Genomic DNA, 57473 nt, shown 5'->3' on the forward strand with positions numbered 1-57473 from the left:
CATACGGTCGATACGTCTTCTTGCTCATGCTGAAGACATTGGACACCGAACCCTTTTGCTCCTACAGAACTGGCTTACTCAGACAGGCTCCTAGCTAGCGCGGGAGAGCCCGGGCGTGACGAGAATCCTTGGTCCTAGCGGGGGCGGGTTAGGAACCGGCGTCATGGGGTGTCCCCCAACCCGCGCCTGATCTCCTCCGTCAGAAACGCCTTGTATTCGCTCAGTTGCACATCATTATACGGGCGGTGAACGTCATTGAGGTAGGCGTCGACGGCCTGCTCCAGCAGCGGTCTGAACCGGGGATACTGCGCCATGGCCCACCGCGCTCCCTGCACCTTGGTCATGATCTTCCCTGTCCGGATAAACGAGAGTATGCGAGCCAGGGTGAGGATGTTGGAGTCAAACATCCCGTAGGCCTCGAACGCAAACGCATCGATGTCCGCCGCGATCGCCTGCCGGAACTGCTCGTCGGTAATCACCGGCAGCACGCCGTCGGGGGGACTGCCGTACAGCACGATCCCCTGCTGCCGGACAAGCCGTATGTAGCTCGGGATGTCGTCATCCGGAAACGGGCCGTGCAGCAGCGGATTGGACTCGTCATGTGCGGCGTATCGCCCCGCCCACAGCTCGCTGAAGTGAAACTGGCACATGACCGGTGTCGATCTCAGGTCATCCTCCATGATCACGGAGAGTTCCAGCTTGCAGGGCTTGCGGTGTACCTCCAGCAGCGCGTCGGCGAATGACGCCCTGCATCCGGCATCCATCGGCTCACTGCAGATTACCAGCAGGTCGATGTCTGACTTCCCTGGCACAAACTCGCCGAGACAGATCGAGCCATGCAGGTAGATGGCGACCAGTCCGGGGACGCGGCTTCTGATGACCTCAACGCAGGCATCCAACTGCCGCCTGACGTCTTCTGGCACATCGATTTTCATCGTCTGTTCCCCTCCTGTTACTGCAGGCCTCCATGATCGCGCACGAAGGGCACATGGGGTCGCTCGACTCAAACGGAGGGCTTGGCGGCCGTGGCGGATGACCAGGCGACCGGCCCGGCCCCCCGGTGCATTCTCTCTCAGACCTGGTGGGGTATCGTCCCTACACGGATCACGACAGCCCGCGAAACCGGAGAAGCCTGTTACTGTACATGGCGACCGAGGTCCGTCCGGTGTTGAGCATGGACGGACACGCCACCCCAGTGCCGTCACTCCGCCTCGATGTAGCCGAAGTCAGCCCAGTCTACCTGTGCCTGCTTCCCGGGCGCTGTCTCAAACCGAATGGTGGCCGACGCTGCGGCCATGGGCCGATAGGGCGCCATGAAGGCCCGGACGATCCGGATCTTGCCCTTGAATCCCCGTTGCTGGAGCAGAAAGAGCATCTGTGAAGCGTTCGTGACGCCCTTCTGCATCGGCTGCAGAATGACGGGCTTGAACGGGTCCAACATGCTGGAACGCTCGCGCTTGACCGGCTTAGGCAAAGCCTTGGCAGTCAATCACTTGCGGATGGTCTTACGATCCCGTCCGGTACGGCGGGCGCTCTCGGAGATTGACACCCCGTCCGAGTACATCTCCCTGATTTGCAAGGTTTCCCCACTCCCTGACATCGTACAGGCACGCCCAACTGGCCAGGTTGAGATGCCTGATATGTTACAGGGGTGGGGAAATTTATCTTGCTGCTTTTGGGGATTTTATCACTGCCGCTTACACAAGACCAGTTCCAGGGAGACCGGGGCCGGGCGCAGTGGAAACTTTCAACGGGTCGAACAAACCAGTCGCAATAATTTAAACTACCGAGAGAGGGGTTCTCCCCTGGCCACAGAAACCATTTGGAAGAGGTCACCGTGTCCTGGCGGTGGCCGGAACCACCGGCCGCCGGGTAGACGCACCTCGACCCAATTGGAGGCTCAGAGGATGATCCAGATTCGCGATGCGACCAGGTCAGACTACGAAGCGATGCTCGCAGTGGCCCGATCCCTCCCCGAGTGGTTCAACGAGCAGGGGCTCCGGGAAATGGCCAGGGACTTTGGGACCCATCAGGGGCTTGTAGCCGTTGACAACAGTGGTGCAAGCGAAGAGGTCGTTGGCTTCGCGACGTGGCTCCGGTCACCTGACGCACCCGAACCCAGGCTGGCTGAGATCACCTGGCTGGGTGTAACCCCGGCGTTTCAGGGTCGCGGGCTGGGGCGGCGGTTGGTCGAGGCCCTGGAAGACCGTTGCCGACAGGTTGGCGTCGCCGTGCTTCAGGTCTCCACCCTGGCGGACACCGTCGACTACGCCCCCTATGCCGGTACCCGCGCCTTCTACCGCAGGCTGGGATTCAAGGACTGGCGGGTTGACGCGGCCTTCTACGGCCCCGACGCGGACCGGCTGGTGCTGCGCAAGGAGTTGTGAGGAGGGGAGCGCACCCCTCGGTGTGGTTTCCGGCACTGGGGCTCGACCATTGCGTATAGGCTGAGGATGGAGGCGGTACTGTGGTCGAGGTACTGACAATCGCGTGGATGGTATTGGTCCTGGCCGGCATCATCAAGATTTCCTGGACGCTGGAGGAGATAAAGCGGCAGCTGAGCAACCGTTCGCCACGGTAGACGGATCGGTGCCGACCGTTGCGTATGATTGGGGGCTGGGGTCCATCACGCAGGTGATCGACCCCACCCCGCTTTCTGCGCCGCTACTCCAGATAGGGAAGGGGATCAACGTAGTCGAGGTCGGGGGAATCCATGATGAACTGTTTGAGCAGGGGGCGATGGCCCGCACCCACCAGCACCAGGATCCGGTCCGAACCGCGCTCGGCGAGGCTGGCGATGTGGGCGAACATGTAGAGATTCCGCTTATACCAATCTGCGACGAGGTTTGTCCCAACGTACGATCGGCCCGCCCCCACCACGGCGAGCTGCAGGTACACGGCGTGCAGGGCGTCATGCCGGGCTGAGTTGAGGTAGCGCAGCAGCCCCAGTACGCCGCCTTCGGATTCAGCGTGCTGCTGCGCTTCATGCACGTCACGAGTGACGCGCTCGAACGCGGACAAGAAACGGGTCATGCCGAGATTCCTCGCAGTTGACAAGGCAGCCTCGAAGTTCAGGTCCAGTCTGTAGTCGATGCCATAGATGCGGGGATGCCCCATCTCGCGGGCCAGGCGGAAACCCAGTTGGTAGATCTCGTTTCGCCCCAGTTCGAGGCGGCCAGCCCGATACTGGGCGTACTGCTCTTGCCACGCGTGCACCTGACCGGGCTCAACCTCAACGGCCACGTGCGTAGGCCGGTACCGCAGCAGCCGCGTTACCACATCCTGGATCTGTTTCTGATACCGTTCAACCAGTACGTCCTGGTATTCCGTCTTCACGTGGTCAAGATTCGGGTTTGACATGTGATAAGTACCCAGAACCATGACCTTCGCACGATCAGCAGACATGCCGGCATTCCCCCCCGATGCTCCTGGAGTTGAGAAATTCGCGCCGGTTCGCGGACGATCTGCCGCCCTGCCGGGAACCGAGGTGTCTGGAAGACTGCTCCGGTCTCGCAAGACGACTACTTCAACGAGGGTATGGCTGCAAGCACCCTTGGAGAGAAATGGTTAAGTGAGGGACCGTGAGACTGTCGCCCGGTGCCAGCCCGATCCACACCTGGTCAGACATGACTAAAAGGGGAATGCCCGTGCGCCATCTGGTGATCATGCGCCACAGCCCTGAGTCCTGCCCTGGCCGTCCGGAAAACGAGGCCGTTCATCCATGCTTCAACAAGATGCAGGACCTCCTTGACAAGCACGGGGTCGCGACCGTCGGGAAGTGGGCGGATCCGCCTGCCCATGTCAGCTACATCGTGCTGGACGCGCCGAACGCGCACGTCATCCAGGAAGCGATCATGGAGAGCGGTCTGTTCCTGTACACGACGACGACCGAGGTACGCCCGGTGCTGAGCATGGACTGACACCGACTGCCCACTGCGGTGGAACCCGTTGGGCCATCCGCGAGTCTGGAAAGTAAGTGCGTTGCGCGGATTCCAGGTGCATTCGGGAACCGACCCGGAGGGGTGAAGCGGGATGAGTTGTGCCGGTGTTGATCGGTGTGCCGTCTACGCGGACCGCCAATGGCTGGGGAGGGAGCGGAAGGCCTGCGACGTCGTCGCACTGGCCCGCCATCTGGTGGGGATCCAGAGCCAGCTTCCCACCACGCCCGGGCTCGCGGCGAGGGCGAGGCTCGCCGACGTCGGGCCGGACGACGTCCGGCACGAACTGGAGCAGACGCGGCGGCTGGTTCGGACCTGGACCGTGCGGGGTACCCTGCACGTCGTTCCCGCGGAAGACCTGCCCCTGTTCTGGCAGGCGCTCCGGCCCGAGTGGGAGGCGCGATGGAGCAAGTATCTCGACAACCACGTCACCCGGCAGCAGCGGGCGGATGCCGCCGAGGCCTGCCTGCAGATCCTGGCGCGGGGGCCGGCCACCCGGGCCGAGCTCCTGGCCGGTGCACAGGAGATCCTCGACTGTAGGGACGAGTGGGTGGCGTACCTCTTCTCCTCGTGGGGAGGCGTCCTCAAGGACCTGGCCTACGCCGGGAAGGTCGTCTATGGCCCCGAGCGGGACGGTGAGGTTCAGTTTGTGCGGACCGAGGACTGGGTGGGCATTCCGGAACTGAACAAGGACCCGGACGACATCCTTGCCGCCCTGCTGGAGCGGTACTTGCTCGCCTACAGCCCCGCCAGGCTCCAGGATTTCGTCCACTGGAGCGGCGTCACCGCGAAGCGGGCACGGGAGGCCCTGGCCCGCCTGAAGGGCCGGGTGGAGGTGCGGGACGGGTGGCTGGTCCGGGCGCGGGAGGACGATCAGCCCCCGGGCGATGTGGGCGTCGTGCGCCTGCTCCCGAAGTTCGACCCCTACCTCCTGGCGCACAAGGAGAAGTTCTACCTCGACGAGGCGCACTACAAGGCGGTCTTCCGCCAGGCTGCCGACGTCGCCGCAGTGATCCTCAGCCGCGGCCGGGTGATCGGCACCTGGCGGGCCCAGGGACACAGGGTGACCCCCGAACTGTTTGCCCCCGTCGATGGTGCGGTCGCCGCCGCGCTGGAGCAGGAGCTCGAGGCGCTCTCCGCATGGCTTCGGCAGCCGGTCCAGACAGGGCAGGGCCGCCGGTCGGCCCTGCGAGCAGGGCGGACGAGCCGCTTGGAGGGAGCTCCGCCTGACCAGCCTGACGGCTGCGCCAGCTGACCGCAGACTGCGGCGCTCGGATACTGGCAACAGTATCCGAGCGCCCTTGGTGTGGCGGCACACGGGTCACTGTGACTCTTCCCCAATCACCCGCCACATCATCTCTCGAGGACCAAGAAGCTGCCTTCTCACCGCGTCCTGTTGGGCACAGCCTGAAGGAACGGTGCGACGCCTGCATTCGTGGGCCGCATCTTCGGTCCTGCCATGCGCGCTCTCTCACTTCCCATACCTTAACAGGGTTGTCGAGCGTGCTTCTCAGCCGGGGAGGAGGTACACCGGATCCCCCTCGCTGACCCGTCCCGGGCGCACCACCTGGGCGTAGATGCCCACACAGGGCAGGGGCCCCAACCCGGGAATGGGTACGCGGTTATGCTGGGCGGCAACCCGCAAGGGCTCCGGGTCGTCCGGCAGGTCGCCGTGGGCCAGCGTGGGCACGGCGCAGCGCGGGGTTGGTACAACCACGCGCAGCAACACATCGGCACCAACCTGAAGCACACTGCCCACCCACTCGTTCTCCAGGAAGGCGTCTCTCGCCGGTGCCGTATCGACGACTATGTTTGGCCGAAAGCGTACCGCCTCAGCCTTGCCTCGACGGCTCCACGCGGCCAGGCGGGACAGCGTCGCCGTCGTGATCAGGTGGACCGGTGCGAAGTCGAAAAAGGTTCCGGCCGGCGAGCCGGCACCCAGCGGCCCGACCGAGAACGGCACGTCGGCGGCGGTCCCCTTCAGCAACACCTCTTCGGGGTCAGCACGCTCGAGCTGAGCCTCCGCGGGCGGTTCCGCAACCAGCGAGACACGGCGTCCCAGGAGTTCTGACAGCGCCTCTTCGAGACCCGGCTCCGTGTTCCGGAACGCGCGCCCGTCCGGGAGCGCAATCCTGACCGCCGGCCGCCCGTCCGCGGCCGCCCCGGCGGGCAGCATCTCCGCCGCGCAGGCCAGCAGCCTGCGCCACAGATGCGGCCGCTTGGCGCTGGCCACCCTCCCCGTCTCCCGATCGACCAGCGCGTACGCCCGGTCGCCGAGAATCCCCCGGGACGTCACCTCGGCTGCGCGCACCTCTTCGCCCAGCATGGACTTGACGGGATACCGGCGGAGCTGCGTCACCTGCCCCACGATCCGTGCGGTGCCATGTGCGGGACTGGCCCTCATCCTGCCCCCCCTTCGGTGTGAGCTCCGGAGTAGATCGCCGAAGCCCCCGCCGATAGGATACGAGGCGGATCCGCGCATCCCTGCTGCCGCAGCGTGTGCACTGCTCCGTTGTCGTGTACAGGGCGGTCGATGCCGGTCGATGTACATCACGGGACGGTTGACACGGAGGAACACGGCCAGGGTCTGCCCAAAGAAGTTACCGGAATGGGTGCGGCCGGGTCTGCAGGTTGACTCGGGCGCCCATGGCGGCGAACGATCTGCGCCCAGTTACCCGTTACGCTGGGGAGGAAGCGAGGGAGGTGGCGGCAGTGAAGCGGCCCACTGTCCTGGTGGTGGACGACGAGCCGCGCATGCGGGAGCTGATCCGGCTCTATCTGGCGGCCGAGTGCGACGTGCACGAGGCGGAGGACGGCCTGGCCGCCCTGCGGGCGGTGCAGGCCATCGGGCCCGACCTGGTGCTGCTGGACGTGATGATGCCCAACCTGGACGGCTGGGAGACCCTGAAGCGCATCCGGGAGGAGACCTCCATACCCGTCATCATGCTGACGGCGCGGGGGGATGTGCCGGACCGGGTGCATGGCCTCCGCATGGGCGCGGACGACTACATCGCCAAGCCCTTCGACGGGAGGGAGCTGGCGGCCAGGGTGCAGGCGGTGCTGCGCCGATCCAGCGGGCAGGTGGAGGCCAGCGCGCCGATCCGCCGGGGCAGCCTGACGATCCGGCCGGCCGACCGCACGGCCGCGTACGCGGGCCGCACGCTAGCCCTGACCCCGAAGGAGTTTGACCTGCTGGCGCTGCTGGCTGCCCACCCGGGACAGGCCTTCTCACGGGAGAAGCTGCTGGACCGGATCTGGGGGCCCGACTACGCGGGCGACACCCGCACGGTGGACACCCACATCAAGAACCTGCGGGAGAAGCTGGGCGAGGGGGCCGGGATGATCGCCACTGTCTGGGGCGTCGGCTACAGGCTCGTGGAGGTGGCCGATGCGCAACCTTAACCTGGTGGGCAAGCTTTGGCTCTCGCTTTCGCTCCTGCTGCTCTTCGTGCTGATCCCCCTGGAGTACGCCCTGGACCAGGTGCTCGAGCGGTTCTACGCCACGCAGGTGACCGAGCCGCTTCTCTACCACAGCCGCCAGCTGGCCGACATGCTCGCGGCGGATGAGGGGGCGATCGTGGCCGCGCCGATGATGGCCGAGATGGTCGGCGGCGAGGTCGTGGTGCTGGACGAGGCCGGGCGCCCCCTGGAGTTCGTTGGCGCCTCGGCGGTCGTACCGCCGGAGGGGACGGTGCAGGCGGTGATCGCAGGCCGCACCTTCACGGGACAGCTGCAGACGCCCGAGGGGCGAACCTTCATCGTGACCGGGGTCCCGATCTCCGGGGGCGGCGGGGGCGTGCTGCTGCTCGCCCCGGCCGACCCGCTCCGGCAGTCCCTGCAGCTCGCCCGGCGCTACCTGTGGCTCGCCAGCGGGATCACGCTCCTCCTGGGGACCGGGCTCGCCCTGGTGATGGCGCGGAGCCTCACCCGACCCGTGCTGGCGATGGAGAGGGCCACCCGGTCGATCGCCACGGGCGACTTCTCGGTGCGGGTGGCGGTGGACAGCACGGATGAGATCGGTCGGCTCGGCCAGGCCATCAACCGGATGGCGGCGCAGCTGGAGACGTACGAGAGCAACCGGAGGGAGTTCCTCGCCAACGTGGCCCACGAGCTGCGCACCCCGCTCTCGTACATCCGCGGTTACACGCAGGCGCTGGCCGAGGGGATCGTGACGGATCCGGCCGAGGTGCGGCGCTACCAGCAGATCGTGCTGGACGAGTCCATCCGCGTGGGCCGCCTGGTGGACGACCTGATGGACCTCGCGCAGATGGGCGAGGGCGGGATGGCCTTCGAGCTGATCCCGTTGGACCTGCGGGTGCCGGTCGAGCAGGCGGCCCTCACCGTGCGGCCGCGCGCGGAGGAGAAAGGAGTGCGGCTCGCCATAGACCTGCCGCAGCCACTGCCGCCCGTGCCCGCCGACGGCGGCCGGATCCAGCAGGTGGTCTTCAACCTGCTGGACAACGCCCTGCGCTATACGCCCGCGGGAGGCGAGATCCGGGTGACCGCAGAGGCGGGGGTGGACGCGGTGACGGTGCGGGTGCGGGACACGGGCGAGGGAATCGCCCCGGACCTGCTCCCCCACGTGTTCGACCGCTTCTTCGGACGGCGCCAGGGGGGCCGGGGGCTCGGGCTGGCGGTGGTCCGGTCCATCGTCCGGGCGCACGGGGGTCACGTGGGCGCCGAGTCCCGGCAGGGCGAGGGCTCGACCTTCTGGTTCCGGCTGCCCCGCACGCGGGAATGAGAGACGGGCACCCGGTTCCGGGTGCCCGCTGCCTTGCTACAGGTCTGGCGGGGGCATCGGTGTGGGGGTCGGCTGGAGACCCCGGGCCTGGTACTTCTTGTCGACCTCCTGGCGGATCTGCGTGACGGACTTGCCGGCCTCGAGCCCGGCCACCACGTCGCGCGTGACGTCCACGCAGATCTGACAGCCGCTCGCGTGCTGGTCGAAGGCGGTCACCCTGTCGCTGCCGTCCCGCTGGAAGTAGCACGCGAAGTTGTCGCGGTGGAAGTTGCCGCAGCCGCAGTAGCAGGGGATGTGCTGAAGCGCCTCCTGGTGGTGCGCCGCGAGGAGGTAGGCCTCCTTCATCGGCTTCACGACGCCCGCGTACCAGTCGGGCGCCTCGGGAAACCCTTCAGGAAACGTCGTCACGTTCTGCGCGGCCGAGTTCTTCGGGGACTGCCCCGAAGCGCAGCCCGCAGCCACGGTCACCAGCGCTACCAGCAGCAGGGCAAGAGCCGTCCGCCGCCGTGCGGGCCGCTTCCGTTGTGAGGTCGCCTGCGTCACAGCCATCTCTGATCCCCCATTCTCCGTGGGCTTCACGTTCAGTCTGTCGGCTGAATGTGGAGAAAGTGTGAAGATCTCCGCCGCGCGGGACGGGCGAGTACCAGAATGGCGCTTTCGGACTAGACAGAGAGGCCCGGGCCACGGGGGCCCGGGCCTGCGGTTACATGAACCAGTAGAGCAGGACGTCGTTGAGTCCGAGCATGAGGAGCACCGCACCGGCGATCCTCCGCACGTAGCGGTCGGCCCGCCGCAGGCCCCGGAGTCCGGCGCGCGCCGTGCTCCGCCCCAGCGAGAGCGCACTGGCCCACAGGAGGACAGGCACGGCGGTTCCCGCGGCGAAGATGACCGCGAGGAGCAGACCCGCCCGCGCCTGCAGCAGCAGGGGCACCAGCCAGCCGAAGAAGATCATCGCCATGGTCGGGCAGAAGCTCAGTGCGAAGGCCGCCCCCAGGCCGAAGGCGGGGGAGAGCCAGCGGGGCAGCCGCGCCTGCAACCGCTCGGCGATCCCCGCGCCGAGGGTGCCCTGCCAGAAGATCCAGCCCAGCAGGAAGAGCGCCATCGCCACGAGCAGTGGCCCCGACAGCCTGCGCAGGAAGACCATGGCGGGGGCGGGCAGGCGCCAGCCCAGCATTACCGCCAGGGAGCCCAGGAGGGCGTAGACCATGGCCTTGCCCAGCACGAAGGCGCCGACCGACGCCCAGAGCGGGTGCCTGCGGGGATCCGACTGGGAGACGTAGGCGATGGCGCCGGCGTTCGCGGAGACCTGACAGGGAGCCAGGCCGCCGAGGAGGCCGAGCAGCAGGGCCGACAGCCCGGGGATGTCCTGCGCGCCCAGCAGGCCCTCGATGGGCGATGACAGGGCGCTGCTCAGCCTGCTCAGCATCAGGTACCACTCGTACGAAAGCGCGGACAGGATCTCCACGGCCGTCCCTCCCTGTTTCAAGTGTTACAGGGAGGTGTGAAGAAACCGTGAAGGTACGAAGCGGGGGTCAGGCTGCATAACATGGCGCAAAACGGGAGGGAGGGCCCTCCATGCGGCTGCGCGCCCTGCTCCTTTCCGGCATCATGGTTGGACTGGCTGTGCTGCTCCAGACGGCCCCGATCTGGCTGGGGCAACCGGTGGGATTTGCGCTCGCGATCCTGGCCTGCCTGCCGATGGCTGTGGCCGCAGCGGCGGATCCGGGAACCGCCGCGCTGGCCCTGCCCGCGGCCGCCCTCCTCTGCGGCCTCTTCCAGCCGGAGGAGGGCTGGATCTTCGGCCTGACCAACGGCCCTTTCGGGGTCGCCCTCGGCGTGGCGGTCCGGCGCGGGCACTCCGGGTGGAAGGGGCCTCTCCTGCCGGCTATCACCCTGTTCGGCGGCATGGCCCTGCTCACCTGGGGGGTCGGTTTTCCCGCTCTCGGGCCGAACCTGACCAGGCTGGGCCTGCCCGCTGCCCTGATCGCCTGCGGCTGCTTCGCGCTCGTCTGGTCGGCTCTCTGCATGCCGCTCGCCCGCCTGCTGGTCCGGCGCACCCGTCCGGGCCTGGAGAGCTGGGCCGGCCGCGGCCCGTCACGCTAGTCCGGCGGCGCGGCTATGCCCTGCGGATCCGCCACAGCGAGCCGGATCCCGCATGGGGGATGAAGTGCCCCGGTACCGCCTCCAGCACGCCGAAGTCCACCAGGTAGAGGCACCGGTCGCGGGGGCAGAACTTGACGTCTATGGGCCGCTCGGGCCAGTTGCCGCCCGTTCCCGGACGCCGGTTCACGTAGAAGTCACGCACCTGCCCGCTGGCGGGGTTTGCCCGTACCACCCGGAACCCGGGCGTCGCTCCGGCGGCGCGGGGATCCATCGTCATGGGCCCTCCGGGCCCGAACTGGGCGATGAACAACTGGCCGGCGAAGCCGAACTCCCGGGGGGCGAAGTCGAACTTCATGCTCGCACTGTGGGGAGCCAGACGCAGCAGTGGCTGGCCGGCCAGCGGCGGATGTTCGAGCAGTGCAAAGCGGAGCTGCGGCTGACCCCGCGGGCGGAAGCGCGGGGCCGTGACGGGCAGGCCGCTGGCGAAGTCCGGCCAGCCGTACCATCCGCCCTTCACGACCTCCCAGAGGCTGTCCCAGTCCCCCTCGATGGGCCGGAGGCCGCGGCCGTCAAAGCCGTGGTTGAGTGCCAGCAGGCGGCCGTCCGGGCTGAACCGGAGCCCAAACACGTTGCGGAACCCGTCCGCAACCACCTCCAGCCCTGAGCCGTCCAGCCGTACCCGGTAGAGGGCGCCGTTGGCCATCAGCCGGCCGCGGATGACCTCCCCCGCCCGGGCCGGCGTGCCGAAGGGTTTGAAGGCCCCCGTCCAGGCCTGGTCCCGGCGCGGGTCGCCGGCCAGCCAGTTCAGGTCCCAGTAGTTGTCGCCCGCCAGACGGATGGCCCGAGCGGGCACGTCGTGCTCATGAGGGTGCTGCACGAGCCAGCCGAGGATGTAGTTGTCGAAGCCGACCACACCGCTGTTGGTCGCCGTGCCCACGCCGAAGTACAGGTAGCCGTCTGGGCTCAGCGCCAGCTCGCTGCCGTAGTGATCGCCGAAGGTGCGCAGGCCGGAAACCAGCGTGGTTCGCCCCTGTCCGGGCACCACCCGCGAGATGCGTCCCGGCGCGCCCCCCTCGGCGACGTACAGCGTTCCCTGGTGCCAGAGGGCTCCTGAGACCGGGCCCTGCAGTCCGTCGACCACCACAGTCAGGCGTTGTCCGTCGACCTTCAGCACCCGGGCCGGGCCCTTTGCCGGGCCGTAGGTAAAGCCTCCCTCGACCACGTAGACGCCGCCCTCGCCGTCAAAGAGCACGCTGGTAGGATAGGTCAGGCCCGAGACGACGCGCTCCATCGCATAGCCCGGCTCGAGGGTGTAGTCGCTCTGTCCGGGCCGCAACTCCATCCGCTGGGCGATCTCCCGCAGGACCGCCGATTTCTCGGCCGACACCGGCGCCACGGCTTCGAAGGCATGTTGCCCCTGTCCGGCGCCCACCTCGTATTCGGTCGCCGCCTGTTCTGCCAGCTCGGCCAACTCGGCTACCAGCACAGCCGGGTCGTCAGGCACCTCGGGCCCGGGGGTCGCCTCCACCGGACCAGCAGAGGCGCCCTGCAGGAGCTCGACCTCCCGCATGTGCAACTCCAGGGCCTGCCGGGCCAGGGGCTGTCCATCGGGAGGCACCAGTGCGCAGACGGCCTGGTAGAGCGGCCGGAGGAGCAGCGCTCGCTGCAGGTACCGCCGGCCGAGGGATGCAGGTGTCCGGTCGTTCAGTGGAATCCCCCCTTCAACTGTAGAGCACCCTATGTTTACGTGCCTGCGAAGGCAGGGATACGCAGAAGAGCCGAGCCGGGGTGTCCCCCTGACTCGGCTCCGTTCTCGTTTGTACCTGGCGATCAGTCCGCCGCGTCGACCCTTTCGCACGCAACGGTGCGCCCTGCGGCGTCCTCGGCGTCCTCCAGCTGCAGCTCCATGGCGAACCCGATGCCGTGGACCGCTTCAGCCGTCACCAGTCCCACTTCCCAATTCGCCTCAAAGGTTGACACCGAAACAGTCCCCCTTCCCGCGGGCGCCTCTGCATTGGCCCGTACGCTCTGACCTTAGAATACCAGGGGGAGTCCCGGGGTATGGCCTTTTGGCGATGAAATGTCGCTCTAGGCTGTCTGGTTGCGCGGCGCGCCGGAAGCCGGGCCGGTCCTGCCGGTTGTCGGCTGTCTGCCACCGTTCACCGCACGCAACGCGCAACTCGCCGGATCACGCCAAACCTCGCGCCGTACCTTTACATTTTAGGTCAGGTAGGGTATGTTTATTGGTAGTAATTTTCCAATCTTGAAGTGCGTCCCTCTCCACGAGAAGTCCGCCAGACCGGTGTGTGAACATCAAGGGGGGCAGTCGATGGAACGGCTTATCGGAGTAGATCTCGGCTACGGATTCATCAAGGCTACGGACGGCAGGGAAGGCTTCCTCTTTCCGAGCGTCGTCGGCGACGGGAGCCCGTACCAGCCCCTGCGACTGGCCACTCAGGAATCGGACCCCACGGATAACTTGCGCATCAAGGTAGGAGACCAGGTCTACCACGTCGGGACGCTGGCGGTGCGCCAGTCCCGCATGGCGTACCGGTCGCTCTCCACCACGCGCGCGGAGGGCAACGACCTGCTGGTCCTCTTCCTGGCAGCGCTCAGCCTCTTCGCCCACGAGCCCAACACCACATTCTCGGTCGTCACCGGCCTGCCTCCCGGGCGGATGCACCTCTCCGACGAGTTCGTGCGCAGCGTGAAGGGCGACCACCGGGTGGTCCGGTACCGGGCCGGGAACCCAGAGGAGCTCTATCTGCGCGTCGAACGGGCGACGGTGGTCCCGCAGCCCCTGGGCACGTACTGGTCCCAGGTGCTGGATCCGCGCGGCCGGCTGCCCGAGCATCAGCCGGTGCCCGACGGCCGCATCGGCATCATCGACGTGGGCTTCCGCACCACCGACCTGGTGACGGTGGAGGGCGGTGAGTACGTGCCGGAGCACAGCCGCACGATTCCCACCGGCCTGGCCTCCGCCTACGGGGCCATCGCCGCCAGCCTGCTGCGCGACTACGGCGTCGAGCGGGAGAACCACGCGCTGGACGAGGCGGTCATCTCCGGCGAGATCAGCGTCAGCGGCCGGAGGGTGGACATCACCGGGCTGCGGGAGCAGGCCTTCGCACAGCTGGCCACCAAGGTGCTGGTGGAGATCCGCTCCACCTGGCAGGTGGCGGACTACGACCAGCTGTGGGTGACGGGCGGCGGCGGCCACGCCCTCCAGCGGTACCTGGTGCCGCAGTTCCCGCAGGCCAGCCTGATCGCAGACCCGCTGACGGCCAACAGCCGCGGCTACCTCGCGTGGGCGCACTACATCTACGGCACGGGCGGCGCACCCTGGACAGACCGGACCCCGGTGAATCCGCAATCTCGCTGAGGGTTGTGAGGCGCCATGTTCGGCTGGCGACGCAAGCCTGTCTCCCAACCGCACACCATCATTGACCGGGACACAGAGATCCGCGGCCCGCTGCACTCCCGCGGCACATTGGAGATCCGCGGGTTCGTGATCGGCGAGGTCGTCCACCGCGGGAGCCTGGTGGTCGCCCCCGGCGGGGTCTGCACCGGGCCCGTGCAGGCCGACGAACTCTTCCTGCGGGGCGAGGTTCACGGAGACGTGGCCGTCTCCGGCACCCTGCGGATCGGCAACGGCGGCCAGCTGTTCGGCGACGCGTCCTGTCGCCGCCTGATCATCGACGCCGGCGGGCGATTCGTGGGCAAGAACCTCTCGGGCGCTGACGAGGAGGCGGACGTGCGACTTGCGCCGCTGCGGCGGGCCGAGGTTCCGCAGACGACCGTTCCCGCAGAGCCCGAACCGGTTCGGCCCGCGCCGGAGCCCGAGCCCGGGGCGCCGCAGGGCACGTTCCCCCCACAGCAGGAGGAAGCAGGGGCCGACCCATCGCCGCCCACGTCGTTGCCGGAGGCGGAGGTGCCTCTGAGCCCCGAACCTGCGCAGCCGGAGGCGGTGCAGCCCGAGCCGCTGCCGGCGGCCGAGGAGCCGCCGGCGCCCGTTGGTGCAGGGCTACAGGTGGAGTCCGCTCCCGTGCAGCCGGAAGCGCCTGCTCCCGCACCGCCGGAGCCGCAGCCGATCGTCTTCCACGGGTTCATGCGGCCGAGAAGGACGCCCGCCGACCTTGCGGTGAGGCAGAACCAGTAAGCGATCCCCCCGCCCGGCAGGGCGGGGGTCGCTTTATGCCGCTCAGCGGGCCATGGCGCGGGGACGGCTCTCGTGCAGTCGGGCGACGAAGCGGTCGAGTCGCCGGAGGGCCTCGGCGAGCTGCTCGATGGGGGCCGCGTAGGTACAGCGGACGTGGCCGGCCCCGGCGGCGCCGAAAGCAGAGCCCGGAACGACAGCCACCTTCTCCTCCTCCAGCAGCCGCACGGCGAAGGTCGTGTCGTCCAGCCCGGTCTCCGCCACCGAGGGGAAGATGTAGAAGGCTCCTTTGGGCTCCACGCAGGGGAGGCCGATGCGCCGGAAGCCGTCGACCATCAGCCGCCGGCGCCGGTCGTACTCCGCCACCATCCGCTCCCGCTCGGCTGAGCCGTGCCGCAGGGCCTCGATCGCGGCGATCTGTCCCGTGATCGGTGGGCACATGATGGTGTACTGGTGGATCTTCACCATGGCCGCCAACACGTCGCGGGGACCGCAGGCGTACCCGATGCGCCATCCGGTCATGGCGTAGGCCTTTGAGACGCCGTTCAGAAGGACTGTCCGCTCGCGCATGCCGGGCATCGCCGCGATGGAGCGGTGCTCGCCCTCGTAGGTCATCTCGCCGTAGATCTCGTCGGAGATGACCAGCAGGTCGTGCTCGACGGCGATGCGGGCGACCGCGGCCAGCTCGGCCGCGTTCATGACGGCCCCGGTGGGGTTGGCCGGGAAGGCGAGCATCAGCACCTTGCTCCGGCTCGTGATATGTTCCAGGAGCCGTTCAGGGGTGAGCTTGAACCCCTCCGCGGCCCGCAGGGGCACCGCGACAGGCCTCCCGCCGGCCAGCACGGCGCAGGGGGCGTACGAGACGAAGCAGGGCTCGGGAATCAGCACCTCGTCGCCCGGCTCCACCACCGCCCGCAGGGCGAGGTCGATGGCCTCAGCCACGCCGACGGTGACGAGGATCTCCCCCTCGGGGTCGTAGGTGAGGCCCTGCCACGCCTCCAGGTGGTCCCGGATGGCCTGGCGGAGCTCGAGAAGTCCCCAGTTGGATGTGTAGGAAGTGCGCCCCCGCTCCAGAGAGCGGATCGCGGCCGCGCGGATGTGCCACGGGGTGCTGAAGTCGGGCTCGCCGACGCCCAGCGAGATGATGTCCGTGCTGCTGGCAATCAGGTCGAAGAACCGGCGGATGCCCGAGGGGGGCAGCGCCGCCACCTGACGGTTGACGAAGGACCTCATGGCGCATATCTTCCTTCCCGGCGAGTTTGCTTGAACAAAAAAAGCCATCGTCCGCACAGGGACGATGGCTCGTGGTACCACCCTGATTCACGCTGCCGTCCGGCCGGACCGGCAGCGCCTCTCGGCGCGTAACGTGCGCCCACCCGGAAGCGGTTACTGGCACACCGGGGTGCGTTGGCCGCTTCGGCTCCAGGTGGCGTTCGCCACCGCACGGCGCCGGGGTCGCACCGTACCCCCGGCTCTCTGAAAGCCGCCGCAGATGACTACTCTTCCTATCATCGCCTTTTTCAGTTTAGGTTTCACTATCATACGCGCGCCCGGCCCCCGCTGTCAACCGGAAACAGCGTATCGCCACAACCGGGACAGGGCGTCTAAAATAGGAGTACCGCAGCCCCCGCCGGAGAGGCGGGGCATTCTGACCGGAACCTGGAGGCTAAGCCATGGAGCCCATCGATCGCGCGGCAGTGCAGCAGCGGCTGCAAGACTTTGTCGGCCGAGACGTCTACCTGCACCTGGAGACGACCAACGGCGCCTACGCCGCCGAGTTCAGCGGCGTGAACGCCATGTCTGTCTGCGCCTTCATCCGCAACGCCAGGGTGCGCTTCACCCGGGCGATGGTTACCGGCGGCGGCCCGTACCGGGTCGGGCTGCAGCTGGAGGCCGACGGCGGCTGGACCTACGCCGAGGGCCTCACCGACTGGGAGGTCGACGGCGAGGGCCGGCTCCTGCTGGCCGGCCACGATGCGGAGGGGCGGCTGGCCATCGCCCTCGAGTTGAGTCACACGCCCTTCCCCGGGTAGGAGGTGAGCGCGATGAAGGAACACGTGCTGGTCATCATGCCTCACCCGGACGACGAGACCTTCGCGGTAGGCGGCACCATCGCCCTCTACGCCCAACGGGGGGTTCCCGTTACCTACGTGTGCGGGACGAAGGGCGAGATGGGGCGGAACATGGGGCGCCCGCCCTTCGCCACGCGCGAGAGCCTGCCGCAGCTGCGGGAGCAGGAGCTGCGGGAGGCGTGCCGCATCCTGGGCATCACCGACCTCCGCTTCCTGGGCTTGCGCGACAAGACCGTGGAGTTCGTCGATCAGGACGAGCTGGCCGCCCGCCTGCGGGATATCATCCTGGAGATCCGCCCGTCGCTGATCATCACCTACCACCCCGACTACAGCGTGCACCCCGACCACATGGCGCTTGGGAGGGCGACCGTGCGGGCCGTGGCTCAGCTGCCCCCCGAGGAGCGTCCTCCGGTGCACACCCGGGCCTTCGGCAAGGCGTCGGCGGTGCTGGGCGAGCCGGATCTGGTGGTCGACACCGCGCCGGTCTGGGAGACCAAGCTGGCCGCCATCCGTGCCCACCGGTCTCAGAGCCAGCTGATGCTCTCGCGGGCCGAGGGCGATCCCGAACAGGCGGAGCGGATGCGGCGGGACCGGCAGCTGGAACGCTTCTGGATTTGGCGATTTGACGATTAGCGCATGTCGCCCCCGGCTGAGGCCGGGGGCGATCTGCGTGGTTGCCGGAGGCCGCGATCGTCCACCCCTTCACAAAGAGGGAATACAGGCGAGACCCCGAATATTCTGTGGAAATAAGATGCTGGGAGGGGTGGCTCAGCATGACTCTGACCGGGTTTGCCAACAGGATCGCGCGGATTGACCTGACCACAGGAACGATCCAGTACGAGGGCATCGATCCGGAGGCGGCGCGCAAGTATATCGGCGCCCGCGGGCTCGGGGTGAAGTACGTGTTCGACAACGGGCCCGCGGTCGATCCCCTGTCGCCGGAGAACCTGCTCTGCTTCATGAACGGCCCGGCGACCGGCAGCGCGATCAACATGTCCGGCCGGCTGGCGGTCTGTACCAAGTCGCCGCTGACCGGCGGGGTGACGGACTCGCACATGGGCGGCTGGTCCGCGGCGCGCCTGCGCTGGGCCGGCTTCGACGGGCTCCTGTTCCGCGGCGCGGCGGCTGCTCCCGTCTACGCGATCTGCGAGGGCGGCACCGTGCGCCTGGCCGACGCGTCCGACCTGTGGGGCAAGGGCGTCCGGGAGACGGTCCGCATCCTGCAGGAGCGACACGGCGGTAAGAACGTCTCGGTGATGGCCATCGGGCCCGCCGGCGAGAACATGGTGCGCTATGCCGCGATCCTCAACGAGAATGACCGGGCGGCCGGCCGCGGCGGCACCGGCGCGGTGATGGGCTCCAAGAAGCTGAAGGCGGTCGTGGCCATCGGCGACATCAAGGACCAGTGGAAGCCGGCCGACGACCGGAAGGATGCCTTCGAGGAGGCCCGGAAGGCCGGGCTGAAGGCGATCATGGAGGGCGCGCTGACCGCGCCGCGCAAGGGCGGGCTCTCGCTCTACGGCACCAACGTGCTCATGAACATCATCAACGAAGTGGGGGCGCTGCCCGCCTTCAACGGCAAGGAGACCTTCCACCCGAACGCCGAGGCGATCTCGGGCGAGGCGATCCGGGCGCAGTACCTGGTGGAGGAGCCCACCTGCCACGCCTGCCCGGTCGCCTGCAAGAAGTTCGTGGAGATCAAGGAGGGGCCGTACGCCGGCGTCCGCACCGAGTCGTTCGAGTACGAGACGGCCTGGGCGCTGGGCGTCAACTGCGGCCTGACCGACGCGGGCGCGGTGGCCAGACTCCTCGACCTCTGCAATGACTACGGCCTGGATACCATCGAGCTGGGCAACGTGCTCTCCACCACCATGGAGGCCACCGAGCTGGGCCTGGTGGCGGAGGGCATCGCCTGGGGCGACGCCGAGCGCATGATCGAGGTCACGGGCCTCATCGCCCGGGCCGAGGGGGAGCTGGGCAAGGCGCTGGGCCGCGGGGCCTACGGTGCCGCCGTCTCGTTCGGCCGACCCGACCTGGCCAACTCGGTGAAGGGCCAGGCCATCCCGGCCTACGATCCGCGGGGCATCAAGGGCATCGGCCTCGGCTACGCCACCTCCAACCGCGGCGCCTGCCACCTGCGGGGGTATACGGTGGCCTCGGAGATCGCCGGCATCCCGATGCAGACCGACCGCCTGGCCCCGGAGGGCAAGGGTGCGCTGCTGAAGACCTTCCAGGACCTCCACGCCTTCTCCGACTCCATGGACCTCTGCAAGTTCTCGGCCTTCTCGCTGGGGGCGGAGGAGTACGCGATGGCCTACAGCGCGGTCACCGGCGTGCCCTTCACCGCCGAGGACGTGATGCGGACCGGCGAGCGCATCTACAACCTCGAGCGGTACTACAACAACCTCGCCGGGCTGGGCGAGGGCAGCGACTACCTTCCGAAGCGGTTCCTGACCCAGCCGGCCACGGGCGGCAGCGCCGGCCAGGTCTCGGAGCTGGACCAGATGCTCGCGGAGTACTACGAGGCCCGCGGCTGGAAGAACGGGGTTGTCCCCGAGGAGAAGCTGCGGGAACTGGAGATCATCTGAGCGGTGCAGGTTCGGCTCTACGCGACGCTGCGAGCGCTGGCCGGGGCGGCGCGGGTGGAGGTGCCGGCGGCGCCAGGGGAGCCGGTGGGTGTGGTGCTGCGGCGCCTGGTGGCGCAGTGCCCCGGGCTGGAGGGCCACCTGCTCAGCCCGGACGGGGGCGCGCTGCTGCCGCACGTGCAGGTCTTCATCGCCGGTCGGTCGATCCGCGACCTGGAGGGGCTGGCGACGCCCATCTCCCACGGGGTCGACCTGGCGATCTTCCCGCCCGTGGCGGGCGGGTGACGAGGGGGCCCGCAGGCAACGCTGCCTGCGGGCCCTGTCACTTTGGACGCCGGTGTGGCGGCTACGACCCGGTGCGGGACCGCCCCACCACCCTGCCGGTGGTGAAGTGCCCCACCCAGTTGCAGAGCAGGTCCAGGTGCCGGTCAAACTCCTCGCTGTCGAAGAGCGGCGGGCCGAACACCACCGCCAGGCAGCGGCGGGTTCCCGCACCGGTGGCCGTTCGGGCCGAGTCGGTGAGCGGCGAGCCGCAGGGGCCGGCTGCGTCCCGCAGCACGGGCTTGCCCTGGGTCTCCAGCTCCGTGCCGGCCAGCGTCAGGTAGCGCTCGCCCTCCCGCCCGCGCCCGAAGCTGACGGCGGTGCCTTCCAGCCGGTCCGCGTCGTAGAGCCCGATCGGCAGCCCCGTGGCCACCGACCAGGCGTTGACCAGGTCGACCATCAGGTTGACCCGGGGCAGGTCGTCGCCCTTCACGATGCGCCGCAGCAGCCGCTCCGAGGAGACCCGGTAGCGGGAGGGGTCGGTGCCCAGGGCCTTGAGCACCTTCCGCCAGCCGGCCACGGCCGGCAGCTGGCTGATCTCCTCCAGCTTCAGCGCCGTCCTGGTCTGGACGACCGTCGCGTCGACCAGCGCCTGCAGGGCTTCGGTGGCGGGCCCGTTCTCCACCCCCTCGATGTGGATGGCGGCGAGCGTGAGAAAGGGGACCTGCCGGGCGAGGTCGGGGTCGATGGTGACGTTCGGCAGCGTGGTAATCCCCTCCTAATCGAAATTGGGCTAGAGGTACGGCGCCGAAATGGGCGAATCCTGCTGGACAGGTACCAGTCGATCTCTGATACTAGTAGTGACCTGTTGGCCCCGAAGCTATGGAGAAGGAGTGTACACTGCATGCTGGAGCGTACGTTCACGCTGACGAACCCCACCGGGCTGCACGCCCGGCCTGCGGCGCTGTTCGTCAAGGAGGTCCAGAAGTTCGCCGGAACAGAGATCTTCGTGCGCAAGGGCGAGCGCGAGGTCTCGGCCCGCTCGCTGCTGTCGCTGCTGAGCCTCGGCATCGGTCAGGGCGAGACCATCGCGATCCGCTGCGACGGGCCGCAGGAGGAAGAGGCCATGGCGGCGTTGGCCGCCCTGATTGAGGGTGGCTTCGGTGAGTGAGCGGTTGCTGCGAGGGGTAGGAGCAGCCGCCGGCGCCGTGATGGGCCCGGCGCTGGTCTACCGGGAGGCGCAGGCCGTGCCGACCGCGGCGAAGGCCGGCACGCCGGCCGAGGAGCAGGCGCGCTATGAGGCGGCCCGCCGCCGGGCCGCGGCGGAGCTGGAGGAGCTGGTTCAGCGGGCGGACGACCACGGCCGGGAGATCCTGGGCGCCCACCAGCTCATGCTCCAGGATCCGGAGATGCACGACCTGGTGGCGGCGTCCATCCAGGCGGGAAAGCCGGCGGAGGAAGCCGTGCAGGCGGCGGTGGAGCAGTTCGCGGGCATGCTGGAGGCCCTCGACGACGAGTACCTGCGGGAGCGGGCGGCGGACGTGCGCGACGTGGGCCGGCGCCTGGTGGCGGCCCTGACGGGGCGCTCGGTCGGACTCCGGCTGGAGCGGCCGGCCGTGGTGATCGCGCGCGACCTGGCCCCCACGGACACCATCGGGCTGGACCGCTCGCTGCTGCTGGGCATCGTGACGGAGCAGGGCGGGCCCACGTCCCACACCTCCATCCTGGCCCGCTCCTGGGGCATTCCGGCGGTAGTGGCGGCTCACGGCGTGCTCGAGGCCGCCGCCGACGGCATGACGGTCGCCCTGGACGGCGATTCCGGTGAGGTGGTGCTCGATCCGGACGCCGGGACCCGGATCCGCTACGAGGCCGCCATGGCCCGGGCCCGGGAGCAGGCGGAGCGCGACCGGGCCGAGGCGTCGCTCCCCGGCGAGACCCCGGACGGCGTGCGGGTGGAGCTGGCGGCCAATGCCGGATCGCCTGACGAGGTCGCGCTGGCCATGGAGAAGGGCGCCGAGGGCGTGGGGCTGCTGCGGTCGGAGTTCCTGTTCATGGGGCGCGACACCGCCCCCACGGAGGAGGAGCAGTATGCGGCCTACGCCGCCGCGCTGCGCAACGCCGGCGGCCGGCGCGTGATCATCCGCACGCTGGACATCGGCGGCGACAAGGACGTTCCCTACCTGGGACTGGCGAAGGAGGAGAACCCCTTCCTGGGGGTGCGGGCGCTGCGGCTCTGTTTCCGCAGACCCGAGCTGTTCCGGGCACAGCTGCGGGCGCTGCTCCGGGCGTCCGTGCACGGCCGCCTGGCGATCATGTTCCCCATGGTGGGCGGGCTGGCCGACCTGCGCCGGGCCAGGGAGGCGCTGGCGGAGGCGCGCCGCTCGCTGGAGGCCGAGGGCCACCCCGTGGCCGACAACTACGAGGTGGGCATCATGATCGAGATCCCCTCGGCCGCGCTGCTGGCCGACCACCTGGCGGCTGAGGTGGACTTCTTCTCCATCGGCACCAACGACCTGGTGCAGTACACCCTGGCCGTGGACCGGGGCAACCCGGCGCTGGCGGAGATGTACCAGCCCTACCATCCTGCGGTGCTTCGCCTGATCGACCGGGTCGTGACCGCCGCCCACGCCGCCGGCAAGTGGGTGGGCGTCTGCGGCGAGATGGGCGGCCTGCCGGCCGGCGCGCTGCTGCTCCTGGGCCTCGGCGTCGATGAGCTGTCGATGTCGCCGGCGCTGCTGGCCCGCATCCGCCGCCTCGTGCGCGCGACGCCCTTCGCCGAGGCGCGGTCCGTCGCGCAGCAGAGCCTGGCGCTGGGGACGCCGGAGGAGGTCCTGGCGTTGGTGGAGCCGCTGGTGCGGCGCGGCGAGTAGCGCCCGGCTCGAGCTGCGGCCGGCTCCTGGGCAGTGGGGGCACAGGGTTGTGGTGAGGACAGACTACGGGAGCGGCGCATGCCGCTCCCGTTCTGATCTGGATAGCCCTCTGTGCTGTTGCCCTGCAGATCGGTCTACGCCGACGGGTGCGCAGTCGGCACCAGCGTGCCGGACGAGACCTCCTTCTGCTCCAGGCGCTCCTCGAACTGGAGCCGCCAGAGCTTGTAGTAGAGCCCCTGTCGGGCGAGCAGCTCCTCGTGGGTGCCCTGCTCGTGGATGCGCCCCTTGTGCAGCACGATGATCTGGTCCGCATGCTGGATGGTCGAGAGCCGGTGGGCCACGATGAAGGTGGTGCGGCCCGCCGTCAGCCGGTGCAGGGCCTGCTGGATCGCGGCCTCGGTCTCGGAGTCGACAGAGGCGGTGGCCTCGTCGAGCACCAGGATGGGGGGATCGAAGGCGAGGGCACGGGCGAAGGATAGGAGCTGCCGCTGGCCGGCCGAGAGGGTCGCACCGCGCTCGGCCACGGGCTCGTCGTAGCCCAGTCGGAGCTCCCGGATGAACTCGTCGGCCCCGACGGTGCGGGCGGCCTCCCGGATGCGCTCGTCGCTGATCTCGGTGTTGCCGAGCCGGATGTTGGAGGCGATGTCGCCGCTGAACAGGAACACGTCCTGCGCCACAAGGCCGACGGCCCTGCGGAGCTCGGCGGTGGACACCTCCCGCACGTCGACGCCGTTGACGAGCACCTGGCCCTTCTGCACGTCGTAGAACCGCATCAGCAGGTTGATGATGGAGGACTTGCCTGCCCCGGTGTGGCCGACGAAGGCGATGGTCTGGCCGGGCTCAGCCCGGAACGAGACGTCCCTCAGCACCCATTCGCCCTCGTTGTAGGCGAACCAGACGTTCCGGAACTCCACCTCGCCGGTGACCCGCCCCAGTGGCTTGGGGTTGGCCGGCTCCACGATGGCGGGCTGCGTGTCCAGCAGCATGAAGATGCGCTCCGCGGAGGCCATGGCGCTCTGCAGGATGTTGAACTTCTCGGCCAGCTGCATCAGCGGCTCGAAGAAGCGGCGGGCGAGGGTGACGAAGAGCAGGAGGACGCCGGGCGTGAGGGTGCCGGCCAGTGCCTGCACGCCGCCGTACCAGAGCACCAGCGCGATCGTGACGTTGGCCAGCAGGTCGAGGATGGGCCGGAAGACGGCCCAGACCATCAACTGCCGCCAGGAGGCCCGGTTGTACTCATCGTTCTCCCGCTTGAACTCGGCAAAGGTCTGCGCCTCCCGGGCGAAGAGCTGCACGATGCGCATGCCGCTGACGTGCTCGGCGACGAAGGCGTTGATGCGCGCGAGGCGCACCCGCACCTCCCGCCACGCGTCGCGGGCCTTGGCGGCGAAGAACCGGGTGTAGAAGGCGACCAGGGGAATCAGCGCCAGGCTGACGGCGGCCAGCTTGGGGTGCGTGCTGACCATCATGACGGCGACGCCGACCAGCATAAACAGGTCGCGGAAGAGGTTCACCAGCACGCTGGTGTACATCTCGTTCAGCGTCTCCGTGTCGTTGGTCACCCGGGTGACCAGCCGCCCCGCGGGGTTCGTGTCGAAGAACTGGAGGTGCAGCCGCTGCAGGTGGCCGAAGAGCTGCTTGCGGATCGCGTAGATGATCTTCTGGCCGGTGAACTGCAGCAGGAGCACCTCGCCGTAGGAGACCGCGAAGCTGGCCACCAGCGCCAGGGTGAGCCAGAGCGCCAGGCGGGAGAGCCCCGCGGCCGCGGCGGGATCGTCGATGCCGGGTACCAGGTACCGGTCGATGGCGAGCTGTACCAGCTTCGGCTGCACCAGGTCGAGGCTTACCGCCACGCCCAGCATTGCGATGCAGGCCAGGAGCGCCTTCCAGTGTGGCCGGGCGTAGCTGAGCAGCCGCGCCATGATCTTTGCGTCGTATACCTTGCCGAGGGCCTCTTCTTCGCGGAAGTCCGCCATAGTTCCCTCCTGTGTGGGTTCACTCGAGGCTGGCGATGGCCTCCTCGAGCTGTTGGCGCTGGTAGGTGCGGAAGTAGCGGCCGCCCAGGGCGACCAGCTCATCGTGCGTTCCGGCCTCGGCGATGCGGCCGCGCTCCAGCACGATGATCAGGTCGGCGTTCTTCACCGCGGCGACCCGGTGTGAGATGACGATGGTCGTGCGCTCGCGCATCAGCGGGCGGAGCCCGTTCAGGATGCGCTGCTCGGTTGCGGTATCGACCGCCGAGAGGCAGTCGTCGAGCACGAGGATCGGCGCGTCCTTCAGGACGGCCCGGGAGAGGCCGACCCGCTGCCGCTGGCCGCCGGAGAGGGTCACGCCCCGCTCGCCGACCATGGTCTCGTAGCCCTGGGGCAGGAACTCGAGGATGTCCTGCTCCACCTGGGCGGTCCGCGCCGCCTGGCGGATCTGCTCCTCGGTCCACTCCCCCGGCGCGAAGCCGATGTTCTCGCGCACCGTGCGCGAGAACAGGAAGGACTCCTGCGGCACGGCGGCGATGGAGCGGCGGAGCAGGTTCAGCGGCAGGTCGAGCACGTCGATGCCGTCGATGAAGACGGTGCCCCGGGGCGGGTCGAAGACCCGGGCCAGCAGCGCTGCAAGCGTGGACTTCCCGCTGCCCGTGCGCCCGAGGATGCCCAGCGTCTGCCCCGGTTTGATGTGCAGGTTGATGCCGTCGAGGACAGGGGGGCCGTCGGGAACGTAGCGGAAGGTCAGGTCCCGGATCTCGATCTCGCCGCGGACCCGCCCGCCCGGAGGCTCGGCGGTCTCGGGGGCGTCCTTGACCTCCGGCTCCGTGAGCAGCACCTCGCGGATGCGGGCGAAGGCGGCGAAGCCCCGCTGGATGATGTGCACCACCCAGCCCATGGCGATCATCGGCCAGATGAGCATGCCGATGTACATGGTGAGCGAGGCGAAGTCGCCCACCGAGATCTCCCCTCGCAGCACCGCACGCCCGGGGACGGCGATGGCGATGACGTAGCAGAGCCCGGCGAAGAGGCCTACCACCGGGTCGAAGAGGCCGTCGACGCGCATCATCGCCATGAAGCGCCGGATGTAGTCCCGGTTGGCCTCGTCGAACTTGGCTTCCTCGGCGGCCTCCTGGGTGTAGGCCTTGACCACGCGCACGCCGGAGATGTTCTCCTGCACCACGTCGGAGAGGCGGGCGAAGCTGTCCTGCACCGCCCGGGAGCGGGCGAAGATCAGCTTGCCGACCGCCGCGATCAGCAGCGCCAGGAAGGGCAGGGGCAGGAGCGCCCAGAGCGAGAGCTTGAGGCCGATGGTCGAGATCATGGCGATGAGGGTGAACAGCGTCATCGCCAGGGAGTCGGCCGCCATGAGCACACCCTCGCCGGCGATGCCCCGCACCGCCTGCAGGTCGTTGGTGGCCATGGCCATCAGGTCGCCGGTCTTGTGCGTGTGGAAGAAGGAGGCCGAGAGCCGCTCCAGGTGGGCGAAGAGGTCGGCGCGCAGGTCGCGCTCCACCAGCCGTGCGGTGCCGAAGACGAAGATGCGCCAGGTGAAGCGCAGGAAGGCGATCAGCAACGCCGTGCCGACGATCAGCGCCAGGTAGCGGTAGATCCCGGTCATGTCCAGGGCGCCGGCTTCCAGGTCGTCGACGAAGTGGCCGATCAGCCGCGGCGCCACCTGCTGCAAGAGGTCGGTGCCGGCCAGGGCTGCCACGCCGAGCAGATACCGCCACTTGTAGCGGCTGAGGAACGAGAAGAGGGAGCGGTACGGAGAGGACATACGCACCTCGCAGTAGAGACGGATGGTGGAAAAGTTCAGTGGTGGGCGCTGATTCGAATGCTCGCAAAGAATATAGACGCCCCCGAAGGGCAGGGTGTTCCGTCGGGCTGCCGGCCAGAATGTGTCTGCCTGTTCCGTCCGAAAAACCAACCCCCTGAGCCTGTGCTCCGGGGGTTGATCACTACTCGGCAGGATCGGATTACATGGCGGCCGTCTCGGTCCGGGCCGCGGCGCGGGCCTGCACGCGCTGGACCAGGTCGTCGAACAGCGTGTAGACCACCGGGATGACCACCAGGGTCAGCAGGGTGGAGAGCGAGAGGCCGCCGATGACGACCGTGGCCAGGGGCGCCTCCAGCTCGGCTCCCTCGGCCAGCCCCAGCGCCAGGGGCAGGAGGCCCAGCACCGTGGTGAGGGTGGTCATCAGCACGGGGCGGAGACGCCGGGGGCCGGTGATGCGCACCGCCTCGTCCCGGTCCATCCCCTGCCGCCGCAGCTGGTTGATGTAGTCCACCAGCACGATGGCGTTGTTGACGACGACGCCCACCAGGAGGATGAGGCCGATCATCGCCGAGATGTCGAGGCTGCGGCCGGTGAGGACCAGGCCGAGCACGGCGCCGACCAGGGCCAGCGGGACGGTGAACAGGATGACGAAGGGGTGGAGGAAGGACTCGAACTGCGCGGCCATCACCAGGTAGACCAGCGCGACGGAGAAGGTCAGCGCCTGAACGAGGCCGCTCATCGCATCTGACATCAGCTCGTAGTCGCCGCCGTAGTCGATCTCGTAGCCGGGCGGCAGCGGGAACTGCGCCAGCCGCGCCTTGATGTCATTAATGACGCTGCCCAGGTCGCGGCCGTAGATCTGGCCGGTCACCTTCACCACCCGGGCCTGCTCCTCGCGCTCGACTACGGTCGGGCCCACGCCCCGCACCAGCTCGGCCAGCTCACCCAGGGGGACGGTCTGGCCGTACGGCGTGGCGATGGGCAGCTGCCGGAGTGCGACGATGTTCTCGCGGGCGCTCTCGGTGGCCATCAGCCGGATGTCGACCTCCTCGCCGCCCACCCGGTACTGGGTGACCACCCGGCCGCGCACCGCGGATTGCACCGAGGAGGCGACCTGGCTGGGGCTCAGGCCGTAGGAGGCGGCCTTGGCCCGATCGACCCGGATCTGGACCTCGGGCAGGCCCTCGCTGACGGAGGTGGAGAGTTCGCGGGTGCCCGGTACCCGGGCGATCTCCGCCATGATCTGCTGGGAGAGCTCCTTCAGCACGTCGAGGTCCTCGCCGCTGATCGCGACCTCGATGTCGTTGCCCCCGCCCGTCTCGATGGTGCCCGCCGTCGAGACCGTCACCCTGGCGCCGGGCAGGAAGATCCGGTTGCGCACGTCCTCCACGACCTCTTCGAGGCTGCGGCTGCGTTCACCGGGACTCACCAGCATGCCGGAGATGAACCCCTGGTGGGACTGCCCGCCCGTGGCGTAGGCGCTGCCGGAGGTGCCCACCGCCACGTAGAGGGTGCGCAGCTCGGGCAGGTCCCGGATCTGGGCAACGGCCTGCTCCACGGCGGCCTGCGTCTCCTCCAGCTTCGTGCCCGGCGGCATCGAAATGGAGACGCGGAACTCGCTGGTATCGCTGGGCGGGATGAACTCCATGCCCATCCGCCCGACGACCAACAGCGCCAGGGCCAGCGAAGCGAGCCCGATGCCCACCACCTGCCACCTGTGGCCCAGGGCCCAGCTCAGCATCCGGCCGTAGACCGCTTCCAGCCGGGCCAGCTGATCGCTGATCCAGCCGGAAACCCGGGTGATCCAGGGCACCTGCCGGCGAGCGGGCCGGTCACGGAGGAGCCAGGGCGCCATCATCGGCACGAGCGTGAGGGCGGTGAGCAGCGAGACCAGCAGCGAGAACGTCACCGTGAGCGCCAGCTCCCGGAAGAAGAGCTGGGCGAGGCCGGTGATCCAGACGACGGGGAGGAAGACGACCACCGAGGTCAGGGTGGATGCCGTGACGGCCAGGCCCACTTCGGCGGTGCCGTCCTCGGCCGCCTGGTAGATGTCCTTGCCCATCTCCTTGTGCCGGAAGATGTTCTCCAGGACGACGATGGAGGAGTCGACCATCATGCCCACGCCCAGCGAGAGGCCGCCCAGGGAGAGGATGTTCAGCGTGATGCCGCTGAAGAAGACGGGGCCGAACGTGGCGATGACGGCGACGGGGATGCTGATGGCGATGGCGAAGGTCGCCCGGACGTGCCGGAGGAAGAACAGGAGCACCAGGATGGCCAGGATGCCGCCCTGCATGCCGGACGACGCGACCGACTCCAGCGAGGTGAGCACCATGCGCGAGGTGTCGGAGAGGATCGTGGCCTGCACCTGGCCGGGCAGCTCCGCCTCGATCTTCTTCAGCTCGGCCTTCACCGCGTTGGCCACCGCCACGGAGTTGCCGCCGCTCTGCTTCTGGATGTCCAGCGACACCGCAGTCTGGCCGTTGAGCCAGACCCGGGAGGTGGCCTCGGCCCAGGTGTCGCGTACCTCCGCGACGTCGCCCAGCCGCACGGTTCCCAGCCGCAGGTCGCGGATCTCATCCAGCGACTGGTACTGGCCGATGGTGCGGACGAGGAGGTTGACGCTGCCCTCGCCCACCTCGCCGCCGGGCAGGTTCAGGTTCTCGTACGCCAGCACCTGCGCGACGTTGGTCATGGAGAGGCCGTGCGCCTGCAGCCGGGCGGGGTCGACGACGACCTGGATCTCCCGCTCGATGCCGCCGTTGACGGTGACGGAGGCCACGCCGTCCAGCCGCTCGAGCCGCGGCTTGATCCGCTCCTCGGCCAGGGCCTTCAGCTCGGCCAGGTCCTCGGAGCCGGTCAGGCCGATGGTGAGCACCGGCAGCGCGGAGGGGTCGATCTTGAAGACCATCGGGGCGTCCACGCCGTCGGGCAGGTAGCCCTTCACCTGGTCGACCTTCTCGCGGATGGAGAGGGTGGCCTGGTCCATGTCGGTGCCGTAGTCGAACTCGACGATGACCAGCGACTGGCCCTCGGAGCTGGAGGAGGAGACGGCGGTCACGCCCGGCACCGTGCCCATGACCTCCTCGATGGGACGGGAGACGTGCGCCTCGACCTCCTCGGGGCCGGCGCCCTCGTACGAGGTCGCCACCACCGCGAGGGGGAACTCCATGGCGGGGTACAGGTCAAGCGAGAGGCGGGTGAGGGAGACGAGGCCCACCACTGCGGCGATCAGGTAGAACACGACGGTGGGAACGGGGTGGTGGATGGAGAAGCGGATGAGCCCCCTCACCGGTCAGGCCCCCCTCCCACCCGCACGGGGGCGCCGTCGTAGAGCCGGTTCTGCCCGGCCACCACCACCTGGTCACCCTCGGCGATGCCCTCGACCAGCACCTGCTGATCGGACCGCACGGCCACGGAGACGGTCACCCGGCGGGCGACGCCGTCCTCGACCACGTAGACGTAGGGTTCGCCGGAGCCTTCCAGGAGGGCGTTCACCGGGATCAGGACGCCCTCGCGCTCCTCCAGTGGAAACTCGACCTCGGCAAACATGCCGCCCTTCAGGGCGCCGTCCGGGTTGGGCAGGAGCACCCGCACCTTGTAGGAGCGGGTCTGGGCGTCCATCTGCGGGCTGACGGACTCGACCTCGCCCGTGAAGGTCTCGCCCAGCGCCGGGACGGTGACCGGCACCGCAACCCCCGGCCGCACGGAGTTGATCGCCGCCTCGGCGACGCCGGTGTCCACCACGACGGTGGAGAGGTCGACCAGCTGGAACACCGGGGTACCGGCGCCGATCAGCGCGCCCGGCTCCACGTACCGGGCGGCCAGGACCCCGTCAGCCGGCGCGGTGATGCGGGCGCCCTCGTAGCTGGACTTGGCCAGCTCCAGCTGGGCGCGGGCCGCTTCCACGGCCGCGGTCGCCAGGGTGAGCTGGGTGCGGATCTGCTCCGCCTGCTGGTGGGAAACAGCGCCCTGGGCGAGCAGCGCCTCCAGCCGGGAGGCCTGGCGCGCGGCCTCGCTCCGCTGCGCCTCGGCCTGGGTGTACTGCGCCTGCGCGGCCGCCAGCTGGTTGGCCAGGTCCTTGTCGTCCAACTCCACCAGCAGGTCGCCCTCCTGCACGGCGTCGCCCATCTGGCGGTGGACGGCAACCACGCGGCCGGGGACCTTGGCGGTGACGGTGATGGAGAGGATCGGCTTCAGCTGGCCCGAGGCGTGGCTGGTGGCGGTGAGCGTGCCGCCGCGGGCCTCGGTGACGGCCACCGCCACGGCCTCGACGGCCGGCTCATCCATCTGTCCCGAGGCCAGGCCGCACGCGGAGAGGAGCAGGGCAAACAGCGGCAGCAGGGCCGCGGGGAAGAAACGCCTCATGTCGCACGTACCTCCATGGGGGGCTAGGGTGCGGCCGGAACGTCCAGCCGGATGTCGGCCCAGACGGTCTCGCCAGACGGCAGGCCGACCAGCGGGGTGATCACGACCTCGCCCGGTGCGGTCGCGCTGCGCACGCCGGACGAATCCACCGCCACCGGGGCGTACCGGCGGCCAGGCACCAGGTGGTTGAAGCGGTAGATGCCCTCGTTGTCGGTGAACGCGACCCGGTCCGCCGCGCTCTGGCCCTCGGTGTACAGCACCACCCGGATGCCGCTCAGGGGACTGCCGTCAGGACCCACGACGCGGCCGACGATCGACGCGTGGACGTGCGTGGTCAGGTTGGCCTGCACGCCGAAGCCGGTGCCCGGACGGACCACCTCGGCCGCGGCGTTCAGCGCGGCGTTCTCGCCGGCGACCCGCACCAGGTATGCCTCACCCGGCATGGCGGGCACGCGGACGTCGTAGCTGCCGTCCGCGCCGACCGCGCCGGTGAAGGCGGAGCCGTCGCTGGAGCGGAGGACCGTCACCTCGGCGCCCTCCGCCGGACGGTCATCGCCTGCCTGCACGAGCCCGAGGAAGCGGGTCTCGGCGGGCCGGGCCACCAGGACCAGGTGGTTGGGGCCGGCGGGCGTGAGGACCTGGGGCTCCCGCTGCGTGCCGTCAGGCGCCACGGAACCGCCCACGTAGCCCGGGTCGAGGATGACGGGCAGGTAGCGGCTCTGGCGCGCAACGGGCAGGTTGGCGAACTGGTAGCGGCCGGCCGCGTCCGTCTCGGTCTCGGCGATCTTGCTCCGCCCTTCCTCCCGCAGCCCGACCTTGACGCCGGCCAGGGGCTCGCCCCGGTCGTCCACCACGCGGCCCGCGATCGTGGCACGCTCGGGCTGGAGCACGAAGTCGGCCGTGTTGTTGCTGCCCCGCCGCACGTCCACCAGGCTGGGCGGGTTCTCGCCGTCAGTGACGGGCTGGTCGGTGTACAGGTAGCCGTCCACCTGCACGCTCACGTGGTAACCGGTGCTGCGGCTCCCTGTCGGGTCGTCCGGGATGTTGGCCTGGAGGCTGAGGTCGTACCGCCCCTCCTCGTCGGTGCGGGCGGTCCAGTTCTGGGAGCCCCGGTTCACGCGTACCACGGCGCCGGCCACCGGCTCATCCAGGTGGTTCTTCACGGTGCCCGAGAGGATGGCCAGCCCGTGGCCGTAGGTGTCCGGGGAGCTGGCGACGATGTTGGCCGAGACCGTCTGGCCGCCCGCCACCTCCAGCCAGCCGGAGTCGGCCCGCACCAGCGTCCCGCCGGGGAAGGCGCGGACGCGGTAGGTGCCCCCGGTCACCTCGCTGAAGGAGAACCGGCCCTCCTCGTCGGTGCGGGCGACCTGCACGGTGCCGAGGCCGGCGCGCTGCAGGTGCACTTCGACCTTCTTCAGGGGCTCGGCATTGCCGTCGAAGACCCGGCCGGCGACCACGGCGTAGAGCCTGTTCAGCACGAGCCGGTCCGCGCCGCTGAAGTCGATCCAGCCGCCGTCCTCAAGGGTGAAGGTACCGGTCGTGATGGTCTCGTGGTCGTACCGGGAAAGGCGAAGCTGGTAGACCCCGCCCTCGGCGGGCGGCGCCGAAAGGCTGAAGTAGCCGGAGCGGTCGGTGCGCACCGAGGCCACCGGCCCCCAATCCGCCAGCAGCAGTTCGACGGTCGCGTCCGAGACGGGCGCGCCGTTCACCCCGGAGACCACCTCGCCGGTGATGCGGGCGAGCGCGGACGGCAGGGTGAGGTCCACCTGGTTCCGGCGCCGCGGGTCAAGGCCGCCCATCTCCTGGGAGACGGGGCGATGGCGGTCCGCATGGGCCTGGAGGGTGTACTCGCCCCCAGCCCGGGCGGTCGAGAGGCTGTAGACGCCCAGGTCGTTGGTGCGGGCCGTCGCCTCCAGGCCGTACCCGGCCCGGAACAGCTGGATGGTCGCCTGCGGAACCGGGAGCCCGCGCTCGTCGCGCACCACGCCGGTGATCACGGCGGTATAGGGCTCGGCGGTGAGGGTGAGGGCGGGGCCGTCGCTGGCGGGCACGTACGCCCGCTCCGTCAGCGCATGGCCGTCGGCCCAGGCCCGGATCCAGAAGGTGTGGCCGGGGGGGAGCGCGATGGTGGCCTGGCCCCGCTGGTCCGTGCGGGCCGCGGTGATGCCGGGCAGGCCGGGCGTAAGTACCTGTATCTCCGCATCCGGCAGCGGGGTGCCGTTGGTGCTGATCAGGGTGATGCGCAGGGGCGCCGCGGCCGCGGGCTGCAGGAAGGAGAGGTCGGCCGCGGCCGCAGCCGGAACACTGCTCACCAGGAATAGCAGGCCTAACAACAGGGCAATAAGCTTACGCATACTTCACCTCTATACCGTTCCCGGCGCCAGTATCGCGTCGGTGAAGAAATCGGCAACATCCTCGTCGAGCCGGTCGTACCAGTCGGGCGAAAGCATTCCGGCGAAGGCCGGCGGGACGCACTGCCCCACCTGGAGCATGGCCCAGATGGCGCCTGCGAGGCCCACCGTGAGGATCATGGGGTGGGGCGGCCGGATGGCCCCGGCCCGGACCGCCTGTGCGAAGGCGGCCCGGTCCTCGTCCGTGAAGGCCGAGACCACCTGCTGCAGCAGGAAGTCGCCGATCTCGGGGTGGAAGCGGCCTTCGGTGAAGAGGACGTTGAAGACGTCCTGGTTCTCCCGCATCACCTGCACCAGTTCCCGGATCCGCAGGCGGAGCAGGTCGCGCACGTTGCCCGTGCGGGGAAGCGCCCGCTCCCGGCTCAGGGCCTCCTGTACCACCGGCTCCACGCAGGCGACGAAGAGCTCCTTCTTGTCCTTGAAGTACCGGTAGATGGTACCCTCGGCCACGCCGGCCCGGCGGGCGATCTCTGCGGTGGTGGCGCCGTTGTAGCCCCGCTCGCTGATGAGGTGCAGTGCGGCGTCGAGGATGCGTCTGCGGGTCGTTTCCATATCAAGCCTACCCCCTATAGCTCGCCCAGGGCCTGGCGCAACTCCAGCAGGCGCAGGCGCAGGTTGGCCGCTGCCTGGATGCGTCCGGCCTCGGCCTCGAGGGCCGCAGCGGAGGCGGCCTGCACCTCCACCCAGGTGGCGAGTCCGGCATCGTAGCGGAGCTCGGCCAGGCGCAGGGCCTCGCGGGCCGGCTCCAGGGCCTTCTCGCGCGCCCTCAGCTCCTCCAGTGCGCCGTGGGCGGCGAGGTAGGCCTGGGTCACCTCGGCCCTGGCCCGGGCCAGGGCCAGTTCGTACTGGGAGGCGGCGGCCTGCACCTGCTGCGCGGCGCCGGTACCATCGGCCGACAGGCCGGTCTGGAGCCTGCGGCCGGCAAGGTCGAGCGCGGCGTCCCGCAGGTCGGGGCGGCGGGAAACCGCCTGTGCGATGAGGGACTCCAGGTCGGTGGGCAGGGCGACTTCCTCCGACCGCAGCGTATCGGGCTCCGGCCTGACGTTGGCGGCGATCGGCGTGCCGATCACCTGTCCCAGGGCGCTGCGCGCCGCCTCCTCCATGGCCTGTGCGCCGATCAAGGCCGCCTGCTGGCCGGCGAGGGCCGCCTGTACCTGGAGCAGGTCGTACTGGGAGGCGCTGCCCACTGCGACCGCGGCCTCCACGTTGGCCAGCTGGGTGCGGGTCCGCTCGAGGGCAGCCTGCTGCGCCTCGACGGTGGCGACGGCCTTCTGCCAGGTCACGTAGGCCTGCAGCGCGCCGGCCCGCACCTGCTGTCTGGCCGAGAGGTGCTGGGAAGCGGCCTGTTCGTAGGTGAGGAGCGCCTGCTGCCCCACGGCCTGCGGCGTGATCGCCTGCTGGGGAATGGAGATGCCGTACTGGGCCTGCAGATACGCGGCAACGGCAGGGGCCATGGCCGGAGCGGCCGCCGGGGCGGTCTCCAGCGCGGACCGGGCCGAGGAGACCTGGATGGCCGCCAGCCGCACGCCGGGGTTCAGGGTCTCCGCCAGGGTCAGGGCCTGCTCCAGGCCGAGGACGAGCGGCTCCGGCGGGGTGTCTGCGGCCGCGGCGGGCGGGCCCGCCGCGGTGAGGAGCGTCAGGGAGATCAGCGCTGATACCAGGGAGCGCGGGAGTCGCATGGGCAAGGATCGCCTCCCAACCGGGGTGTCGCCGGGAAAATTTTGGATCTTAATTCCAGGAGTGAGTACTCACTCATTCTACTGCGCGCGCTGACTGGCGTCAATAGGTAAGGACGTACCCCGGATATACCAGGGTACGTCCCAACTGCCGGTATTCCACAGGTTCGCGGGTCAGACCCCGATGTCCTCCCAGAGGGCGATGAGCCGGCGTACGGCGATGTTCACCTGGGCCTCGTCACGCGTGTCGATAGCGCCGCGAAGGCCGGCCAGTTCGAGATCAAACAACTCAATTTCATCGGTGGTTGACGTGATGTGGATTCGTCCGCGCACGCGCTGCCAGGCTTGGCTGACGTCGTCGATTGTGGTGTGCGCCCGGTCCCAGTCGCGCTGTTGGGTGAGGCTCAGGAGCTGGTTCAGACGGCCGGCCACGTCGTCGTCGGCCCCGAAGGAACGCTTGAGGATGCCCCCCATGTTGAACAGCAGGACGGTGACGGTGACGATCACGACGGGCAGGCCGATGTAGATCAGCTGACGCATGCGTGCGTTCACGCTTGACCCTCCATTTCCAGAACCTTAGTTGGGCCCCGGGTAATCGCTGAGGTCGAGGGCCGGGGGAAACTTGTCCGTGTACCGGTCCACGTAGACCTTGCCCTCGGCGTCCACCACGGCGAGGAAGGCCTCCTCCGGGCCGCTCAGGCCCTGCTCCTGCAGCTTGGCCGTCAGCCAGGCGCGGTTGACGCCCAGCCGGCGGAGGTTCTGGTCCATCACCTCGCCGTCCACCACCAGCTCGATGCCGAGCCCCCTGGACCTGGTCTGGATGTGCAGGTCGGAAACCGTGGCCGGCAGGTGCTCCGGCCGCTTCAGGACGGACAGGCTGCCGCGCGGCTCCATGATGGCCAGTTCGACCTCGTCGACGTGGAAGATGGACTGGCCGCGCAGCAGTTCGAGGAGTTCGCTCTCCCGCATCCGCATGCGCCTGAGGTTGCGCTCCAGGATCTGGCCGTCCTGGATCAGCACAACGGGCTCGCCGTCGAGCATCTTGGACAGCCAGCGGCTCTTGATCGCCGTGAACTGCATGGCCAGGGTCAGGACGACCCAGGTGGCCAGCGCCACGAAGATCGGCCAGGGGCGGATGGAGAGGCTGGCAGAGAGCTCTGCGGCGATGGAGCCGAGAGTGGCGCCGGCGACGTACTCGAAGAAAGTGAGGTGGGCTACCTGCGTCTTGCCCAGGATGCGGGAGAAGATCAACAGGTTGACGAATGTAAGAACGGAGCGGGTCAGGACGACCGTTCCTTCACCCAATGCGAAATCCCCCCACCCACATGAAATAGAGGCCGCGCGACCGTTTACACGTGGGCCGGTTCTGCTATACTGCGTTAGGATGCATGCGTGAAACGGATCGCAGGAGGTGAGGACCGTGGACCAGCACAGGACCCCGCTCTTTACCGGGCTGGTGGAGCACGCGAGGCGCAACCCCATTCAGTTCCACATTCCCGGCCACAAGAAGGGTGCGGGCATGGCCCCGGAGTTCAGGGAGTTCATCGGGGAGCGTGCGCTCTCCATCGACCTGATCAACATCGCCCCGCTGGATGACCTGCACAACCCGCACGGGATCATCCGGGAGGCGCAGGCCATGGCCGCCGAGGCCTTCGGAGCGGATCACTCGTACTTCAGCGTCCAGGGCACCAGCGGCGCGATCACGACGATGATCATGACCGTCTGCGGGCCCGGCGACAAGATCCTGGTGCCCCGGAACGTGCACAAGTCCGTCCTCACCGGCATTGTGCTGTCAGGCGCCCTGCCGATATTCATGAACCCCGACCTGGACTACGACCTCGGCATCGCGCACGGCGTCAGCCTCGAGGTCGTCCGGCATACGCTCGACCAGCACCCCGACGCCAAGGGGGTGTTGGTGATCAACCCGACTTACTACGGCGTTGCGGCGGACCTCAAGGGCATCGTCGAGCTCGCCCACGCCCGCGGCGTGCCGGTCCTGGTGGACGAGGCACACGGCGTTCACCTCTGCTTCCACGAGGGCCTGCCGCTCTCCGCCATGCAAGCCGGCGCCGACATGGCGGCCACCTCGGTGCACAAGCTGGGCGGCTCCCTCACGCAGACCAGCATCCTGAACGTGCGGGAGGGGTTCATCAACCCCGGCCGCGTGCAGGCGATCCTCTCGATGCTGACCACCACGTCCACCTCTTACCTGCTGCTGGCCTCGCTGGACGCCGCCCGCAAGCAGCTGGCCACCCGCGGCCGTGAGCTGATCGACCGTGCGATTCGGCTGGCCGAGCGGGCCCGCCGCCAGATCGACGCGATCCCCGGCCTCCACTGCCTGGGGGCCGAGGCGATCGGCCACTCGTCCTCCCGGTTTGACTTCGATCCGACGAAACTGTGCATCAGCGTAAAGGAACTGGGCGTCACCGGCGTGGAGATCGAGCTCCTGCTGCGGGAGGAGTTCAACATCGAAGTGGAGCTGTCGGACCTTTACAACGTGCTCTGCATCATCTCCCTGGGCGACACGGAGGAAGACATCGACGCGCTCGTGGAGGCGCTGCGCACCATCGCCGGCCGGTTCTACCGGCAGCGGCCGGCCAACGTGGTGAAGGTGAAGGTGCCCGTCACGCCGATCCTGGCCATGCACCCCCGCACGGCCTTCTACGCCGAAACCGAGGTGGTGCCGCTGCGGGAGGCCGAGGGCCGGGTCATCGCCGAGTCGATCATGGTCTACCCGCCGGGCATCCCGATCCTCCTGCCCGGGGAGATCGTGGCGCAGGAGAACCTGGACTACCTCGATGAGTGCATCCAGGCCGGGCTTCCCGTGCAGGGCACCGAGGACCCCGAGCTGAAGATGGTCAAGGTGGTCAGGAATACGCGCTAGTGGGGGGACAGGTCCGCTTTCGACATATGTAGGCGTGTGTTCCGGGACGGCCAGCGGGCCGTCCCGTGTTATTTTCAGGCTCCGGGACGCGGCCGTTTCGCCCGGGCTTTTCGACATAAGGGGGCGCGTTCGGCCAAGTTGTACACAGGTTCCCGCCGACCTGTGGAGAACTCTCGTTCCCCGAAACGCCCATACGGCGCGGCCTTGTTCGTCTCGGGTCCTGGGCTTGTCCCTGTGCCTGTGGATAACTTGTGACTACGCTGTGCGTAACGGTGGATTTCCCCTCCAGCCCGGCGAACAGGAAAAATCTCCGCGTGCAGACCGCCGCACTCCGGCCGGCGTACCATGGTGGAAAAACGGAGGTCGGGGCATGGTCTTCTACTTTGTCCAGCAGGGCGAGACGCTGTTCGCGATCGCCCGGCGGTACAAAACCACCGTTCACGCCCTCGTCACCGCCAACCGGCTGAAGGACCCGAACGCGATCTCACCGGGCCAGGCCCTGCTCATCCCGCGGCCGGGCGAAAAGCCGTTGCCGCAGCCGGGCATCGTCCACCGCGTGCGGAAGGGCGAGACGGTCATCGGGCTGGCGGCACGCTTCGGCACAACCGTGCCCGCCATCCTGATGGCCAACCAGATCGCGCACCCGGAGTTCGTCGTGCCCGGCCATCGGCTGGTCATCCCGGAGCCGCCCGAGCCGGGGCCGGAGTGGCCGGTGCTGGGGCGGACCCCCGCGCGCACAGGCAGCGCGCCGGTCTCCCTCGGCGACTCCGTCCGGCCGGGCTGGTCGTATCGCGGCGCTGACGACGCCGGCGTGCGTCCCTCCCCACCCGTCACCCGGTACGGGCGCGTGTACGTGGGCCTGGGCGACGGCTGTTACCACGCGGTCGACCAGGAGACGGGCGCGGCGGTCTGGCGGACGGCTGCGGTGCGGCGCGGCGAGCTGCCCCCTGGCGCGGCCCTGCCGGCGCCTGCCGTCCACGACGGGCTGATCTACCTGTGCGGGCCGGGCGGAGGCGTGCGCGCCCTGGAGGCGCGGTCCGGTCGCACGGTCTGGCAGGGTGCGGTGGGCGACGGAGCCTCCGGAACGCCCCTGGCGGCGGACGGGATTCTCTACTGCGGCTCGGCGGACGGTGCCCTGACGGCCCTGGAGGCCAAGACCGGCGCGCAGGTCTGGAGGCGGCAGCTGGACGGTCCGGTCTCGCAGCCTGCTGCCCTGGGCGACGGGCGGCTCTTCGCCGTGACGGACGCCGGGTCGCTGTGGGCTGTGGACGCCCTGACCGGCCAGGTCGCATGGCGCCAGGACTGCGGCGCGCTGCAGCCACCCGTGTTCGCCGATCTGGTGGTGGTCGCGGGCGGGTGCGCCTTCGACCCGCTCACCGGCGAGGTCCTGTGGACCCGGCCCGACCCGGGGTGCAGCCCCGCCGTCCGGGGCGAGACGCTCTGGTACCCCGGCCTCCCGGTGGACCTCTTCACCGGCCGGGAGCAGGCGCCACCCGGGTCTGCCGGGGAAGGGCGGCCGGCGGCGTCCGCGGATGCCCACCTGTTGGCGGGAGGGCAGCACGTCTGGGCCACGGCGGACCCCGGCCTCGTGTGCTGGGACTGCGCGGCGGGCGCGCTGCGGTGGTCGGTGCCGCTGCCGGCCCCTGCCATCGGGATCGCCCTCTCCGGCGGGAGGCTCTTCCTCACGCTGGCTGACAACTCGCTGATCGCCCTCGAGACGCACGCCGCCTGACCGCCGGCGCCGGCGATCCGGCCCGCACCGGTCAGGCGGTGCTGTATGGGATCCGCGCCAGACTGAGAGACTACCGCGTGCAGTCTCTGGTCTGGAGGGGGAGTTGACGGTGCACAAGTGGTTGAAGCGGGCCTGCGCGGCGGTCATAGGCGGACTGCTTCTGCTCTGGCCGGAGGCGACCTTCGACGGCCACCGCACGTTCGCGGAGTCCAGGGCGGCGAAGGACAACCTGCACCTGCTGGCCCAGACGGTCTGCGGCGAGGCCCGCGGCGAGCCGTACGAGGGCAAGGTGGCGGTGGCCGCGGTCATCCTCAACCGCACGCTGGACAACCGCTTCCCCGACTCGGTGGCCGGGGTCGTCTACCAGACCCACGCCTTTGAGTCGGTCTCCAACGGCGAGATTTACAAGAACACGACGGAGGAGTGCTTCAAGGCCGCACGGGCGGCGCTGGCGGGATGGGATCCTTCCAACGGCGCGCTCTACTTCTTCGCGCCCGCCAAGACCAACAACAGCTTTATCTGGTCCCGCCAGCAGGTGCGGACGATCGGCAAGCACATCTTCGCCAAGTAGGAGGCCACGGGGATGCGATCGCAGAGAGGACAGGCCTGGGCGTACCTGATGCTGGGCGTGGCGCTGGTGGGGGCGATGGGCTTCGGCGCGTATCAGACCCGGCTGAAGAACCAGTACCTGCGCGACGCCGAGAACAAGTACATGGCCGCGTTCCACAAGCTGAAGTGGACGAGCGAGAACATCGAGGAGCGCACGGCGAAGCTGATGGCGACCAACGACCCCCGCCTGCAGGAGAGCCTGCTGGCCGACCTGCGGGTCTTCAGCGCGCAGGCGGTGGAGCACATGTCGACCCTGCCGTTCACCACGATGAACACCCCGCGCATCGCCAACTTCCTGAACACGCTCCGCGACCAGTCCGACGAGAAGCACCACAAGCTGAACACCGGCCAGGCGCTGGACGAGGCCGACTGGGCCCAGCTGATGGAGCTGCGGAAGCAGGCGGTGTTCTTCGAGGAGGAGCTCTCCAACCTGCTGGGGCTCATCGGGAACAACATGATCCGCTGGCAGCCCACCGTCCAGGCCACCAGCCCGGCCCAGACGGGCCAGGCGGCGACGCCGATCACCAAGTCCGTGCTGGCGCTGGAGCAGAGCATCCCCGTGCCGCCGGGCGAGGAGAACGCGCTGGCGCCTGAGAAGGCGCATCTGCCCCGCCCGCAGACCGACCTGGGTCCGCGGGTGGATGCGGCCGCCGCGGCCGAGGCGATCAAGCGGTTCATCGACATGCCGCTGAAGGGAGAGCCCGTGCAGACGGGGGTCTACGACCCGGAGGACAAGCTGCAGGGCCTTTCGCTCTACTACTTCGACGCGACCAAGCAGAACGGTCTGCCGATGAACTTCGGGGTCTCCGTTCACGGCGGGCACGTGATCTACATGGTGGACGGCCGGCTGGTCGCCGAGCAGAAGCTGAAGCCGGACGAGCTGATCCAGAAGGCGATGCAGATGCTGGCCCGGTGGGGCTTCCCGAACGTCGCCCACGTGTCCGCGGCCGAGAACGACGGCACGCTGGTGATGGAGTTCGCGCCGGTGGTGGACGGCGTGGCCATCCACACCGACATGATCCGGGTGTCGCTGGCGATGGACAACGGCGAGCTGGTGGGCTACGACGCCCGCAGCTACTGGGTGAACCACCACGACCGGCAGCTGCCGGCGCCCAGGCTGAGCGCGGACGAGGCGGCGGCGCACACTTCGCCCCGGCTCACCGTCACGGCCGAGCCGAGGCTGGCGCTGATCGCAGACCGGCGCGGGCAGGAGCGGCTGGTCTGGGAGGTGCCCGGACGGGTGGAGGATCAGCAGTTCCGCGTGTTCGTGGACGCGCAGGACGGCACAGAGGTCGACCTGATCCGCCAGGCGGGCGACCCCGCGCCGCCGCAGTAGGGCTCGTTGGGTGCCCGCTCTTGGGCAGTTTGCACAGCGTTGAAAGCGGTGAGGAGCGGACATTTCTCCTCACCGCTTGCTATTCATCGCCAAAAACAAACCATTCGCCGCCGATAATAGGTGATTGGCAGAATAACTCTTGACGTGCTATAGTGATAGTACCTTTGGCCTACTCAAGTCCCGCACTGACGGATCAAAACGCGCTCTGCGGGCACCATAACGTTGCAGGGGAGGTAGACCCGCATGGCAGCGACCCCGACCCAGAGGGCAGTGCGGCTGCCCGTCAAGGATGAGCACGGGTGTTTCAACATCCGGCTGGAGTCGATCGGCGGCTACGGCGCCAACATCGCAGGCAAGATGCTGGCCGAGGCCGGCGTGCTCTACCAGGGTCTCAACGGCTCCAACTTCTCATCGTACGGATCGGAGAAGAAGGGTTCGCCCGTCAAGGCCTTCATCCGCTTCGCCGAACCCGATACGCCGATCCGCATCAGCTCGCCCATCGAGGAACCCCACATCGTCTGCATCTTCCACGAGGCGCTCATCCGGACGCAGCCCGTGGTAGACGGCCTTCTGCCGGGCGGCGTGGTGATCGTGAACACCCGAAAGACCCCGGCTGAGATTCAGAAGATGCTGGGCCTGGAGGACGTAACGATCGGAACGTTCGACGCCATGACGATCGCTGTGGAGACGGGATCCCGGGTGAACATGGCGGTACTGGGCGCCATTGCCCGGGTTGCGGAGTTCCTGGACCCCGATGCGATCAAGGCGATGATCACCGATACCTTTACCAAGAAGTATCCGAAGACCGTGCCGGGCAACCTGCGCTGCTTCGACCGCGGGTACGAGGAGATTCAGCTCGAGTACTTCGGCGCGTCCGGCGACAACAAGGCCGAGGGGCGGAAGCGCACGGCCGCCGCGTACGGATACCAGAACATGCCCATCGGCGGCGTGATCGTCAACCCCGGCAACATGGCGTCCAAGGACCTCAGCGCCTCGCGCCAGGGCTTCCTGCCCTCCTTCAACCGCGAGACGTGTATCGACTGCGCCCAGTGCGACATGGTCTGCCCCGACTACTGCTTCGTCTGGGAGCAGGGCGTCGACAAGCGGGGCCGCCCCGCCATGGTGCTCAAGGGCATCGATTACCAGTACTGCAAGGGCTGCCTGAAGTGCGTCGAGGCCTGCCCCACCGACGCGCTGCAGGACCTGCGCGAGGAAGACGGGTACGCCGCCGCGCACACGGTGCGCCATACCAAACTGTTCGGCCTTGGGAGGTGAGCGGCTGATGGCGCTCAAGGAAGCGGAGCTCCGCACACAGAAGTCCACGTTCAAGTCGGGCAACGAGATGGCCGCTCTGGCAGCGAGCCAGATCAACTTCCACCTGATGGGTTACTACCCGATCACGCCGTCCACCGAGATCGCCGAGTATATCGACGAGATGAAGGTGGAGGGCGAGAACACGATCGCCATGGTCGCCGGCGACGGCGAGCACGGCGCCGCCGGCATCTGCTACGGCGCCGCGGTCGCGGGCGGCCGGGTGTTCAACGCCACCTCCGCCAACGGGTACCTGTACGCCCTCGAGCAGATGCCCGTCCAGGCGGGCACGCGGATGCCGATGGTGCTCGACCTGGTCACCCGGTCCGTCTCCGGCCCGCTGGACATCCGCGGCGACCACTCCGACCTCTACTTTGCCCTGAACACGGGCTGGATCATCCTCTACGCCAACAACCCGCAGGAGGTCTACGATCTCCACCCGATCGCCGTGCGCGTGGGCGAGCACCCCGACGTCCGGCTGCCGGTGATTGTCGGCTTCGACGGCTTCTTCACCAGCCACCAGAAGCGGCGGGTCATGTACTTCGAGGACGGGCAGGTCCTGCGCGACTTCGTGGGGCCGCAGCCCGAGGGCTTCCCGCACGCGCTCGACCCGCGGCGCCCGATGACCTTCGGGCCCTATATGAATGATCCGGACCTGATCAACAACAAGTATCAGCTCCACGTGGCTATGGAGAACGCCCGGCGCGTGATCCCTGAGATCTTCGCCGAGTGGGAGAAGATCTCGGGCCGCCGGTACGACATGGTCGAGTCTTACCGTATGGACGACGCCGACGTTGCCCTGGTACTGCTGGGCTCGGCAGCTGACACCGGCAAGCAGGTGGCCGATCAGCTGCGCGAGCAGGGCGTACGGGCCGGCGTGCTGACGCTGCACGTCCTCCGCCCCTTCCCGGCCGACGAGATCCGGGCCGCCCTGCGGGGCGTGTCCGCCGTCGTGATCGGCGAGCGGGCCGACTCGTACGGCTCGGGCGGCGGCAACCTCTCGCACGAGATCAAGTCTGCCCTGAAGGACGATCCCGACAACCGAACCCTCGTCGCGACGCGGATCTACGGTCTGGGCGGCAAGGACTTCTTCCCCGCCGATGCCGAGGCGTTCTACGAGCTGGCCGTCGAGATGGCCCGGACCGGTCGGGTGGACGTGCCGTTCGACTACCACGGCGTCACCGCCGTGACCGAGAACCAGCCGCTGGAGGTCGTGCCGCCGCTCACGCGCGAGGAGCAGGAGTCGCCGGTCAAGGTCGAGCTGGTGGGCGACGAGCTGAAGGTGACCGTCCCGCCGCCCCGGCAGATGATGGGCATGGCCAAGCGCATCACCCCCGGCCACGGCGCCTGCCCCGGCTGCGGCATCTTCCCGGCCCTGGACAACTTCTTCCGGGCGCTCTCCGGCGATGTGGTGGTGCTCTTCCAGACGGGCTGCGCCATGGTCGTGACCACCGGCTATCCGTACTCGGCCCACCGGGTGACGTATATCCACAACCTCTTCCAGAACGGCGCGGCCACGCTCTCCGGCGTCGTGGAGATGTTCCACGAAAAGAAGCGCCGGGGCGAGATCGAGGTGGGCGAGGATATCACCTTCGTGATGGTGACCGGCGACGGCGGCATGGACATCGGCATGGGCCCGGCCATCGGCGCCGCGCTGCGCAACCACAAGATGATCATCCTGGAGTACGACAACGAGGGCTACATGAACACCGGCTCCCAGCTCTCGTACTCCACGCCCATCGGCCACAAGACCGCCACCTCCAACGTGGGCTCCCTCGGCGGCGGCAAGACCTTCCACCACAAGGACACGCCGCAGATCATGGCGGCCTGCCACATCCCGTACGTCTTCACGGCTGTCGAGTCGCAGCCGCAGGACCTGTGGAAGAAGGCCGCGAAAGCCCAGTGGTACGCCAAGAACGTGGGCCTGGCCTACGGCAAGCTGCTCATCGCCTGCCCGCTCAACTGGCTCTCCGAGGAGCGGCTGGGCACCAAGATCGTGCAGGCGGCGGTGGACTGCAACTTCTTCCCGCTGTACGAGGTGGAGCGCGGGATCACCCGGCTGACCTACGACCCCGAGGCCAAGGGCAAGAAGATCCCGGTCGAAGAGTGGCTGAAGATGATGGGCAAGACCCGCCACATGATGAAGCCCGAGTTCGCCGAGGTCCTGGCCGAGTTCCAGCGGGAGGTCGACCGCCGGTTCCGGCGTATCAAGGCCATGAGCGAGCATCCCGACCTGTAGCTGACAGCAAGCCGCCGGCAGCGTCCGGCGGCTTGCCGCGTCTCCGGCGCGGGGCGGGTCTGTCGGGCAGGAGTTTCTGCGGGACACGGAGAAACTCGCGTCGCCGCACAACGCGCGGTGTCCGCGCGCGGCTGCGCTCGCGCAGCCTGGGTGAGCAGGTGCGGGGACACGTCGAAAGGGGGCTCTCCGGATGGCGCTCGGACCCTTGGGGCCGGGTGAATTCGGCTTTGTCGAGGCGCTGATGAAGCGGGGCTTCATCAACATCCCCCGAATGCTGTTTGACTACACCCTCGATCTCGGTCTCGATTACGACCGGATCGGCAAGGTGTTCGCCGTCCTGGCCTGCGTGGGGGGGCCGGGCGAGAGCGCGTTTGGCTCGTATACCGTCACGCGGCGCGGCCTGCCCCGTGACTTCGACCAGGTGCGCACCCTGGTGCTCCAGCTGCAGGAGGACATGATCACCCGCTGCGACAAGGTGACGGAGAACGAGATCACCTTCTCCTTCGGGCCGCTGTTCGCGCGCCTGCGCGCGGTGTGGGAGGAGTACCGGCAGGAGCATGAGAAGGAGGCGGCCCGCCGGGGGCCGCATCCCGCGGTGGCCCTGGCCGAGGAGCTTCTGGGGCGGCCGCTCTCGGCGCGCGACGTGCGCGAGATCCTCGACTGGGTGGACGAGCTCGGGTTCACCGTCGAGATGGTGGAGCAGGTGCTGCGGGAGGGCCTCCGCCAGGGGGTCACCCGGATGAGCTACCTGAGCGCCATCGCGCGCGAGTGGGCGCAGGCCGACCTGCAGACGCCGGAGCAGGTGGCGGCCTACCTGCAGGAGCACCAGAAGACCGCGGCCCGCTACCGCCAGGCCACGCAGGCCCTTGGCATCAAGCGGCCGCTGACGGCGGCGGAGCAGGCGATGATCGAGCGCTGGTACGGCGAGTGGGGCTTCAGTGACGAGGTGGTCCTGCAGGCGTGTGAACTGGCAACGGGGGCGAAGAGCCCGCTCCAGTACACCAACAAGGTGCTGGAGAGCTGGATGCAGGAGGGGATCCGCACCGTCGCGGACCTGGACAAGCTCATGGAGCAGAAGCGGCGCACCGCGGCGGCCGGGGTTGAGCCCAGGCGTACGACCCGCGGCGGCCGCCGGACTCCCAGCCAGTCCAACGTCATTCTGAAGCGCGAGAAGAAGGATGATAGCTACTATGATGACGTCTTTAAGCGCTATGACTAGCGAGCGGATGCGGCGGCGAGAGGCGCGCATCCGGCAGCTGGAGCAGGAGCGGGACGAGCGGGAGGCGCGGATCTTCCAGCTCTTCCCCAGGCTGGCGGAGATCAAGGAGGTGCAGGCCGAGATCGGCCTCGACCTCGCCCGGCTCTACCTGAACCGGCCCACGCGCTTTCGGATGACCTTCGACGAACTGCGCGAGTGGTCCGTGCGGCTCTCCCGGGAGCGGGAGGCGCTCCTGCGCCAGCACGGGATCGACCCGCACGAACTGGAGGTGCACTGGGACTGCCCGGCCTGCCGGAACACCGGGTGGATCCGGGAGGCCGCCGGCGGTGACGAGGTCTCCCCGCCCCGCAAGTGCGCCTGCCTGATCCAGGAGGAGATCGAGGATCTCTACCGGGCCGCCGGCCTGACCGGCCCCCTGCGGGAGCAGACCTTCGACCGCTTCGACCTCACCGTCTACCCGCCGGAGCACCGGAAGCACAACGCCGGCGTCCTGGAGGACTGCCGCCGGTTTGCGGAGAGCGTGGCGAGCGGCACCGCAAGGGGCTCGCTGCTCCTGCAGGGCCCGGTCGGACTGGGGAAGACCTTCCTGGCCTGCGCCATCGGCAACCGGGTCATCGCCGCGGGCAAGACGGTGGGCTACTTCACCCTGTCGGAGTTCATCGACCTGGTCCGTTCGCAGAAGTTCGACGAGGACCGGAGCAGCGCCATACAGCCGCTGCTTGAGGCTGACCTGATCATCCTGGACGACCTGGGCGCCGAGAAGGTGACCGACTTCGTGGCGCAGGAGCTGTTCAACCTGATCAACCTCCGGCTCAACCGGCAGCTGCCGATGGTGGCCTCGACGAACCTGCTGCCCACCGAGCTCGAGGACACCTACGGCGAGCGCATCGCCTCGCGCCTGCTGTACGGCTTCGAGGCCCTCACGCTGAAGGGAAACGACGTCCGCAGGGTACTGCGCAAGCGGGCCAGCGGAGGGGCGCGCTGAGCGATGCAGAGGTGTACCGGCGAGCGCCGTCGAATAGAGCCCCGAGGAGGCTGGTCCATGGCAGAGGAGCAACGGCGCGCCCCACTGTTCGAGGCGCTGCAGGCCTACGCCCGCAAGGTGCGGGCTCCGCTGCACGTGCCCGGACATAAAATGGGGCGGGCGGCTCCCCCGGAGTGGCGGGCATTCCTGGGGGAGAGCGGCCTGGCGATCGACCAGACGGAGGCGCCGGGGCTGGATGACCTGCACGCACCCGAGGGCGTGATCGCTGAGGCTCAGGAGCTCGCGGCGGCGGCCTTCGGGGCCTGGCGGAGCTACTTCCTGGTGGGCGGCACCACCGCCGGCCTGCACGCCTTGATCCTGGCCGCCTGCGAGCCGGGGACGGCAATCGCCGTGCCCCGCCACGCCCACCGCTCGGTGCTGGGCGCGCTCATCCTGGCCGGCCTGCGCCCGCACTGGGTGCGGGTGGCGTTCGACCCCGAATTGGGGCTGGCCACCGGCGCAGACCGCGGGTCGCTGCAGGAGGCTCTGCAGGGGGCGGCCGCGGCCGTGCTTGTCCACCCCACCTACTACGGCATCGCAGCGGCTTTGGAGGCCGAGATCGGCCTTGTCCACGGGGCCGGCCTGCCCGTGCTGGTGGACGAGGCCCACGGCACCCACTTCGCCTTCCATCCCGACCTGCCGCCCTCGGCGCTCTCCCTGGGAGCGGACGGGGTCGTGCAGTCGGTGCACAAGACGGGCGGGAGCCTCACCCAGTCCTCGCTCTGCCACCTGGGCCGCGGGAGCAGGCTCACGCCCGCCCGGGTCGCGGAGATGCTGCGGCTGGTGCAGACCACCAGCCCGTCCTACCTGCTGATGGCCTCGCTGGACGTTGCCCGGCGCGCGCTGGCACTCGAGGGCCGTGCGGCCTGGGAGCGGGCGCTGGTCCTGGCCGAAGAGGCTCGCCGGCGCGTCGAGGCCATCCCCGGGCTCAGGGTCCGCCCCACGGACGACCCCACCAAGCTGCTGATCGACGTGCGCCGCCGCTCCATCTCCGGGTTCCGGGCGGCGGAGTGGCTGTGGGACGAGGCAGGGGTGGCCGTCGAGGCCGCGGGGCTGACCTACCTGCTGGCCGTGCTGACCCCCGGCGATACGATGGAGACTGTGGACACCCTGGCGGCAGCGCTGTCCCGGCTGCCCTCGGACGAGGGTGTGCCGGCCCTGCCGCCCGAGCCGCCCTGGCCGGAGGTGGTCATGACGCCGCGGGCGGCCTACCTGGGCCCCAAGCGGGCCGTGCCGCTTGAGGAGGCGGTGGGACGGATCGCTGCCGAGCTGGTCGCGCCCTATCCCCCCGGCATTCCCGTGGTGGCGCCGGGCGAGCGGCTCACCCGCGACGTGGTGGACTACCTCGGGCACGCCGCCCGGTCCGGCTGGCACCTCCAGGGCCCCGCAGATCCCCGTCTTCGCAGCATTCAGGTCGTGGAGGAGTGAACGGCGGTGTCCGTCTTCATCACCTTTGAGGGCGTCGACGGTTCGGGCAAGTCCACGCAGCTCCGGCTGCTCCTGGCGTACCTGACCGAGTGCGGCATCCCCCATGTGTTCACCCGAGAGCCCGGAGGCACGCCGATCGCGGAGCAGATCCGGGAGGTGCTGCTGTCGCCGCGCAACCGGGGGATGTCGGTGATCACCGAGGCCCTGTTGTTCGCCGCCGGACGGGCGGAGCACGTCAGCCGCACCATCCGCCCGGCGCTGGAGGCGGGCAAGGTGGTCATCTGCGACCGGTACGTGGACTCGTCGCTGGTCTACCAGGGGGTGGCCGGCGGTTTGCCCCTGGAGTTTCTGGAGCAGATTAACCAGATGGCGACCGGGGCGCTGCGCCCGCACCGCACCATCGTGCTGGATCTGGCCCCAGATGCGGCCATGGCACGGCTGAAGGCGGGCGGGATGGACCGCATCGAGGAGAAGGCGCTCGAGTACCATGAGCTTGTGCGCCAGGGCTACCTCGAGCTCGCCCGCGCGGAGCCCCGGCGGGTCAAGGTCGTGGACGCCTCCCGCAGCGTGGAGGAGGTGCAGGCTCAGATTCGGACCCTCGTCGACGAGGTACTCCCCCGCCGTTTCGTAGGGGAGCGCTCCACATCCTGATGAGGAGGGGGGAGCCAGCGTGAAACTGGTGATTGCCGTGATTCAGGACAAGGATACGCACCGGCTGCTGACGGCGCTGACCCAGGAAGGGTTCAGGGCCACCAAGCTCAGCTCCACCGGCGGATTCCTCAGGGAGGGAAACACCACCCTCCTGATCGGCGTCGAGGATGAGCGGGCCGAGCGGGTCCTGCGCATCATACAGAACACCTGCCGGTCCCGGGAGCAGCTGGTCACGCCGCTCTCGCCGATGGGCGGCCCGGCGGACTCGTACATCCCCTATCCGGTGGAGATCACCGTGGGCGGCGCCACCATCTTCGTGCTCGACGTGGAGCGCTTCGAGCAGTACTAGGAGGATGCGGGTGTGAGTTGGTCCGCGATTCGCGGGCAGGACATGGCGGTGAGCCTCCTGCGGCGGGCGGTGGCCACCGGCAGGGTCGCCCACGCGTACCTCTTTGCGGGCCCTCGGGGTGTCGGCAGGCGCACGGCGGCCCTGGAGCTGGCACGCAGCCTTAACTGCCTCTCGCCTGACGGCGCGGAGGCCTGCGGCGCCTGCGTTTCTTGCCGCAAGCTGGCCGCAGAGCCGCCCGTGCACCCGGACGTCACGGTCGTGGAGCCCGACGGGCGGTTCATCCGGACCGAGCAGATGCGCGCGGTGCAGGCCGAGGTCTACGCCCGTCCCACCGAGGGCCGGGTGCGCGTGGTGGTGATCGACGGGGCGGAGCGCATGAACGCCGAGGCGGGCAACCGGCTTCTGAAGGTGCTGGAGGAGCCGCCGGCGTACGCCCGGTTCGTCCTGCTGACCACCAACCTGGCCGGCGTCCTGCCCACGATCGCCTCGCGGTGCCAGATCGTCCACTTCTCGCCGGTTCCCCCGGAGGAGATCGCGGCGGTCCTCCAGGAGAAGGCGGGGCTCGACCCCGGCCGGGCCAGGCTGTTCGCCTCGCTCTCCGGCGGGTCGGTGGGCGTGGCGATCGAGATGGCCGGCAATCCCGAGGTCGGGGAACGGCGGGACTCCGCCCTCCGGCTGCTGCTGCGGCTGGGGGAGATGGACGACGCCGACCTGCTGGCCCAGGCGGAGGCCTGGGAACAGGACAGAGACAACCTCGAGGCGCACCTGGAGATGACCACGCTCTGGCTGCGCGACGCCCTTCTGCTGGCCCAGGGTGCGCCGGAGCGGCTGGTGGTCAACTGCGACCGCACGCCGGACGCCCGGCGGCTCGCCGAGCGCTACGGAGGGAGCGGTCTCCTGGGGATGCTGGAGGCGGTCTCGGCCGCGCGCGGCCAGTTGCTGCGCAGCGCCAACGCGCGGCTGGTCCTGGATGTGCTGATGCTGCGCCTGCAGGGCGCGGCTGCGGTCCAAGCCTAAGAAACTTGCGGAATCAGTTTTTCGGCGGATATAGTGGATATGGCAGCAAGGAGGTGACGGGATGGTCTGCGTTGTCGGTGTACGCTTCAAGCTGGCCGGGAAGGTGTACTACTTCGATCCCGGCGAGCTGCCCGTCGCCCAGGGGGACAAGGTCGTCGTTGAGACCGTCAGAGGTGTGGAGTACGGGCAGGTGGTTGTCGGCCCCCGGGAGGTGCCCGACGAGGAGGTCGTGCAGCCGCTTAAGAAGGTAGTCCGCATCGGGAACGCGCGCGACGACGAGGTTGCCGCGGCGAACAAGCAGAAGGAAAAGGAAGCCTTCGCCATCGCCCTGAAGAAGATCGAAGAACATAACCTGGACATGTACCTGGTTGACGTTGAGTATACATTTGATGGCTCGAAGGTGATCTTTTATTTTACCGCCGAAGGGCGAGTGGACTTCCGCGAGCTGGTGCGCGACCTGGCGAGCGTGTTCCGGACGCGCATCGAGATGCGGCAGATCGGCGTGCGCGACGAGGCCAAGCTCCTGGGAGGCATCGGCCCGTGCGGGCGGGTGCTCTGCTGCACGAGCTTCCTCGGCGACTTCGCCCCGGTCTCGATACGCATGGCGAAGGACCAGAATCTGTCGCTCAACCCCTCGAAGATCTCGGGCCTGTGCGGGAGGCTGATGTGCTGCCTCCGCTATGAGCAGGAGACCTACGAGGCGGCCAAGAAGGACCCCTCCCTGGCGCCGGGGTACGTGCCGCCGCTGCCCGAAGTGGAGCCGGAGGAGCCTCCTCCCGAGGACTGGCAGCCGGAGCGGCCGCAGCCGATCAGGCTCAGCGAGCGGCCGGCGGCACCGGACGAGGGGGCGCGGGTCGCCCAGGCGGCGGTGGTCGAAAAGCCTGCCCGGCGCGAGCGCGGACGGCCCGGCCGCGAGGGCGGTGCCGACGCCGCACAGGACGGTGCCGCGCGCCGGCCCCAGCAGCAGGGGCAGCATAAGCCCAGAGGGCAGGGCGCGGCGGCCGACGGCTCCGCAGGCGGGCGGCAGCGGGAGCGGCGCGCAGGTGCTGACGAGCAGCAGTCCAGGGTGCAGCAGCCCAGGCAGCAGCAGGGCAGGGCACAGCAGCCCAGGCAGCAGCAGTCCAAGGCTCAGCCGCCCAGGGAGCGGCAGCCGCAGGCGGCCCGGGAGGACGGCCAGCCCGAGGAGCAGGCCGTTCGCCAGGCTGCGGCCGGCAGCTCACGCCGCCGGCGCCGGCGGCGGCACCGGCCCGCGGCGAGCGGAGGCGGCGCGGCGCCCGGAGGCGGGGCGGCGTCCGCCGGTGAATGACGATACACACGGCAGGCCCCGGAGGGAGTATCCCCCGGGGCGTTGTCAACGGAAGAAACAGGTCATCCTGTCAGGGAGGAAGGGCGCAGATTGGGCACACTCTATATCGTCGGGACCCCCATCGGCAACCTCGAGGACATCACCCAGCGGGCGCTGCGAACCCTGCGGGAGGTTGCCGTGATCGCGTGCGAGGACACCCGTGAGACGCGCAAGCTTCTGCACCACTTCCAGATCGACACGCCGGTCACCAGCTACCACGAGCACAACAAGCGCTCCGCCGGGCCCCGGCTGATCCAGCGCCTCCTTTACGGCGAGGACGTGGCGCTGGTCAGCGACGCGGGGATGCCCGCCATATCCGACCCGGGCGAGGAGCTGGTGGCGAGCGCCATCGAGGCGGGGATCCCCGTGGTGCCCATCCCGGGGCCGACCGCCTTCGTGACGGCCCTGGTGGCCTCCGGCCTGCCGGCGCGGCGCTTTGTGTTCGAGGGGTTCCTGCCGCACAAGGGCAAGGAGCGGCGGCAGGCGCTGGAGCGGCTGAAGGGGGAAATGCGGACCGTGCTCCTCTACGAGGCGCCCCACCGGCTGCAGGAGACGCTGGCCGACCTGCGCGCGGCGCTGGGGGACCGTAGGGCCGCCGCCTGCCGGGAGCTGACGAAGCTGCACGAGGAGTACGTGCGGGGCACGCTCTCTGCGTTGATCGACCACTTTGCGGCGCATCCGCCCCGGGGCGAGTTCGTGCTGGTCGTCGAGGGTGCGGAGCCCGCCGCCCCGGCGGAGAGGCCCGAAGCGTCCAGCCTGGCGCGCGCCGTGTCGGAGCTGGAGGCGCAGGGCGTCGACCGGAAGGCGGCCATGAAGGAGGTCGCCCAGCGGCTGGGGGTATCCCGGCGCGCGGTCTACCAGGCCCTGCTGGAGGAGCGCGGTCCGGATTAGTTGCCGCGCCTGAGGCGCAAGACGGGAATGCAAAAAAGCACCCCGCTCACGCGGCGTGCTTTGCCGGATGCCCTATCGGAGAGGTTACCCCACCTGATGGACCCGATCAGCCATGGAGGCAAGGCAGGACTGGCACACGTTCTTCCCCTTGAAGTTCTCCACATTGGCGGCGTTGCCACAGAAGACGCACGCCGGCTCGTACTTGCGGAGGATGATCTTGTCTCCGTCGACGTAGATCTCCAGTGAGTCCTTCTCCTCGATGTTCAACGTACGGCGGAGTTCAATCGGAATGACGACCCGGCCGAGTTCGTCGACCTTCCGGACAATACCCGTGGACTTCATCATATGGCACATTCCCTCCTTGCATCCGGGGGCTGCGATGGACTCTGTAGACCAGGATAACAGTAATGGTAGAAAAAGTCAAGGCACCACTTCAACGTTACTCTGCTCATATTTCGACCGCCACATGATTCAAGGCGGTCAGCTCCCTTATGACAACCATAACTGGATAATCGTCCTAAGTCAAGGGTCAATTGGGCATTTTCCCCAACTAGCCCCCGCGCGCGGAGGGGCGGAACCCTTGACAGCCTATTCGGAGTCGCCTATACTAGGGCCATTCAACGCGATGACGGAGATGAGTAGGGTCTGAGGTCCCCACAGCGAGCCGGGGCAGGTGGAAGCCGGCGGAGACCGAGATGGCCTGAACATGGCTCCTGAGCGGCCGGCTGAAGGTTCCGCGCGAACTGCGTAAGCCAGGACGGGAGGCTCCCGTTACCGGGCCAGGATATCGGCCATCGGCCTGTATCCGTACGAGGCCCGACCGCGGTCGGGCGAACAAGGGTGGTACCACGGGGTGTACGCCTCGTCCCTTCATGTGGGGGACGAGGCTTTCTGTTTTACAGGGGCAGCCTGAGGAGGAGGTTTTCGGACATGACCAAGTTCTACATCACGACGCCCATCTACTATCCCAGCAGCAAGCTGCACATCGGTCACTCCTACACGACCGTAGCGGCGGACGCGCTGGCGCGCTACCACCGCCGGCTGGGGCACGAGACCTACTTCCTGACCGGCACGGACGAGCACGGCCAGAAGATCGAGCGGGCGGCCATCGCCGAGGGCAAGACGCCGATCCAGTTCGTCGACGAGATCGTCGCCGGCATCAAGGAGCTCTGGTCGGCGCTGCACATCTCGTACGACGACTTCATCCGCACCACGGAGCCGCGCCACAAGCGGGTGGTGCAGAAGATCTTCAGGCAGCTCTACGACCAGGGCGACATCTACAAGTCGTCCTACGAGGGCTGGTACTGCACCCCCTGCGAGACCTTCTGGATCGAGGGCAAGCTGAAGGAGGGCAACCTCTGCCCCGACTGCGGCCGCCCGGTGGAGTGGACCAAGGAGGAGAGCTACTTCTTCCGCCTCTCCAAGTATGCCGACCGGCTGCTTCAGCACATCGAGGAGACCGACTTCATCCAGCCCGCCTCCCGGAAGAACGAGATGGTCTCCTTCATCAAGCAGGGCCTGGAGGACCTGTGCGTCTCCCGCTCGACGGTGCGCTGGGGCATCCCCGTGCCCATCGATGAGCGGCAGACGATCTATGTGTGGATCGACGCGCTTTCCAACTATATCACCGCCCTGGGCTGGGGGACCGAGAACGACGAGCTGTACCGGAAGTTCTGGCCCGCAGACGTCCACCTGGTGGGCAAGGAGATCGTGCGGTTCCACACCATCATCTGGCCCTGCATCCTGATGGCGCTGGGCCTGCCCCTGCCCAAGAAGGTCTTCGGCCACGGCTGGCTGCTGTTCGGCACCCAGGCGGAGAAGATGTCCAAGTCCAAGGGCAACGTCGTCGACCCGTTCGTCCTCATCGAGAAGTACGGCCTGGACGCCGTCCGGTACTACCTTCTGCGGGAGGTCCCGTTCGGCTCCGACGGCACCTACACCGAGGACGCCTTCATCCTGCGCACCAACACCGACCTGGCCAACGACCTGGGGAACCTGCTCTCCCGCACCACCCAGATGATTAACAAATTCGCCGGCGGCCAGGTGCCCGAGCCCGACCCCGCCACGGACGATCGGGTGCTCGCGGCCCTGGCGGAGCAGGTGGTCCGGGAGTACCAGGAGGCGATGGACCGGCTGGAGCTCTCCACGGCGCTGGCCGCCCTGTGGAAGCTGGTGGACCGGGCGAACAAGTATATCGACGAGCAGGCGCCCTGGGCCCTGGCCCGTGATGCGGCGAAGGCGGGGCAGCTGCGCAGCGTGCTCTACAGCCTTGCCGAGTCGCTGCGCATCCTGGCGGTGGCGCTCACCCCGTTCCTGATCCACACGCCGGAGCGCATCTGGGAGCAGCTGGGCCTGGATCCTGCGCAGGTGCGCACGCTGCCCTGGGAGGAGGCGATCGCCTGGGGCGGGCTGCAGCCCGGCACCACGATCCGCCGGGGCAACCCGCTGTTCCCCCGCATCGAGACCGCGAAGGAGGAGACGAGGGTGGAGCCGGTCACGGAGACAGCGCAGGCTGCGGCGCCTGCGGCACCGGCCGCGGAGCCCGTGGAGGGCGTGGCCCAGATCGAGTACGACGACTTTGCCAAGGTGGACCTGCGGGTCGCCGAGATCGTCGAAGCGGAGCGGGTTCCCAAGGCTGACCGGCTGCTCCGGCTGCAGCTCTCCGTGGGCGGGGAGCGCCGTCAGATCGTTTCGGGTATCGCGCAGTACTACGCGCCGGAGGAGCTGATCGGGAAGCGGATCATCCTGGTCAGCAACCTCAAGCCGAAGAAACTGCGGGGGATCGAGTCCCACGGCATGCTGCTGGCCGCTACCGCGGAGGACGGCAGCCTCAGCCTGGTCACCCTCGACAAGCCGAACTTCCCGACCGGCATGCGCGTCAAGTAGTCTGAGCCGCATCTCCCCGGGTGCCTGACAGGCGCCCGGGGAGACGAGCGATGAGGGGGCAGTATCCATGCTGTTCAACACGCATTCACACGTGGACACGGGGCGGCAGTTCGCGGCCGACCGGGACGAGGTGGTGGAGAGGGCCCGTCAGATGGGCGTGAGCCAGCTGATGGTGATCGGCTTCGAAAAGGCGCTGCTGCCGGTGACCCTGGCGTTCGTCGAGCGGTACGACTGGGCCTGGGCGGCGGTCGGCATCCACCCGACCAGCGCGCTGGAGTGGGACCGCGACGCCGAGCGCATGCTCAGGGAGGCGGCCCGCCACCCGAAGGTGAAGGCGATCGGCGAGGTGGGGCTCGACTACTACTGGAAGGACAGCGCACCCTTCGAACTGCAGCGGGACGTGTTCCGGCAGCAGATCCGCCTGGCCCGGGACCTGGGGCTGCCGCTGGTGATCCACAACCGGGATGCCCACGAAGACGTGGTCCGCATCCTGGAGGAGGAGGGCGCCGGCGAGGTCGGCGGGATCATGCACTGCTTCTCCGGCGACTGGGCGATCGCCGAGCGGTGCCTCGCCATGAACTTCTACATCGGGATCGGCGGCACGGTGACGTACAAGAACAACCCGACGGGGCGGGACGTGGCGCAGCGCCTCCCGCTCGACCGGATCGTGCTGGAGACCGACGACCCCTACCTCGCGCCGATGCCGCACCGCGGCAAGCGGAACGAGCCCGGGTACGTCAGGATCGTGGCCGAGTTCCTGGCCGAACTGCGCGGCACGACGCTCGAGGCGATCGCCGAGGCGACCAGCGCCAACGCCCGGCGCGTGCTGCGTATCGCCGACCCGGCTGGCGAAAGCTAGACACGCCCATCCGCCCCTTGCAAGAAAAACCCGCACAGCCGCCTGGCTGTGCGGGTTCTGTCGTATTCAGCGCGCCTGCGACCCACGGCTCCGGGCCGCCGGGTCCTGCGGATCGAACTGCCCGGACTCGGTGGCCGGAATCTGCCACCACGGGTCCACGGCGATGCCCGCCTCCGACAGCATTGCGGCGAGCTCCTCCATGAACACCCCGCGCCCGGGATCGCAGGAGGGGCTGGACTGGATGCCCATGCCCCCGACGATGGCGTACCCGTGCTGCCGGTAGACCTTCAGCTGCTCCACGAAGGGCTCCAGGATGCGCCGGCAGTGGCGCCGGTACTCCGGGGTATCGTACTGCGCATAGGTCATACCGGGGCGGTCCGGTCCGAGGAAGGTGAACTCCGGGCAGGGAAGTTGGAGTATCCCCCAGCCCTGTGCCTGAATCCATTCCACGGCATCCTTCATGATGCCGGTCGAGCGCGCATCGCCCGGGAAGACCGTGTTCTGGTTCAGCACGCAATGGGCCGTGATGATGACCTTCCGGCTACGCCGCACCGCTCTGCGACCTCCACGGCTGCATGGACCTGGGCAGCTGGCTTACGATCAGCGAGACCAGAACGGAACAGAGGATCTTGTCCACCAGGTTCGAGGCGATCCGAGGCAGGAAGGTCGCGGTGAAGATGCGGGCGCCGGTCTGGGAGAGCCACAGCACGAAGACATCCAGGGGGCCGCCGGTCAGGCCGCCGTACACCGCTACCGCGA

At 68.8% G+C, this 57473-nt stretch carries 50 protein-coding genes and 1 pseudogene (1 of these 51 running past the window's edge); 30 read left to right on the plus strand and 21 right to left on the minus strand.

Annotation, left to right across the window (positions count from 1 at the left end; all coding sequences use genetic code 11):
* Nucleotides 1–161: 161 nt before the first annotated feature.
* Entirely contained in the window at nt 162–935 is a 774-nt protein-coding gene (locus tag J2Z79_RS13785; protein ID WP_209467470.1) for an aminoglycoside adenylyltransferase domain-containing protein, read from the minus strand.
* Nucleotides 936–1201: 266 nt separating this feature from the next.
* A complete protein-coding gene (locus J2Z79_RS13790) occupies nt 1202–1441 on the minus strand; it encodes a hypothetical protein (RefSeq protein ID WP_209467471.1) in 240 nt (79 codons plus the stop codon).
* 466 nt (nt 1442–1907) lie between these two features.
* Here J2Z79_RS13790 and J2Z79_RS13795 point away from each other — a divergent pair, with 466 nt between their 5' ends.
* On the plus strand, nt 1908–2387 hold the full coding sequence (locus J2Z79_RS13795; RefSeq protein WP_209467472.1) for a GNAT family N-acetyltransferase: 480 nt from the start codon (nt 1908–1910) through the stop codon (nt 2385–2387).
* A gap of 277 nt (nt 2388–2664) precedes the next feature.
* Here J2Z79_RS13795 and J2Z79_RS13800 read toward each other — a convergent pair whose 3' ends face one another.
* Nucleotides 2665–3405 (minus strand): DUF5694 domain-containing protein, encoded by a 741-nt coding sequence (locus J2Z79_RS13800; protein ID WP_209467473.1) that lies wholly within the window; start codon nt 3403–3405, stop codon nt 2665–2667.
* Nucleotides 3406–3647: 242 nt separating this feature from the next.
* On the opposite strand from J2Z79_RS13800, the gene J2Z79_RS13805 reads away from it, so the two are divergent.
* Both J2Z79_RS13805 and J2Z79_RS13810 read left to right on the plus strand, forming a co-directional pair.
* Entirely contained in the window at nt 3648–3920 is a 273-nt protein-coding gene (locus J2Z79_RS13805; RefSeq protein WP_209467474.1) for a DUF3303 family protein, read from the plus strand.
* A 112-nt stretch (nt 3921–4032) separates the two neighbouring features.
* Nucleotides 4033–5193 carry a winged helix DNA-binding domain-containing protein gene (locus J2Z79_RS13810; protein ID WP_209467475.1) on the plus strand — a complete coding sequence of 387 codons (1161 nt, stop codon included), beginning with the start codon at nt 4033–4035 and terminating at the stop codon, nt 5191–5193.
* 255 nt (nt 5194–5448) lie between these two features.
* On the opposite strand, the gene J2Z79_RS13815 is transcribed toward J2Z79_RS13810, so the two are convergent.
* Complete coding sequence (locus J2Z79_RS13815) at nt 5449–6342, minus strand: MOSC domain-containing protein (RefSeq protein ID WP_209467476.1); 894 nt, start codon at nt 6340–6342, stop codon at nt 5449–5451.
* Nucleotides 6343–6641: 299 nt separating this feature from the next.
* Between J2Z79_RS13815 and J2Z79_RS13820 the strand changes: the two genes are divergently transcribed.
* Nucleotides 6642–7340 carry a response regulator transcription factor gene (locus J2Z79_RS13820; protein ID WP_342589496.1) on the plus strand — a complete coding sequence of 233 codons (699 nt, stop codon included), beginning with the start codon at nt 6642–6644 and terminating at the stop codon, nt 7338–7340.
* Nucleotides 7327–8679, plus strand: coding sequence for a sensor histidine kinase (locus tag J2Z79_RS13825; protein ID WP_209467478.1), 1353 nt, complete (start codon nt 7327–7329; stop codon nt 8677–8679). The genes J2Z79_RS13820 and J2Z79_RS13825 overlap by 14 nt, the downstream gene beginning before the upstream one ends.
* Before the next feature lie 36 nt (nt 8680–8715).
* On the opposite strand, the gene J2Z79_RS13830 is transcribed toward J2Z79_RS13825, so the two are convergent.
* On the minus strand, nt 8716–9228 hold the full coding sequence (locus J2Z79_RS13830; protein ID WP_209467479.1) for a PCYCGC motif-containing (lipo)protein: 513 nt from the start codon (nt 9226–9228) through the stop codon (nt 8716–8718).
* Between the two features lie 154 nt (nt 9229–9382).
* Nucleotides 9383–10144, minus strand: coding sequence for an urease accessory protein UreH domain-containing protein (locus J2Z79_RS13835; RefSeq protein ID WP_209467480.1), 762 nt, complete (start codon nt 10142–10144; stop codon nt 9383–9385).
* A 110-nt stretch (nt 10145–10254) separates the two neighbouring features.
* Between J2Z79_RS13835 and J2Z79_RS13840 the strand changes: the two genes are divergently transcribed.
* Nucleotides 10255–10782 carry a hypothetical protein gene (locus J2Z79_RS13840; protein WP_209467481.1) on the plus strand — a complete coding sequence of 176 codons (528 nt, stop codon included), beginning with the start codon at nt 10255–10257 and terminating at the stop codon, nt 10780–10782.
* A 13-nt stretch (nt 10783–10795) separates the two neighbouring features.
* Here J2Z79_RS13840 and J2Z79_RS13845 read toward each other — a convergent pair whose 3' ends face one another.
* Nucleotides 10796–12358: a PQQ-dependent sugar dehydrogenase gene (locus J2Z79_RS13845; RefSeq protein ID WP_209467482.1), complete on the minus strand. Its 1563-nt coding sequence runs from the start codon at nt 12356–12358 to the stop codon at nt 10796–10798.
* Nucleotides 12359–13111: 753 nt separating this feature from the next.
* Between J2Z79_RS13845 and J2Z79_RS13850 the strand changes: the two genes are divergently transcribed.
* A complete protein-coding gene (locus J2Z79_RS13850; RefSeq protein WP_209467483.1) occupies nt 13112–14161 on the plus strand; it encodes a ParM/StbA family protein in 1050 nt (349 codons plus the stop codon).
* 15 nt (nt 14162–14176) lie between these two features.
* Complete coding sequence (locus tag J2Z79_RS13855) at nt 14177–14938, plus strand: bactofilin family protein (protein WP_209467484.1); 762 nt, start codon at nt 14177–14179, stop codon at nt 14936–14938.
* A gap of 42 nt (nt 14939–14980) precedes the next feature.
* On the opposite strand, the gene J2Z79_RS13860 is transcribed toward J2Z79_RS13855, so the two are convergent.
* Nucleotides 14981–16168, minus strand: a complete 1188-nt coding sequence (locus J2Z79_RS13860; RefSeq protein ID WP_209467485.1) for an aminotransferase class I/II-fold pyridoxal phosphate-dependent enzyme — start codon at nt 16166–16168, stop codon at nt 14981–14983.
* A 440-nt stretch (nt 16169–16608) separates the two neighbouring features.
* Between J2Z79_RS13860 and J2Z79_RS13865 the strand changes: the two genes are divergently transcribed.
* From J2Z79_RS13865 to J2Z79_RS13880, 4 genes are all read left to right on the plus strand, one after another.
* Nucleotides 16609–16968 (plus strand): YojF family protein, encoded by a 360-nt coding sequence (locus J2Z79_RS13865; RefSeq protein WP_209467486.1) that lies wholly within the window; start codon nt 16609–16611, stop codon nt 16966–16968.
* Between the two features lie 12 nt (nt 16969–16980).
* Nucleotides 16981–17640: a bacillithiol biosynthesis deacetylase BshB2 gene (bshB2, locus tag J2Z79_RS13870; RefSeq protein WP_209467487.1), complete on the plus strand. Its 660-nt coding sequence runs from the start codon at nt 16981–16983 to the stop codon at nt 17638–17640.
* Between the two features lie 140 nt (nt 17641–17780).
* Entirely contained in the window at nt 17781–19595 is a 1815-nt protein-coding gene (locus J2Z79_RS13875; protein WP_209467488.1) for an aldehyde ferredoxin oxidoreductase family protein, read from the plus strand.
* 3 nt (nt 19596–19598) lie between these two features.
* On the plus strand, nt 19599–19877 hold the full coding sequence (locus J2Z79_RS13880) for a ubiquitin-like small modifier protein 1 (protein WP_209467489.1): 279 nt from the start codon (nt 19599–19601) through the stop codon (nt 19875–19877).
* A gap of 61 nt (nt 19878–19938) precedes the next feature.
* On the opposite strand, the gene J2Z79_RS13885 is transcribed toward J2Z79_RS13880, so the two are convergent.
* The gene (locus tag J2Z79_RS13885) at nt 19939–20538 is read right to left on the minus strand and encodes a B3/B4 domain-containing protein (protein ID WP_209467490.1); all 600 of its coding nucleotides are present in this window, start codon (nt 20536–20538) and stop codon (nt 19939–19941) included.
* Nucleotides 20539–20757: 219 nt separating this feature from the next.
* Between J2Z79_RS13885 and J2Z79_RS13890 the strand changes: the two genes are divergently transcribed.
* Both J2Z79_RS13890 and ptsP read left to right on the plus strand, forming a co-directional pair.
* Nucleotides 20758–21024, plus strand: a complete 267-nt coding sequence (locus J2Z79_RS13890) for an HPr family phosphocarrier protein (protein ID WP_209467491.1) — start codon at nt 20758–20760, stop codon at nt 21022–21024.
* Entirely contained in the window at nt 21017–22723 is a 1707-nt protein-coding gene (ptsP, locus tag J2Z79_RS13895) for a phosphoenolpyruvate--protein phosphotransferase (RefSeq protein WP_342589497.1), read from the plus strand. Before J2Z79_RS13890 ends, ptsP begins: the two co-directional genes overlap by 8 nt.
* Nucleotides 22724–22857: 134 nt before the next feature.
* Here the strand turns inward: ptsP and J2Z79_RS13900 are convergent, their stop codons facing one another.
* From J2Z79_RS13900 to J2Z79_RS13940, 9 genes are all read right to left on the minus strand, one after another.
* Nucleotides 22858–24699 carry an ABC transporter ATP-binding protein gene (locus tag J2Z79_RS13900; RefSeq protein ID WP_209467492.1) on the minus strand — a complete coding sequence of 614 codons (1842 nt, stop codon included), beginning with the start codon at nt 24697–24699 and terminating at the stop codon, nt 22858–22860.
* Nucleotides 24700–24718: 19 nt separating this feature from the next.
* Nucleotides 24719–26482 (minus strand): ABC transporter ATP-binding protein, encoded by a 1764-nt coding sequence (locus tag J2Z79_RS13905; RefSeq protein ID WP_245302766.1) that lies wholly within the window; start codon nt 26480–26482, stop codon nt 24719–24721.
* Between the two features lie 199 nt (nt 26483–26681).
* On the minus strand, nt 26682–29771 hold the full coding sequence (locus J2Z79_RS13910; protein ID WP_209467494.1) for an efflux RND transporter permease subunit: 3090 nt from the start codon (nt 29769–29771) through the stop codon (nt 26682–26684).
* Nucleotides 29768–30847 carry an efflux RND transporter periplasmic adaptor subunit gene (locus tag J2Z79_RS13915; protein WP_209467495.1) on the minus strand — a complete coding sequence of 360 codons (1080 nt, stop codon included), beginning with the start codon at nt 30845–30847 and terminating at the stop codon, nt 29768–29770. The genes J2Z79_RS13910 and J2Z79_RS13915 overlap by 4 nt, the downstream gene beginning before the upstream one ends.
* Before the next feature lie 23 nt (nt 30848–30870).
* Complete coding sequence (locus J2Z79_RS13920; RefSeq protein WP_209467496.1) at nt 30871–33201, minus strand: carboxypeptidase-like regulatory domain-containing protein; 2331 nt, start codon at nt 33199–33201, stop codon at nt 30871–30873.
* Between the two features lie 9 nt (nt 33202–33210).
* On the minus strand, nt 33211–33810 hold the full coding sequence (locus tag J2Z79_RS13925) for a TetR/AcrR family transcriptional regulator (RefSeq protein WP_209467497.1): 600 nt from the start codon (nt 33808–33810) through the stop codon (nt 33211–33213).
* A gap of 14 nt (nt 33811–33824) precedes the next feature.
* On the minus strand, nt 33825–34937 hold the full coding sequence (locus tag J2Z79_RS13930; RefSeq protein WP_209467498.1) for a TolC family protein: 1113 nt from the start codon (nt 34935–34937) through the stop codon (nt 33825–33827).
* A gap of 171 nt (nt 34938–35108) precedes the next feature.
* The gene (locus tag J2Z79_RS13935; RefSeq protein ID WP_209467499.1) at nt 35109–35486 is read right to left on the minus strand and encodes a DUF4363 family protein; all 378 of its coding nucleotides are present in this window, start codon (nt 35484–35486) and stop codon (nt 35109–35111) included.
* Between the two features lie 24 nt (nt 35487–35510).
* A complete protein-coding gene (locus J2Z79_RS13940) occupies nt 35511–36239 on the minus strand; it encodes a DUF421 domain-containing protein (RefSeq protein ID WP_209467500.1) in 729 nt (242 codons plus the stop codon).
* Nucleotides 36240–36345: 106 nt separating this feature from the next.
* Between J2Z79_RS13940 and J2Z79_RS13945 the strand changes: the two genes are divergently transcribed.
* The 14 genes and pseudogenes from J2Z79_RS13945 to rsmI all read left to right on the plus strand — a co-directional run bounded on the left by J2Z79_RS13945 (nt 36346) and on the right by rsmI (nt 52969).
* The gene (locus J2Z79_RS13945) at nt 36346–37818 is read left to right on the plus strand and encodes an aminotransferase class I/II-fold pyridoxal phosphate-dependent enzyme (RefSeq protein ID WP_342589498.1); all 1473 of its coding nucleotides are present in this window, start codon (nt 36346–36348) and stop codon (nt 37816–37818) included.
* 370 nt (nt 37819–38188) lie between these two features.
* On the plus strand, nt 38189–39550 hold the full coding sequence (locus J2Z79_RS13950; protein ID WP_209467502.1) for an outer membrane protein assembly factor BamB family protein: 1362 nt from the start codon (nt 38189–38191) through the stop codon (nt 39548–39550).
* Nucleotides 39551–39659: 109 nt separating this feature from the next.
* Nucleotides 39660–40121: a cell wall hydrolase gene (locus tag J2Z79_RS13955; protein ID WP_342589499.1), complete on the plus strand. Its 462-nt coding sequence runs from the start codon at nt 39660–39662 to the stop codon at nt 40119–40121.
* A gap of 12 nt (nt 40122–40133) precedes the next feature.
* Nucleotides 40134–41495, plus strand: coding sequence for a germination protein YpeB (locus J2Z79_RS13960; protein ID WP_209467504.1), 1362 nt, complete (start codon nt 40134–40136; stop codon nt 41493–41495).
* A gap of 243 nt (nt 41496–41738) precedes the next feature.
* Nucleotides 41739–42770 (plus strand): 2-oxoacid:acceptor oxidoreductase family protein, encoded by a 1032-nt coding sequence (locus J2Z79_RS13965; protein WP_209467505.1) that lies wholly within the window; start codon nt 41739–41741, stop codon nt 42768–42770.
* A gap of 7 nt (nt 42771–42777) precedes the next feature.
* Nucleotides 42778–45045, plus strand: coding sequence for a thiamine pyrophosphate-dependent enzyme (locus J2Z79_RS13970; RefSeq protein WP_209467506.1), 2268 nt, complete (start codon nt 42778–42780; stop codon nt 45043–45045).
* Nucleotides 45046–45235: 190 nt separating this feature from the next.
* Complete coding sequence (locus tag J2Z79_RS18965) at nt 45236–46264, plus strand: DnaD domain-containing protein (protein ID WP_209467507.1); 1029 nt, start codon at nt 45236–45238, stop codon at nt 46262–46264.
* Between the two features lie 7 nt (nt 46265–46271).
* Nucleotides 46272–47249, plus strand: coding sequence for an ATP-binding protein (locus J2Z79_RS13980; RefSeq protein WP_209467508.1), 978 nt, complete (start codon nt 46272–46274; stop codon nt 47247–47249).
* A 57-nt stretch (nt 47250–47306) separates the two neighbouring features.
* On the plus strand, nt 47307–48716 hold the full coding sequence (locus tag J2Z79_RS13985) for an aminotransferase class I/II-fold pyridoxal phosphate-dependent enzyme (RefSeq protein ID WP_209467509.1): 1410 nt from the start codon (nt 47307–47309) through the stop codon (nt 48714–48716).
* Between the two features lie 6 nt (nt 48717–48722).
* Entirely contained in the window at nt 48723–49367 is a 645-nt protein-coding gene (tmk, locus tag J2Z79_RS13990) for a dTMP kinase (protein ID WP_209467510.1), read from the plus strand.
* A 19-nt stretch (nt 49368–49386) separates the two neighbouring features.
* A complete protein-coding gene (locus J2Z79_RS13995) occupies nt 49387–49716 on the plus strand; it encodes a cyclic-di-AMP receptor (RefSeq protein WP_209467511.1) in 330 nt (109 codons plus the stop codon).
* 12 nt (nt 49717–49728) lie between these two features.
* Nucleotides 49729–50733, plus strand: coding sequence for a DNA polymerase III subunit delta' (holB, locus tag J2Z79_RS14000; protein ID WP_209467512.1), 1005 nt, complete (start codon nt 49729–49731; stop codon nt 50731–50733).
* Between the two features lie 61 nt (nt 50734–50794).
* Nucleotides 50795–51448: pseudogene (locus tag J2Z79_RS18565) on the plus strand (PSP1 domain-containing protein); the annotation flags it as partial.
* 681 nt (nt 51449–52129) lie between these two features.
* On the plus strand, nt 52130–52969 hold the full coding sequence (gene rsmI, locus J2Z79_RS14010; protein WP_209467514.1) for a 16S rRNA (cytidine(1402)-2'-O)-methyltransferase: 840 nt from the start codon (nt 52130–52132) through the stop codon (nt 52967–52969).
* A gap of 84 nt (nt 52970–53053) precedes the next feature.
* On the opposite strand, the gene J2Z79_RS14015 is transcribed toward rsmI, so the two are convergent.
* Nucleotides 53054–53311 (minus strand): AbrB/MazE/SpoVT family DNA-binding domain-containing protein, encoded by a 258-nt coding sequence (locus J2Z79_RS14015; RefSeq protein ID WP_209467523.1) that lies wholly within the window; start codon nt 53309–53311, stop codon nt 53054–53056.
* 588 nt (nt 53312–53899) lie between these two features.
* Between J2Z79_RS14015 and metG the strand changes: the two genes are divergently transcribed.
* Complete coding sequence (gene metG / locus J2Z79_RS14020; protein WP_209467515.1) at nt 53900–55855, plus strand: methionine--tRNA ligase; 1956 nt, start codon at nt 53900–53902, stop codon at nt 55853–55855.
* Between the two features lie 67 nt (nt 55856–55922).
* Nucleotides 55923–56714: a TatD family hydrolase gene (locus J2Z79_RS14025; RefSeq protein ID WP_209467516.1), complete on the plus strand. Its 792-nt coding sequence runs from the start codon at nt 55923–55925 to the stop codon at nt 56712–56714.
* A gap of 66 nt (nt 56715–56780) precedes the next feature.
* Here J2Z79_RS14025 and J2Z79_RS14030 read toward each other — a convergent pair whose 3' ends face one another.
* Together J2Z79_RS14030 and J2Z79_RS14035 are read right to left on the minus strand one after the other, a co-directional pair.
* Nucleotides 56781–57266: a CD3072 family TudS-related putative desulfidase gene (locus J2Z79_RS14030; RefSeq protein ID WP_209467517.1), complete on the minus strand. Its 486-nt coding sequence runs from the start codon at nt 57264–57266 to the stop codon at nt 56781–56783.
* On the minus strand, nt 57256–57473 hold the end of the coding sequence (locus J2Z79_RS14035; RefSeq protein WP_209467518.1) for a CD3073 family putative ECF transporter S component. It continues 352 nt past the right edge of the window; only the last 218 of its 570 coding nucleotides appear in the window; its start codon lies off the right edge, out of view — the gene reads right to left on this strand; it ends in the stop codon at nt 57256–57258. The genes J2Z79_RS14030 and J2Z79_RS14035 overlap by 11 nt, the downstream gene beginning before the upstream one ends.

This window comes from Symbiobacterium terraclitae, assembly GCF_017874315.1.
Taxonomy (GTDB): domain Bacteria; phylum Bacillota; class Sulfobacillia; order Symbiobacteriales; family Symbiobacteriaceae; genus Symbiobacterium; species Symbiobacterium terraclitae.

Coding starts and splice junctions, on each gene's coding strand:
- J2Z79_RS13785 (WP_209467470.1), bottom strand. CDS start 935: ATGAAAATCGATGTGCCAGAAGACGTCAGGCGGCAGTTGGATGCCTGC.
- J2Z79_RS13790 (WP_209467471.1), bottom strand. CDS start 1,441: ATGTTGGACCCGTTCAAGCCCGTCATTCTGCAGCCGATGCAGAAGGGC.
- J2Z79_RS13795 (WP_209467472.1), top strand. CDS start 1,908: ATGATCCAGATTCGCGATGCGACCAGGTCAGACTACGAAGCGATGCTC.
- J2Z79_RS13800 (WP_209467473.1), bottom strand. CDS start 3,405: ATGTCTGCTGATCGTGCGAAGGTCATGGTTCTGGGTACTTATCACATG.
- J2Z79_RS13810 (WP_209467475.1), top strand. CDS start 4,033: ATGAGTTGTGCCGGTGTTGATCGGTGTGCCGTCTACGCGGACCGCCAA.
- J2Z79_RS13815 (WP_209467476.1), bottom strand. CDS start 6,342: ATGAGGGCCAGTCCCGCACATGGCACCGCACGGATCGTGGGGCAGGTG.
- J2Z79_RS13825 (WP_209467478.1), top strand. CDS start 7,327: ATGCGCAACCTTAACCTGGTGGGCAAGCTTTGGCTCTCGCTTTCGCTC.
- J2Z79_RS13830 (WP_209467479.1), bottom strand. CDS start 9,228: ATGGCTGTGACGCAGGCGACCTCACAACGGAAGCGGCCCGCACGGCGG.
- J2Z79_RS13840 (WP_209467481.1), top strand. CDS start 10,255: ATGCGGCTGCGCGCCCTGCTCCTTTCCGGCATCATGGTTGGACTGGCT.
- J2Z79_RS13850 (WP_209467483.1), top strand. CDS start 13,112: ATGGAACGGCTTATCGGAGTAGATCTCGGCTACGGATTCATCAAGGCT.
- J2Z79_RS13855 (WP_209467484.1), top strand. CDS start 14,177: ATGTTCGGCTGGCGACGCAAGCCTGTCTCCCAACCGCACACCATCATT.
- J2Z79_RS13860 (WP_209467485.1), bottom strand. CDS start 16,168: ATGAGGTCCTTCGTCAACCGTCAGGTGGCGGCGCTGCCCCCCTCGGGC.
- J2Z79_RS13865 (WP_209467486.1), top strand. CDS start 16,609: ATGGAGCCCATCGATCGCGCGGCAGTGCAGCAGCGGCTGCAAGACTTT.
- bshB2 (WP_209467487.1), top strand. CDS start 16,981: ATGAAGGAACACGTGCTGGTCATCATGCCTCACCCGGACGACGAGACC.
- J2Z79_RS13875 (WP_209467488.1), top strand. CDS start 17,781: ATGACTCTGACCGGGTTTGCCAACAGGATCGCGCGGATTGACCTGACC.
- J2Z79_RS13890 (WP_209467491.1), top strand. CDS start 20,758: ATGCTGGAGCGTACGTTCACGCTGACGAACCCCACCGGGCTGCACGCC.
- J2Z79_RS13900 (WP_209467492.1), bottom strand. CDS start 24,699: ATGGCGGACTTCCGCGAAGAAGAGGCCCTCGGCAAGGTATACGACGCA.
- J2Z79_RS13905 (WP_245302766.1), bottom strand. CDS start 26,482: ATGTCCTCTCCGTACCGCTCCCTCTTCTCGTTCCTCAGCCGCTACAAG.
- J2Z79_RS13915 (WP_209467495.1), bottom strand. CDS start 30,847: ATGAGGCGTTTCTTCCCCGCGGCCCTGCTGCCGCTGTTTGCCCTGCTC.
- J2Z79_RS13920 (WP_209467496.1), bottom strand. CDS start 33,201: ATGCGTAAGCTTATTGCCCTGTTGTTAGGCCTGCTATTCCTGGTGAGC.
- J2Z79_RS13925 (WP_209467497.1), bottom strand. CDS start 33,810: ATGGAAACGACCCGCAGACGCATCCTCGACGCCGCACTGCACCTCATC.
- J2Z79_RS13930 (WP_209467498.1), bottom strand. CDS start 34,937: ATGCGACTCCCGCGCTCCCTGGTATCAGCGCTGATCTCCCTGACGCTC.
- J2Z79_RS13950 (WP_209467502.1), top strand. CDS start 38,189: ATGGTCTTCTACTTTGTCCAGCAGGGCGAGACGCTGTTCGCGATCGCC.
- J2Z79_RS13960 (WP_209467504.1), top strand. CDS start 40,134: ATGCGATCGCAGAGAGGACAGGCCTGGGCGTACCTGATGCTGGGCGTG.
- J2Z79_RS13965 (WP_209467505.1), top strand. CDS start 41,739: ATGGCAGCGACCCCGACCCAGAGGGCAGTGCGGCTGCCCGTCAAGGAT.
- J2Z79_RS13970 (WP_209467506.1), top strand. CDS start 42,778: ATGGCGCTCAAGGAAGCGGAGCTCCGCACACAGAAGTCCACGTTCAAG.
- J2Z79_RS18965 (WP_209467507.1), top strand. CDS start 45,236: ATGGCGCTCGGACCCTTGGGGCCGGGTGAATTCGGCTTTGTCGAGGCG.
- J2Z79_RS13980 (WP_209467508.1), top strand. CDS start 46,272: ATGCGGCGGCGAGAGGCGCGCATCCGGCAGCTGGAGCAGGAGCGGGAC.
- J2Z79_RS13985 (WP_209467509.1), top strand. CDS start 47,307: ATGGCAGAGGAGCAACGGCGCGCCCCACTGTTCGAGGCGCTGCAGGCC.
- J2Z79_RS14015 (WP_209467523.1), bottom strand. CDS start 53,311: ATGAAGTCCACGGGTATTGTCCGGAAGGTCGACGAACTCGGCCGGGTC.
- metG (WP_209467515.1), top strand. CDS start 53,900: ATGACCAAGTTCTACATCACGACGCCCATCTACTATCCCAGCAGCAAG.
- J2Z79_RS14025 (WP_209467516.1), top strand. CDS start 55,923: ATGCTGTTCAACACGCATTCACACGTGGACACGGGGCGGCAGTTCGCG.